At 33.3% G+C, this 44699-nt stretch carries 36 protein-coding genes, 1 tRNA gene, 1 other RNA gene and 1 pseudogene; 22 read left to right on the top strand and 17 right to left on the bottom strand.

The annotated features are described in order from the left end of the window. Positions 1–1163 (top strand): peroxidase family protein (locus tag AABM59_RS08800; protein ID WP_338408595.1); only part of this gene is annotated, 1163 nt, incomplete at its 5' end. A 67-nt stretch (positions 1164–1230) separates the two neighbouring features. Here the strand turns inward: AABM59_RS08800 and AABM59_RS08795 are convergent. Genes AABM59_RS08795 through AABM59_RS08785 form a run of 3 tightly spaced genes read right to left on the bottom strand, consistent with a single transcriptional unit; the run spans position 1231 to position 5649 of the window. Next, a complete protein-coding gene (locus AABM59_RS08795) occupies positions 1231–2823 on the bottom strand; it encodes a glycoside hydrolase family 3 N-terminal domain-containing protein (protein ID WP_338408594.1) in 1593 nt (530 codons plus the stop codon). Between the two features lie 11 nt (positions 2824–2834). After that, the gene (locus AABM59_RS08790; RefSeq protein ID WP_338408593.1) at positions 2835–4106 is read right to left on the bottom strand and encodes an MFS transporter; all 1272 of its coding nucleotides are present in this window, start codon (positions 4104–4106) and stop codon (positions 2835–2837) included. A 19-nt stretch (positions 4107–4125) separates the two neighbouring features. Continuing rightward, complete coding sequence (locus tag AABM59_RS08785) at positions 4126–5649, bottom strand: family 10 glycosylhydrolase (RefSeq protein WP_338408592.1); 1524 nt, start codon at positions 5647–5649, stop codon at positions 4126–4128. A 227-nt stretch (positions 5650–5876) separates the two neighbouring features. Between AABM59_RS08785 and AABM59_RS08780 the strand changes: the two genes are divergently transcribed. After that, positions 5877–8789, top strand: coding sequence for an FAD-linked oxidase C-terminal domain-containing protein (locus tag AABM59_RS08780; protein ID WP_338408591.1), 2913 nt, complete (start codon positions 5877–5879; stop codon positions 8787–8789). A gap of 195 nt (positions 8790–8984) precedes the next feature. On the opposite strand, the gene nhaC is transcribed toward AABM59_RS08780, so the two are convergent. Next, positions 8985–10445, bottom strand: coding sequence for a Na+/H+ antiporter NhaC (gene nhaC, locus AABM59_RS08775; protein ID WP_338408590.1), 1461 nt, complete (start codon positions 10443–10445; stop codon positions 8985–8987). A gap of 136 nt (positions 10446–10581) precedes the next feature. Between nhaC and AABM59_RS08770 the strand changes: the two genes are divergently transcribed. The 8 genes and pseudogenes from AABM59_RS08770 to AABM59_RS08735 all read left to right on the top strand — a co-directional run bounded on the left by AABM59_RS08770 (position 10582) and on the right by AABM59_RS08735 (position 21000). Beyond that, positions 10582–11892: an MFS transporter gene (locus tag AABM59_RS08770; RefSeq protein WP_338408589.1), complete on the top strand. Its 1311-nt coding sequence runs from the start codon at positions 10582–10584 to the stop codon at positions 11890–11892. Positions 11893–12081: 189 nt separating this feature from the next. Then, on the top strand, positions 12082–14532 hold the full coding sequence (gene lon / locus AABM59_RS08765) for an endopeptidase La (RefSeq protein WP_338408588.1): 2451 nt from the start codon (positions 12082–12084) through the stop codon (positions 14530–14532). Between the two features lie 159 nt (positions 14533–14691). Further along, positions 14692–15714 (top strand): type IX secretion system protein PorQ, encoded by a 1023-nt coding sequence (porQ, locus tag AABM59_RS08760; protein ID WP_338408587.1) that lies wholly within the window; start codon positions 14692–14694, stop codon positions 15712–15714. Between the two features lie 37 nt (positions 15715–15751). Beyond that, positions 15752–16429, top strand: coding sequence for a (d)CMP kinase (cmk, locus tag AABM59_RS08755; protein WP_338408586.1), 678 nt, complete (start codon positions 15752–15754; stop codon positions 16427–16429). A 487-nt stretch (positions 16430–16916) separates the two neighbouring features. After that, positions 16917–17263 (top strand): annotated as a pseudogene (tnpA, locus tag AABM59_RS08750) (IS200/IS605 family transposase); the annotation flags it as partial. A 212-nt stretch (positions 17264–17475) separates the two neighbouring features. Continuing rightward, the gene (locus AABM59_RS08745; RefSeq protein ID WP_338408585.1) at positions 17476–17961 is read left to right on the top strand and encodes a histidine phosphatase family protein; all 486 of its coding nucleotides are present in this window, start codon (positions 17476–17478) and stop codon (positions 17959–17961) included. A 5-nt stretch (positions 17962–17966) separates the two neighbouring features. Then, positions 17967–20036, top strand: a complete 2070-nt coding sequence (gene ppk1, locus AABM59_RS08740; RefSeq protein ID WP_338408584.1) for a polyphosphate kinase 1 — start codon at positions 17967–17969, stop codon at positions 20034–20036. Positions 20037–20109: 73 nt separating this feature from the next. After that, positions 20110–21000: an exopolyphosphatase gene (locus AABM59_RS08735; RefSeq protein WP_338408583.1), complete on the top strand. Its 891-nt coding sequence runs from the start codon at positions 20110–20112 to the stop codon at positions 20998–21000. A 133-nt stretch (positions 21001–21133) separates the two neighbouring features. Here the strand turns inward: AABM59_RS08735 and AABM59_RS08730 are convergent, their stop codons facing one another. From AABM59_RS08730 to AABM59_RS08720, 3 genes are all read right to left on the bottom strand, one after another. After that, positions 21134–21472, bottom strand: a complete 339-nt coding sequence (locus AABM59_RS08730; protein WP_338408582.1) for a DNA polymerase III — start codon at positions 21470–21472, stop codon at positions 21134–21136. A gap of 314 nt (positions 21473–21786) precedes the next feature. Then, positions 21787–22872 (bottom strand): DNA polymerase III subunit gamma/tau, encoded by a 1086-nt coding sequence (dnaX, locus tag AABM59_RS08725; RefSeq protein WP_338408581.1) that lies wholly within the window; start codon positions 22870–22872, stop codon positions 21787–21789. Between the two features lie 243 nt (positions 22873–23115). Continuing rightward, a complete protein-coding gene (locus AABM59_RS08720; protein WP_338408580.1) occupies positions 23116–23415 on the bottom strand; it encodes a hypothetical protein in 300 nt (99 codons plus the stop codon). Positions 23416–23532: 117 nt separating this feature from the next. Between AABM59_RS08720 and rnpB the strand changes: the two genes are divergently transcribed. Further along, positions 23533–23843: RNase P RNA component class A (gene rnpB / locus AABM59_RS08715), an RNA gene on the top strand. Positions 23844–23931: 88 nt separating this feature from the next. Here rnpB and AABM59_RS08710 read toward each other — a convergent pair. Together AABM59_RS08710 and AABM59_RS08705 are read right to left on the bottom strand one after the other, a co-directional pair. Next, the gene (locus AABM59_RS08710) at positions 23932–24528 is read right to left on the bottom strand and encodes an RsmD family RNA methyltransferase (protein WP_338408579.1); all 597 of its coding nucleotides are present in this window, start codon (positions 24526–24528) and stop codon (positions 23932–23934) included. Beyond that, on the bottom strand, positions 24525–25343 hold the full coding sequence (locus tag AABM59_RS08705) for a DUF3822 family protein (RefSeq protein ID WP_338408578.1): 819 nt from the start codon (positions 25341–25343) through the stop codon (positions 24525–24527). Before AABM59_RS08705 ends, AABM59_RS08710 begins: the two co-directional genes overlap by 4 nt. 158 nt (positions 25344–25501) lie before the next feature. Between AABM59_RS08705 and AABM59_RS08700 the strand changes: the two genes are divergently transcribed. The 4 genes from AABM59_RS08700 to AABM59_RS08685 all read left to right on the top strand — a co-directional run bounded on the left by AABM59_RS08700 (position 25502) and on the right by AABM59_RS08685 (position 30482). Beyond that, positions 25502–26923 (top strand): AAA family ATPase, encoded by a 1422-nt coding sequence (locus AABM59_RS08700; protein ID WP_338408577.1) that lies wholly within the window; start codon positions 25502–25504, stop codon positions 26921–26923. A gap of 69 nt (positions 26924–26992) precedes the next feature. Next, the gene (gene kdsB / locus AABM59_RS08695; RefSeq protein ID WP_338408576.1) at positions 26993–27721 is read left to right on the top strand and encodes a 3-deoxy-manno-octulosonate cytidylyltransferase; all 729 of its coding nucleotides are present in this window, start codon (positions 26993–26995) and stop codon (positions 27719–27721) included. 45 nt (positions 27722–27766) lie between these two features. Further along, positions 27767–29077 carry a pitrilysin family protein gene (locus AABM59_RS08690; protein ID WP_338408575.1) on the top strand — a complete coding sequence of 437 codons (1311 nt, stop codon included), beginning with the start codon at positions 27767–27769 and terminating at the stop codon, positions 29075–29077. A gap of 7 nt (positions 29078–29084) precedes the next feature. Then, positions 29085–30482: a pitrilysin family protein gene (locus AABM59_RS08685; RefSeq protein ID WP_338408574.1), complete on the top strand. Its 1398-nt coding sequence runs from the start codon at positions 29085–29087 to the stop codon at positions 30480–30482. Between the two features lie 83 nt (positions 30483–30565). Here AABM59_RS08685 and AABM59_RS08680 read toward each other — a convergent pair whose 3' ends face one another. Next, positions 30566–30721, bottom strand: coding sequence for a hypothetical protein (locus AABM59_RS08680; RefSeq protein ID WP_338408573.1), 156 nt, complete (start codon positions 30719–30721; stop codon positions 30566–30568). A 58-nt stretch (positions 30722–30779) separates the two neighbouring features. Here AABM59_RS08680 and AABM59_RS08675 point away from each other — a divergent pair, with 58 nt between their 5' ends. Then, the gene (locus AABM59_RS08675) at positions 30780–31337 is read left to right on the top strand and encodes a 1-acyl-sn-glycerol-3-phosphate acyltransferase (RefSeq protein WP_338408572.1); all 558 of its coding nucleotides are present in this window, start codon (positions 30780–30782) and stop codon (positions 31335–31337) included. Here AABM59_RS08675 and AABM59_RS08670 read toward each other — a convergent pair whose 3' ends face one another. Continuing rightward, entirely contained in the window at positions 31338–31817 is a 480-nt protein-coding gene (locus tag AABM59_RS08670; protein ID WP_338408571.1) for a helix-turn-helix transcriptional regulator, read from the bottom strand. It lies immediately after the preceding gene. A gap of 310 nt (positions 31818–32127) precedes the next feature. Here AABM59_RS08670 and AABM59_RS08665 point away from each other — a divergent pair, with 310 nt between their 5' ends. The 4 genes from AABM59_RS08665 (at position 32128) to AABM59_RS08650 (ending at position 37032) form a co-directional block, all read left to right on the top strand. Then, on the top strand, positions 32128–33282 hold the full coding sequence (locus tag AABM59_RS08665; protein ID WP_338408596.1) for a M14 metallopeptidase family protein: 1155 nt from the start codon (positions 32128–32130) through the stop codon (positions 33280–33282). 63 nt (positions 33283–33345) lie between these two features. Then, positions 33346–33825, top strand: a complete 480-nt coding sequence (locus AABM59_RS08660) for a winged helix-turn-helix transcriptional regulator (RefSeq protein ID WP_338408570.1) — start codon at positions 33346–33348, stop codon at positions 33823–33825. Between the two features lie 92 nt (positions 33826–33917). Then, positions 33918–36503, top strand: coding sequence for a phosphoenolpyruvate carboxylase (locus AABM59_RS08655; protein ID WP_338408569.1), 2586 nt, complete (start codon positions 33918–33920; stop codon positions 36501–36503). A 10-nt stretch (positions 36504–36513) separates the two neighbouring features. Beyond that, complete coding sequence (locus AABM59_RS08650; RefSeq protein WP_338408568.1) at positions 36514–37032, top strand: DinB family protein; 519 nt, start codon at positions 36514–36516, stop codon at positions 37030–37032. Between the two features lie 61 nt (positions 37033–37093). On the opposite strand, the gene AABM59_RS08645 is transcribed toward AABM59_RS08650, so the two are convergent. The 5 genes from AABM59_RS08645 to aroB form a co-directional block, all read right to left on the bottom strand. Then, positions 37094–37495 carry a DNA primase gene (locus AABM59_RS08645; RefSeq protein WP_338408567.1) on the bottom strand — a complete coding sequence of 134 codons (402 nt, stop codon included), beginning with the start codon at positions 37493–37495 and terminating at the stop codon, positions 37094–37096. 10 nt (positions 37496–37505) lie between these two features. Further along, on the bottom strand, positions 37506–38477 hold the full coding sequence (locus AABM59_RS08640; protein WP_338408566.1) for a deoxyhypusine synthase family protein: 972 nt from the start codon (positions 38475–38477) through the stop codon (positions 37506–37508). Positions 38478–38564: 87 nt separating this feature from the next. Continuing rightward, positions 38565–39962, bottom strand: a complete 1398-nt coding sequence (locus tag AABM59_RS08635) for an arginine decarboxylase (RefSeq protein ID WP_338408565.1) — start codon at positions 39960–39962, stop codon at positions 38565–38567. Positions 39963–40014: 52 nt separating this feature from the next. Next, the gene (locus AABM59_RS08630) at positions 40015–40194 is read right to left on the bottom strand and encodes a hypothetical protein (RefSeq protein WP_338408564.1); all 180 of its coding nucleotides are present in this window, start codon (positions 40192–40194) and stop codon (positions 40015–40017) included. 55 nt (positions 40195–40249) lie between these two features. Beyond that, a complete protein-coding gene (aroB, locus tag AABM59_RS08625) occupies positions 40250–41317 on the bottom strand; it encodes a 3-dehydroquinate synthase (RefSeq protein WP_338408563.1) in 1068 nt (355 codons plus the stop codon). A 92-nt stretch (positions 41318–41409) separates the two neighbouring features. Between aroB and AABM59_RS08620 the strand changes: the two genes are divergently transcribed. After that, positions 41410–42579 carry a proline dehydrogenase family protein gene (locus tag AABM59_RS08620; protein ID WP_338408562.1) on the top strand — a complete coding sequence of 390 codons (1170 nt, stop codon included), beginning with the start codon at positions 41410–41412 and terminating at the stop codon, positions 42577–42579. A gap of 67 nt (positions 42580–42646) precedes the next feature. Here the strand turns inward: AABM59_RS08620 and AABM59_RS08615 are convergent, their stop codons facing one another. After that, positions 42647–44434, bottom strand: a complete 1788-nt coding sequence (locus AABM59_RS08615; RefSeq protein ID WP_338408561.1) for an ABC transporter transmembrane domain-containing protein — start codon at positions 44432–44434, stop codon at positions 42647–42649. Between the two features lie 172 nt (positions 44435–44606). Here AABM59_RS08615 and AABM59_RS08610 point away from each other — a divergent pair. Next, positions 44607–44681, top strand: a tRNA-Val gene (locus AABM59_RS08610). The last annotated feature ends 18 nt before the right edge of the window (positions 44682–44699 follow it).

Below are 44699 nucleotides of genomic sequence, written 5' to 3'. Positions count from 1 at the left end.
GACCAGCTAATGGTGCTGGAAAAGGAATCGTAGCGGATGCTTTTGACTCATCTAAAAGCCATACTCCAGTGATGTTGACTACAGATTTATCATTGCGATTTGATCCTATTTATGAAAAAATTTCTAAACGTTTCCTCGAAAATTCAGCTGAATTTGACGATGCATTTGCTAGAGCTTGGTTCAAATTAACGCACCGTGATATGGGACCTAAAGCACTGTATTTAGGTACTGAAGTTCCCGCCGAAGACTTGATTTGGCAAGACCCAATTCCTAAAGTTTCCTATAAAACTATAGATAGCAATGATATTGCTTCGTTAAAAGAAAAAATACAAGCATCCGGTTTATCAGTTTCTCAATTAGTTTCAACTGCTTGGGCATCAGCATCGACTTTCCGTGGTTCAGATAAACGTGGCGGAGCAAATGGAGGCCGAATTCGATTAGCGCCACAAAAAGATTGGAAAGTAAATAATCCAAGTCAATTGGCTACCGTTTTAGGGGTTTTAGAAAGTATTCAAAGCGATTTTAATGCTTCTCAATCAGATAAAAAAGTTTCCATTTCCGACTTGATTGTACTTGGTGGAAATGTAGGAATAGAAAAAGCAGCTGCAACTGCTGGTCTTTCTATAAATGTGCCTTTTATTGCAGGAAGAAATGATGCTTTACTAGAACAAACCGAAGTAAAATCTTTTCAATATTTAGAACCTTTAGCCGATGGTTTCCGTAATTATTCTAAAACTAAATATATTGTTTCTGCAGAGGAAATGTTACTTGATAAAGCACAATTGTTGACATTAACAGCTCCAGAAATGACAGTTCTAGTTGGAGGTATGCGGGTATTGAATACAAATTTTGATCAATCTCAAAATGGGGTTTTTACAAAACGTCCTGAATCATTAACAAATGACTTTTTTGTAAATTTATTGGATTTATCAACAACTTGGAAAGCCGTTTCAGATGCTGATGATGCCTTTATTGGGACTGATAGAAATTCCGGTTCAATCAAATGGTTTGGAACTCGTGTTGACCTTATTTTTGGTTCTAACACTGAGTTAAGAGCAATTGCTGAAGTTTATGGCTCTAGCGATTCGAAAGAAAAATTTGTAAAAGACTTTATTGCTGCTTGGAATAAAGTAATGAACCTAGATCGTTTCGACTTGGCTTAATAACAGCAATTTATAATTGAATTCTAAAAGGTGGTCTAGTAATAGGTCACCTTTTTTATTATATAAATTAGTCAATAATCACGGGTAAGCTTCCCTTGCAAGCCGAGTTTTCTAGCAATTGATGCGCTGCACTTTCTTGAAATTCAGCAAAGTCTTGATAGACTTGGATGATTCCTAAAGTAGCTTCTATATTTGGAATCACTTGCAAAACAAAAGGATTACCAAAAACATATAAAACGCATTTTTTGGTGGTAAATAAAGTTCCCAAAAATGCTAAAACGGAGTCTTCAATATCAAAATTATGCAATGGCTTGGCTTTTGGTACAAACAAAGAAATGAGTATAGTATCAAAATTAGTCAACTCTCTTTGTAGCTCATAAATCAACTGTTTATCTGCCTTTTCAAGGGAAAATTCAGGAGCCGGAAGCGCAAGTGTCATCGCCTTAAAAAATTCATTGTCCGTGTTTTTATAAAGGCTTATTTTAGCCAATTTATTATGATTTTTAGCTTCAAAAATAGATAAACTATTTTGGTTATCCTTAATTTTAGTAATGCTATTATTTGCAATTTTACGGTTTAAAGTAGAAGTGGTTTCAAAATTAAAACTTCCTCGCGGAGCCGTGTTTCTATCTATTATTCCTGCTTTTTGTTTTAATTTCCACAGTCGGTTGAAACTAGCCTCAATCCTTTCAGGAGTAGCATTTTTAAGAATTTCCTGAATCCCTTCGGCTACGTTTTCGGCGAAACACAACACATCATTTCCGGCATTAAAGGCTTCCCATTCGAGTTGTCCTTTCGTTTCATACAATTTGGAAACACTGTGCATATTTAATGCATCTGAAATAACCAAACCATCATAGCCCAATTGCGTTCGCAAGAGGTCTTCAATCACGGATTTCGACAAGGTTGCCGAAGTATTTTTGCCATCGTTCAAGGCTGGAACTGCCAAATGCCCTATCATTATAGAGTCAACATTGTTCTCAATCCCTTTTATAAATGGAACCAATTCATTTTCTAACAATTGTTCTAAAGTTTCTTCCAATACCGGTAATCCCAAATGCGAATCAACGCTGGTATTTCCGTGTCCCGGAAAATGTTTCAAACAGCCTAAAACACCAACATCATTCATTCCACGTAAATATTCTAGTGCAAATAGCGCTACTTTTTCTTTGTTTTGACCAAAGGAACGATAGCCAATGACAGGATTATTGGGATTGTTGTTGATGTCTGCCAAAGGAGCCAAATTGTAATGGATTCCCACCGATTTCAAGTCTAAACCAGTTTGTTTTCCCACTTCGTAAACCAACTCGATTTCGCTTTCCGGCAAAGCCCCTAATGTTATGGCGTAAGGATATTGCGGTGTTTTTTCGACCCGCATGGCCAAACCCCATTCGGCATCAATGCTCATCAAGAGTGGAGTGGTGGCGCATTTCTGGAATCGGACTACTAGTTCCTTTAAACGTTCAAAACTATTGTCGTTGAAGGTAACTTTTTTTTTGATTTCATAATTGGTTGCCGCACTGGCTCGACTGTGAAAAAATGTCAGTCCGCCAATGTTGTGTTTCTTGATTAAACGCTCCATTTCCTGAATGTTTTCCTCGGTATCATTGATGAAAACGGCTGGAAAAAAGAATTGTCCTATTTTTTGTTCTGCTGTCATTAGTTAGAAATTTATGCTTCTGTTTTCTTTCCAAAATCACTTGGGTAAATTAAAAATCGTGACAAAATTAATCCTGGAATTGTTGCCATGAATACCCAAATAAAGAAGTTTCCATAACCCAAATATTCCTGTATATAACCGCTCAACATTCCGGGAAGCATCATTCCCAAAGCCATAAATCCGGTAGCGATAGAGTAGTGGGAGGTTTTCGATTCGCCATCAGCAACGTAAATTAAGAACATCATAAAGGCAGCAAAACCAAATCCATAACCAAATTGTTCGCAAATTACAGTAGCGTAAATATAATATATTGATTCAGGATGAAAATGAGAAAGCAAGATAAACCCAATTATTGGCAAATGCATTGTCAAAATCATTGGCAACATCCATTTGCCAAGACCGTCTTTAGAGATGACAATTCCGCCTAAAATCCCACCAATAACAAGTGCGATAACACCAAAGGTGCCATATATGAGTCCAATGTCTTCAGTAGTTAATCCCATTCCGCCCACTGATTTATCATCAAGAAGAAAAGGAGTCAGCATTTTTAATAATTGAGATTCTCCTAATCGAAATAACAAGATAAAAGATAGAATTAAGCCAATTTGTTTCTTTTGAAAAAAAGAAGAAAAAACCGCTCCAAAACTAACTTTCGGAGTCGATTGGGATTTTTTTTCTGTATTTGTAGTTTCAATTTTTGGAGTAGAAAAATAATTGTAAATTGTAATAACCGCCATAATGAAACCAACAATTACCATTGTATATGACCAAGCTTTGGTTTTGTCTCCGTATTTATCTTCTAAAAAACCGGCAATAATCACGATTAATCCATTTCCTGTAAGTAAGGAAAGACGGTAAAAGGTACTTCTAATTCCTAAGAAAAAGGATTGTTGTTCTTTGGCTAAAGCCAACATATAAAAACCATCGCTTGCCACATCATTCGAAGCAGAAGCAAACGCGGCAACCCAAAAAATTGCCAGACTCAGTACAAAAAAATTGCTCATTGGAATTGTAAACCCGACAATTAGAAAGGCAATTGAAATCAATAGTTGCATAGCCAAAAACCACTTTCTTTTAGTAGAATATAAATCTATAAAAGGGCTCCACAATGGTTTGATGACCCAAGGCAAATACAATAAGCTTGTGTAAATTCCAATGTCTTCGTTACTGATTCCCAGATTCTTGTACATAATCACAGAAACTGAAATTATGATTGCATAAGGCAAGCCAGAGGCAAAGTTTAAAACAGGTATCCAATACCAAGGCTTAGCGTCTGTTTTCATTGTAATTTTTTTTGGTTGGTTAGTTTATTATTGTTGCTGCGCTTTCGTTGCCATAATAATCGATGAAAGTAATTGCACAAGCGCTCTCTTCATCTACTTTTTTCATTGGAATAGTGACCAAAATAGAATCGGTTTTTGCTGCCAAATTTATCTTTTCAATGATTTGACTCGGATTATTGATATCAATAGTAAATGTCTTTTTGGCACGATACACCATAATATAGCGCACCTTTAAATCCGTTGGATATTTGATGGTACAACTAGAATTAAGGCTGTCTTTCGAAATGATTTTTACTGCTGGGCAATCAATGAGTACCTTTTTTGAATTAGGCACGGCATAAGGAAGCGCCGGATATTTGTATTGATTTGTCAGCAAAAGATCGGCTACAACCTGATTTTTTTTCACAAATGACTTGGCACTAAAAAAGGCATTTCCCTGAATGTTTTTATAGGATCTGGTAATGTTTATTTGATTCGGAATTTCGTTAGGGTTACTCCATTTTTTGTCGGAATCGCTGTTAATTTTATAGGTACTGTTACCAATGTAAATAGCCGTGTTTTTCGAGTTTTCCGACCACCATTTTAACAATTTTGAGTACGAAGCCTTTGGGTGATCGATACTCCAATACAGTTGCGGCACCAGATAATCAATCCAACTGTTTTCCATCCAAGCCAATGGATCTGCATATAAATCATCATAATTGGTTTGACCAGCTTGTGTGTCAGAACCTTTTGGATCAATCGATTTATTACGCCAAACTCCAAACGGACTGATACCAAATTGTACCCAAGGTTTGATGTTTTTTATGGAAAGAGAAACATATTTTACTAGATTATTTACGTTCGAGCGTCTCCAGTCATCTATGCTTAGTCCGGCACCATATTTTTCAAAAGATTCGGCATCGTTGAATATTTCTCCTTTTACCTTGTAAGGATAAAAATAATCGTCAAAATGAATGGCATCAATGTCATAATTTTGCACGACCTCATTCACAACCGAAATCAATAGTGTTTGAACTTCAGGTAAAGCAGGATTGTAATAGTATTTTCCACCATATTTAATCATCCAGTCGGGATGCTTAAAAAAATCGTGGTTGGGACTTAATATTTCTGTTTTCAAATCCATCGTGGCGCGATACGGATTTAACCACGCATGAAACTCGAAACCTCTGGCGTGTGCTTCAGTAATCATCCATTGCAAAGGGTCGAAATAAGGACTTGGCGCTTGTCCTTCTTTTCCAGTTAAATATCGGGACCAAGGCGCTAATTGGGTAGGGTAAAAGGCATCACCAACACTGCGAATTTGAACAATTACAGCGTTATAATTCATTTTTTTATAGGTGTCCAAAATCTCGATAAAATCGGATTTTTCTTTTTCGACAGCATCAATATTACTTTTTGGCCAGTCAATATTAGCAACGGTGGCAATCCAAATCGCTCGGAATTCATTCTTTGGATAGGTTGCTATTTCTTGTGCACTTCCATTCGAAAACGACAGCATAAAAAAGGAAATCAGTAATATCAAGCACTTGTATTGATTCATTTGTATTGTAATTATGTAAAAATCAAAAGTAGTTTTTTTAGATAAGTTTATCCAATAAAATTTTGATAAAATTCAATTTTGTAGTAGTTGTAATTTCTTCACCAAATTACTTTCGAATTATAATATACTCCTTTACCTAATGTTTTTGAATATTTCTATCTTTCTTGTCTAATTTATAAAATTTTTAACCGCTATATTTTTATATTTGTCAATAATATTATTTATTTATGCCAACCCAATCTCAATTACAACTATTATCCGAATCATTAGAAGGAAAACTTCTATTTGACGACCTCCATAAAACTATTTATTCTACTGATGCTTCTGCCTACAGGATCATGCCTATTGCGGTAGCTTATCCCAAAAACTACGAAGATATTGGTAAACTAATTCGTTTTGCGACCCAAAAAAAAATTTCATTAACGCCAAGGACTGCCGGAACTTCACTGGCAGGACAAACCGTTGGAAGTGGAATTATCGTGGATGTTTCGAAGCATTTCACCAAGATTGTTTCATTTGATGCCAATAAAAAGACAATAACGGTGCAACCTGGAGTAATTCGTGATGAGCTAAATTTATATTTAAAACCTTATGGGTTGTTTTTTGGACCCAATACATCCACTTCAAATCGCTGTATGATGGGAGGAATGGTGGGCAACAATTCATCAGGAACGACATCTATTCGATATGGTGTGACACGGGATAAAATCGTCGAGATTAAAGCCATTTTGAGTGATGGTTCTATGGTAGTTTTTAACGAACTTTTTTCAGATGAATTTATCGAAAAAACAAAAGGAAGTTCACTCGAGAGTGAAATTTATAATACTATTTACAAAGAACTTTCGAATGTTGAAAACCAAAAAGAAATTGTTGCCGAGTTTCCAAAACCGGAGATTCACAGAAGAAATACAGGATATGCAGTAGATTTATTGTTGAAATCGGAATTGTTTTCAGGAACGGAACCCACAATAAATCTTGGAAAATTGCTTTGCGGAAGCGAAGGAACTTTAGCTTTTACCACGGAAATTACCTTGAAATTAGATGATTTACCTCCATCAAATAACATTATGGTTGTGGCTCATTTTCATACTATTCAAGAAAGCTTGGAAGCCGTTGTTGTAGCAATGAAACATCATTTGTACACTTGCGAAATGATGGATGACACTATATTGGACTGTACTAAAAACAATCGGGAACAAGCTAAAAACAGACTTTTTATAGAAGGAAATCCCAAGGCGATTATGATGTTTGAAGTAGCTTCAAATTCAATGGAAGATGCCGAAAATCAAGCCAATGCTTTAGTAGAAGATTTACAAAAAAACAATTTTGGTTATGCGTTAATAAAATTATATGGAGCCGATATTGATAAAATTATCGAACTTAGAAAAGCAGGATTAGGACTTTTAGGAAGTATCGTTGGCGATAATAAAGCTGCCGATTCCATCGAAGATACCGCAGTTGAATTGAGCGATTTACCTAATTACATTGCCGAATTTGCAGCAATGATGAAAAAACACAATCAAGAAGCGATTTATTATGCACACGCCGGAGCGGGCGAAATACATTTGCGTCCGGTTTTGAATTTAAAGAAAAAAGAAGATTTAGTCTTATTTAGGACTATTGCCACTGAAGTAGCGCATTTGGTAAAAAAATATCGAGGTTCATTGAGCGGGGAACACGGTGACGGAATAGTGCGTGGCGAGTTTTTGCCGTTTATGATTGGGGATAAAAATTATGAATTGCTCAAACGCATCAAAATAGCCTTTGATCCTAATGCTATTTTAAACATTGGAAAAATCGTAAACACTTCAAAAATGGACGAAAACCTTCGGGTAGAATCCGGCAGGGAGGAACCTAATATTCAAACTATTCAGGATTTTTCAGATAGTTTAGGAGTTTTACGTTTGGCTGAAAAATGCAATGGTTCTGGTGATTGTAGAAAATTGCCTTCGGCAGGAGGTACTTTGTGTCCGAGTTATCGCGCCACCAGAAACGAGAAAGACACGACTCGGGCTAGAGCCAATGCGCTGCGAGAATATTTGACAAATTCTGAAAAAGACAATAAATTCAATCATAAAGAGCTATACGACGTTTTCGATTTGTGTGTGAGTTGCAAAGCTTGTGCCAGCGAATGTCCCAGTAATGTGGATGTTGCTGCTTTGAAATCGGAATTCTTGTACCAATATCAAAAATCAAATGGTTTTTCTATCCGAAATAGAATCTTTGCCAATAATGCCAATTTAAACAAGTTGGGAAGTCTTTTTCCGAGTTTCACAAATTTTGTTTTAAACCAATCTTTGGTAAAGAAAAGTATGGGAATTGCTCCAAAAAGAGAAGTCCCATTATTGGCAAAAACTACTTTTAGAAAATGGTATCAAGATAATCACAAAGGCAATTTAAACGGCAATTTAAAAGACAAAGTCTATTTGTTTTGTGATGAGTTCACTAATTATTATGATGTTTCAGTAGGAATTGACACTTATGAATTATTGACAGGATTGGGCTATGAAGTTGAAATGATCCATCACGAAGAAAGTGGAAGAGCTTATATTTCCAAAGGTTTTCTAGAAGAAGCACAGGCTATTGCCAATAAAAACGTGGCCATTTTTAAGGATTTAATTTCTGAAAACACACCCTTAATTGGAGTTGAACCTTCTGCAATATTGACTTTTAGGGACGAATACATCCGATTAGCAAAAGACAACGAAAGTGCTGCGAAAATTGCTAAAAACACACTCACTATCGAAGAGTTTTTCAAAAGAGAAATTACGTCAGGAAAAATTCGTTCGGATCAATTCTCCGAGATTAAAAAATCTATAAAAATTCACGGGCATTGTCATCAAAAATCTTTGAGTACTGTAGAAGCAACATTTGTAATGTTAAATGTACCAAAAAACAGCGAAGTGACAATATACAATTCGGGTTGTTGTGGAATGGCAGGGTCTTTTGGTTACGAAAATGAGCATTACGATATTAGTATGCAAATGGGTGAGGATACTTTATTTCCAAAAATTCGAGCAACTGATATTGAAACAGCAATTGCAGCAGCCGGAACAAGTTGTCGTCATCAAATTTTTGACGGAACCAATCGAAAAGCACTTCATCCAGCAACTATTTTGAGGGCTTGTTTGAAATTATGAATGAAACTGTCCAAACTATAATTTGCATCTAAAATATTTATAGTTTTAGTGAAATTTTAATGGTAAGCAAAAAAATAGATTTTAAAAACAGAATTTGACTAAAAGACACATCTGATTTTGAGACCTTTGCCAAAGTTTAAAACTTTGGCAAAGGGATAAGCAAAATTTATCATTAAAATTATAGGAAAACCACATTTATTTGTTGGATAATTGTCTAATTTTAATATTAAATGCTGCGAAAATTAATGTCATAAATGGACTTAATATATTGAAGAATGCGTAAGGTAAATAATCAAAGGTGTCTACACCTAAAGTTCCTGATTGATATGCACCACAAGTATTCCAGGGCACTAATACAGAAGTAACTGTTCCAGAATCTTCTAATGTTCTACTTAAGTTTTCAGGAGCTAAACCCTTGTCTTTATATGCTTTTGCAAACATTTTTCCTGGAACGACAATAGCTAAATATTGGTCAGAAGCAGTTATATTTAGTGCTAAACAACTTCCTACCGTTGAAGCAAATAATCCAAAGGTAGTTTTTGCCATTTTTAATAAAGCTTGACTTATTCTTGATAAAGCACCAATGGAATCCATAACGCCACCAAAAACCATGGCACAAAGAATTAGCCAAATAGTTCCAAGCATTCCACTCATTCCTTTTGCCTTGAAAAGTTTTACTAAACTTTCATTTTCTGTTGGTATGATAGTTTCGTTAGTAATAGCATTTATGACACCTTTGTAGCCAGATTTAAATGTCATACTGTCTACACTAGAAATGTGATTGATAATTTGGGGTTGAAAAATTAAAGCAAAAATCCCCCCTAAAAGAACTCCAACAAATAGAGCAATTAGAGGTTCTGTTTTTTTGAAGATTAATCCAATAACAATAAGAGGAACTAAAAATAACCAACCCGAAATATTAAATGATTTTTCAATGTCTAAAAGTATTTGAGAGGTATCTGCATTTCCATGAATTTCAACCGTTAACCCTAATATTATAAATAAGATTAAAGAAATAATAAATGTTGGAATAGTGGTTAAAGTCATGTATTTAATATGAGTAAACAAATCGGTACCAGCCATGGCAGGAGCAAGGTTTGTTGTGTCTGACATAGGAGAAAGCTTATCACCAAAATAAGCACCAGAAATTACCGCTCCAGCAACCATTCCTAATGGAAAGCCAATGGTGCCGCCAATTCCAATTAAAGCAATACCCACTGTGGCAGAAGTTGTCCAAGAACTTCCAGTCGCTATTGATATTATAGCGCAAATAACCATTGTTGCGGGTAAAAATATTGCAGGACTTAATATTTGTAAACCATAATAAATCATTGATGGAATAATACCACTAATCAACCAAGTACCAGCTAATGCTCCAACCATCAGAAGAATTAGAAAGGCACTGGAGGTTGATTTAATGTTTTCAGCGACTTCATCTAACATTTTTTTAAAAGGCACTTTATTAAAAAGTCCAACGATAACTGCGACAGCTGCACCCAGTAGTAATACAAACTGATTACTACCTGCTAATGGATCATCGTCTGGACCACTAAAAGCTATTAGTACATTGTAAGCAAGGATTGCGATTAACGCAACAACTGGTATTAAGGCTTCCCAAATAGTTAGTTCTTTATTATTTATGATTTTTGTATCCATTGTTTTTTTTTGCAATATATAAAAAAAATGATTAATAATTTATTTTGAAATTGTTGACAAATTTTTTAAGGTTAAAAGTTAATTTAATTTTAATGAATTGTTTTTAACTATATTTGAAATTAATAAAATATCAAAAATGGAAAAATTATCAAAAGGAAGTCCTAAATTAATCAATGCTTGGGCTTTTTACGACTGGGCAAATTCGGTTTATTCATTAGTAATTGCCACTGCAGTATTTCCCATTTATTACGAGTCTGTAACAAGTTCGAATGGTGGAATGGTAAATTTTTTAGGCACCTCATTTCATAATTCCACATTGCTTTCGTATTCTTTGTCATTTTCGTTTTTGATAGTTGCTTTTTTGTCTCCAATATTATCTGGGATTGCAGATTATACGGGAAATAAAAAGCGATTTATGCAGTTTTTTTGTTATTTAGGTTCGCTCTCTGTGATGGTTTTATTTTTCTTCAAAGACCAAGATACTTTGTGGATAGGGATTTTGGGAACAATATTCGCAAGCATTGGTTTTTGGGGCAGTATTGTTTTTTACAATTCGTATTTGCCAGAAATTGCTTTTCCTGAACAACACGATAGAGTGAGTGCAAAGGGATTTATCTTCGGCTATTTTGGGTCGGTAATTTTACTCACTTTTAACTTAACAATGGTAATGAAACCAGAATGGTATGGGATATCTGATCCAACATTACCAGCGAGAATTTCGTTTTTATCTGTTGGAATTTGGTGGATGTCTTTTGCACAAGTCACATTTTATTATCTTCCTAATAATGTATTTAATAAAAAACCACGAAAAGATTATATTTTTAAAGGGATAAGAGAACTGAAAGAAGTTCTAAAAAGTTTAAAACACCATACTTTTTTAAAACAATTTTTGACAGCTTTTTTCTTTTACAGCATAGGTGTTCAAACCATCATTTTATTTGCTGGAATTTATGGAAAAATTGAATTGGGAATTGAAACGAGTCAATTGATAATTACCATTTTAGTAATTCAGTTAGTTGCTATATTTGGAGCCTATCTCTTTTCAAGAATTTCCGAAAGTATTGGAAACATTAAAACACTAAAACTTATTATTGCAATATGGGGTTTAATTTGTTTTGCAGTATATTTATTAGACAAGGAAAGCAAATATATTGATTTGCAATTTTATTCAGTTGCAGCCTCTATAGGAATGGTATTTGGCGCAATACAATCTTTATCACGCTCCACTTATTCAAAATTATTGCCGGAAACTGAAGATCACGCTACTTACTTTAGTTTTTATGATGTTACCGAAAAAATGGCCATTGTTTTAGGAACTTTTATTTTTGGTTTTGTGGGTTCCATAACTAATTCGATGCGGAATTCTATTTTTATTCTAGCAATTTTCTTTTTGCTCGGTTACTTTGTGCTCAGTTTTATGAAAAAAACGAAACCTACGAATCATTAATATTTTTTAATACATAATTCATTGATGGCAGAATTTGTCTAATGTTAAATTTTGGCACAATGATTGTCTCTTTTTAGTCTTAAACATATATACTGTGTCTTACATCGATTTTAATTAATATTGATGTGTTCCTAACTTATATTTGTTTTAAAATGAATAAATCTAATGACAAAAAGACTTAAATAAAATATGTCAAATCATAAAATACTTACCCTTGACAATTTGTCACTTCAGGAATTTGATACTGAAACAGATTTAATACCTTTATTGACTCCTGAAGACGAGGAGGAAATGAATAACGAAAAATTGCCGGATTCACTATCCATTTTGCCTTTGCGCAACATGGTATTATTTCCAGGAGTTGTTATTCCTATTACAGCTGGTCGTGATAAATCTATAAAATTAATTAATGATGCTTATGCAGCTGGAAAGATAATTGGTGTTGTAGCTCAAAAGAATGAAGAAATTGAAGATCCAACTAAAAACGATGTGCATAATATAGGTACTGTTGCTCGAATTTTGAGAGTTCTAAAAATGCCTGACGGAAATATTACCGTTATTCTCCAAGGAAAAAAACGATTCCGAATCGATTCAGTGATTTCTGAAACACCATATATTAAGGCAAATATCAAAGAAGTCGTAGAAAAAAGACCTACTAAAATTGACACGGAATTTGTGGCAATTATTGATTCAATCAAAGAATTAGCAATTCAAATAATAAAGGAAAGTCCAAACATTCCGAGCGAAGCTACTTTTGCCATCAAAAATATTGAAAGCCAATCGTTTTTAATCAATTTTGTTACTTCTAATATGAACTTATCTGTTCAGGAAAAACAGGATTTATTATCGATCAATACTTTAAAAGAACGAGCGCTTGAAACACTTCGTTATATGAATTTTGAGTTACAAAAACTCGAATTGAAAAATGACATTCAATCAAAAGTACGTTTTGATTTAGACCAGCAACAGCGTGAATATTTTCTTCATCAGCAAATGAAAACCATTCAAGAAGAATTGGGTGGCGCTTCGCAAGAAGAGGAAATGGACGAAATGAGCTTGAAAGCCAAGACAAAAAAATGGGACGTAAAAACACAAGCACATTTCGAAAAAGAATTATCCAAAATGCGTCGAATGAATCCACAAGCGCCTGATTTTGGTATTCAAAGAAATTATTTGGATCTGTTTTTAGAATTGCCTTGGAATGAATATTCCAAAGATAATTTTGATTTAAAACGAGCCCAAAAAATTCTGGACAGAGATCACTTTGGATTGGAAGATGTCAAGAAAAGAATGATTGAACATTTGGCAGTTTTAAAATTGCGAAACGATATGAAATCTCCAATTATCTGTTTGACAGGACCTCCGGGTGTTGGTAAAACCTCCATTGGAAAATCAGTTGCTGAAGCTTTGGGAAGAGAATATGTGAGAATATCACTAGGTGGTTTGCGTGACGAAGCAGAAATTCGAGGTCATCGAAAAACTTACATTGGCGCAATGCCAGGACGAATCATTCAAAGTTTGAAAAAGGCAGGAACTTCGAATCCTGTATTTGTTTTGGACGAAATCGATAAATTATCAAACAGTCATCAAGGCGATCCCTCATCAGCATTATTGGAGGTTTTGGATCCGGAGCAAAACAATTCTTTTTATGATAATTTCCTCGAAATGGGTTACGATTTGTCGAAAGTGATGTTCATCGCAACCTCAAATAATATGTCGGAGATTCAACCTGCATTGCGCGATCGAATGGAGATTATAAGAATGTCGGGTTATACGATCGAAGAAAAAGTAGAAATTGCCCGTCAGCATTTGTTACCACGACAATTGAAAGAACACGGTTTGAATACCAAGGATTTAATCCTTGGAAAAAAACAATTGGAAAAAATAGTTGAAGGTTATACTCGTGAATCTGGTGTCCGTGGTTTAGAAGCAAAAATTGCACAAGTGATTCGTAATGCTGCAAAATCAATTGCGATGGAGGAGGAGTACAATAAGAAAGTAACTGACGAAGATATTGTGAAAGTTCTTGGGGTTCCAAGATTGGAAAGAGATAAATACGAAAGCAATGATGTTGCTGGCGTTGTTACTGGATTGGCTTGGACTAGCGTTGGTGGTGATATTCTTTTTATAGAATCCTTAATTTCTCCGGGAAAAGGAGCAATGACTATCACAGGAAATTTGGGCACGGTAATGAAAGAATCGGCTACTATAGCTTTAGAATACATAAAAGCCAATACAGCACCTATGGGTTTAAACCCTGATATGTTGTCAAAATACAATATCCATTTACACGTTCCTGAAGGAGCAACTCCAAAAGACGGACCAAGCGCAGGAATTGCAATGTTGACATCCTTAGTTTCAGTGCTAACTCAAAAGAGAGTAAAAAAAAGTTTGGCAATGACAGGTGAAATCACCTTGCGTGGAAAAGTATTGCCAGTGGGCGGAATAAAAGAAAAGATTTTGGCAGCGAAAAGAGCCAATATTAAGGAGATTATCTTATGCCATGAAAATAAAAGTGATATAGATGAAATAAAACCAGAATATATTGCAGGGCTTACTTTTCATTATGTCAAGGAAATGAACGAAGTTTTAAAAATTGCCATAACGGATCAAAAGGTGAAAAACGCAAAAATAGTTTAGTCAATATATTTTATAAAATTATTCCATCCTGAATTACTAGGATGGAATTTTTATTTTATACTAATCTATTCCAAAACTTCGAAAGTAAAACAGGAAATTATACCATTATAATTTTATCTTCGCATTTGCGTTTTATTATACAGAATAGTTATTTCAAGTATGCAAAAGAATCTTTTATTTTTCTTTTTATTTTCGTTTTGTACCGTATCCTATGGTCAAATTGGAGGGAAGTATGTATATCAGTTTCTAAACTTGGTAACATCACCAAGACAAGCCGCTTTGGGAGGAAAAACGATTACGATTTATGACGATGATGTTAATCAAGCTCATTTTAATCCGGCGACAATAAATGCAGATATGGACAATCATTTAGCACTCAATTACGGGAGTTATTATGGAGAAGTTGCCTATGGTACAGCCTCTTACGCCTATACATATGATCGTCATTTACAAACTTTTCAAGCTGGAATTAATTATGTAAATTACGGAAAATTCGAAGGTTATGACGAAAATGGTCAGCCTACGGCTCAATTTTCTGGAAGTGAAACGGCACTTTCTTTTGGATATGCTTTTAATGTTCCCAATTCGAATCTCTTTATCGGAGCCAATGCAAAACTAATTTCATCGACTCTCGAGAGTTATAGTTCTTTTGGGGGGGCAATTGATATTGGAGCAATTTTTATAGATGACGAAAATGATGTCAATTGGGCTTTTGTAGTGCGAAATATAGGAACACAGTTTACGACCTATAATAGTATTACTGAAAAACTACCATTGGAAATAATGGTTGGAGTTTCTCAAGAACTTGAAAACGTTCCTATTCGTTGGCATCTTACCCTTGATAATTTACAGCAATGGAATGTTTCTTTTTCTAATCCCAATCAAGATAAGACTTCGCTTGATGGTACTTTGAGTCAGAAAAAAACTTCTATTTTCGGAAATGCATTGCAACACGCCATTTTTGGAGTGGAGCTTTTTCCCAAAAGAACATTTAATTTTAGATTGGGATATAATTTTAGACGTGCAAAAGAATTACTAATTTTGGATCAACGGAATTTCTCCGGAATTTCGGTTGGTTTTGGATTAAAATTGAATAAATTAAAATTTAATTATTCCTATTCAAGATATACTTTGGCTGGAAACACAAGCTTATTTGGTCTAACCATTAACTTTCAGGAATAATTTTTTTGCTAATTATTACAACTTTAAATTTTATATTTTGAAAAAAATTACTATAGCAATTGATGGATTCTCCTCTACTGGGAAAAGCACCTTGGCAAAGGAATTAGCCAAGCATTTAGGATACGTTTATGTTGACACTGGTGCAATGTATCGAGCAGTAGCTATGTTCGCAATGCAAAATGGTTATATTAACAAAGATTTTTTTGATAAACAATCGCTTATAAATAGTTTGCCGTTTATAAAATTAGTGTTCAAATTCAATCCAGATATGGGTTTTGCCGAAATGTATTTGAATGGTGTGAATGTGGAAAAGGAAATTCGGACTCTCGAAGTTTCTAATTTTGTGAGCAAGGTAGCCGAAATACCAGAAGTGCGATTAAAACTAGTTGAACAACAAAAGGAAATGGGAAAAAACAAAGGCATCGTGATGGATGGGAGAGATATAGGAACAGTAGTATTTCCTGATGCCGATATTAAAATATTTATGACTGCAACCGCAAATACTCGTGCGCAAAGACGTTATGACGAACTTATTATAAAAGGGGATAAGGTTAGTTTTGAAGAAGTTTTTAAAAATGTTTTAGAACGTGATTATATTGACACTCATCGTGAAGATTCACCGCTAGTAAAGGCGGCAGATGCATTAGAATTTGATAATTCAAATATTTCAAAACAAGAACAATTTGAAAAAGTACTACAATTTTTAAAAAGTTAACTATTTTTTCATTTTTACTTTTTTTTATTAACCCTGCATTATGCTGCTCCCCAAAAACCATACAAAACATTCACATAATTTAAGATGGAAAATAGTAACCTAAATTAGCAAAATTCTGCTAAGAAGTAGAAGAGTATTTAGTAAATAATTTAACGCTAAAGTTGTTTTAAAAGCTTTGAAATAAAAAAACCACATTGAGATTTTAGTCAATAAATAGGAGATTTTACCCAATCAAATTTAGATTTGAAAATCTGAAGCCATAAAGAATATTTCATCAGTTTTTAGTGTAGAGAAGCAAAAGGGAAGAAAAATGGAATTCCCTCGGTAATGCTTTATGCTGCAATTGGAGATTTAACATTGGAGATGTGTTTTCTAAAAAAAAAAGGCATTCTAATTTGTAAAAGTCAAAGAAGCAAAAGGATAGATTTTAATGAAAAGAGTTGGGACAGCCTCGGGTTCACGAGGAAAAGATTAGTATATTTGTTTGATGAGTGTATATATTTTTAAACGGCATAATAATAGCTAGTAGTTTTAACATTTATTTTGTCCGACAAAGTATCGGAGAAGTATTTTTGTCTGAGGAGGTTGAACTGAGTTTAGTTAAAGTGTGTAAAAATATTTTAGATCGTTACGAAATTCATTTTGTTGAAATAGTGGTAGATGAGAATCACGTATATTTTTTGATACAAAGTGTTTCAAAGATTTTTGTTGAAATTGCTTTTAGGATGGTAAAAGTATCACTGCAAAAGAAATTTTCAGATTGCATGCATAAGTTAAAAGTAAGCTGTGGGTGGTAATTTTTGGACGAGGGAATATTATGTAAATACGGTTGGTTAATAAGGGAATGATGATGTGATTCAGAAATACATTGAAAATTAAGGAGAAAAAATGAATGTTTGCAACTCGTTTAACAAAAATAAGCTGCGGCTATCTTTCGAGTAATACGATTCCTCGACGCTCTGCCTCTGGGGTTCTCCTTTTTTAGTTATTTGTAGTTTAAAAAACCAAGAATTGATATAACTTCTTGAAAATAAAAATTATTACAAATGAAAAATATAATATTAATTCGGCATGCAAAATCCAGTTGGGAAGCACCTTTAAAAGATATTGACCGACCATTGGAGCGAAAAGGAATTTATGATGCTCATCTTGTCGCTGTAAACTGTATCAAGTCTCTCCCTTCAACATACATGATATGGACAAGTCCAGCAAAAAGAGCTTTAGAAACGGCAATAATCTTTGCCCAAAATATTTTATATCCCATTGATAGCATCATTATTAAAGAGGAACTTTATACTTTTGATGAAAACCAATTGGAAAAAATAATCAAATCATGTAGTAATGTTTTTGAAAGTGTTATTCTTTTTGGACATAATGGTGCCATTACAAATTTTGTTAATAAATTTGGAGACATTTTTATTGCTAATGTTCCTACATCTGGATTTGTTTCGATACAATTCGAAACCGATAGTTGGGAAAAGATAAAAAAAGGTAAAATAAAAAAAATAATATTTCCAAAAAAAATAATATAATCATAGTGCATAAATATAAATATATAGATCGAGAGAAAAGCTGGTTAACCTTTAATGCAAGAGTTCTTCAAGAAGCAGCTGACAATTCAGTTCCACTTCTAGACAGGTTACGTTTTCTAGGCATTTTTTCCAATAATTTAGATGAATTTTTCAGAGTTCGATTTGCAGCAATCAGACGATTGAGTTTATCCGGAATATCTGGCGAAAAATTGCTTGGCGGTATTTCGGCTAATCAATTATTGAAAGAGATCATCGAAATTGTTATTCAACAACAATCCGAAAGTTTGAGAATATTAAGTGTAATTGAAAAAAAATTAAAAACTGAAAATATTTTTATTATAAACGAAAATGATATTTCTGAGGAACAGGAGGTTTTTTTGAAAGACTTTTTTATTCAAAAGCTGAGTCCTGAACTAGTAACGATTATCTTGAATGATCTTGCCGAATTTCCAATGTTAAAAGATTCCATTGGCTATTTGGCAGTCAAATTGGTTATGAAAAAAAAATCAGAAATTCGATACGCAATGATCGAAATCCCCAAAACAATTAACCGTTTTGTGGTCTTGCCTTCAAATGACAATAAACAATACATCATCCTTTTAGACGACGTTATACGACACAACTTAAGTAGTATTTTTAATATTTTTGACTATGAAAGTGTATCTGCTCATATGATAAAAATTACCCGCGACGCTCAATTAGATATAGACAGTGATTTAAGCAAGAGTATGTTGGAGAAAATCGCTACAAGTGTTAAGGATAGAAGGATTGGCGAACCAGTTCGTTTTATTTATGACCAATTAATCGAAAAAGACACTCTCGATTTTTTTCTCGACAAAATGCTTATTTTTTCAACAGACAGTATTATCCCAGGCGGTAGATACCATAATAGACGCGATTATATGAATTTTCCAGATCTTGGAAGGTTCGATTTATTATACAAAACTAATGTTCCGTTACCCATAACTGGACTGGATCTTAAAGGAAGTATCTTGGAAAAAATCAGTAAAAAAGATTACTTATTAAATGCTCCTTACCAATCTTTTTCCTATCTAACCAAGTTTTTGCGTGAAGCAGCTTTAGATCCAAAGGTTACTTCGATTAAAATTACCTTATACCGTTTGGCTAAAAATTCTCAAATTATAAGTTCTCTTATAAACGCTGCCAAAAATGGAAAAAAAGTAATCGTTCAAATCGAATTGCAAGCTCGTTTCGATGAAACCTCTAATATTTCATATGCAGAGCAAATGCAAACCGAAGGTATAGAACTTATTTTTGGAATAAAAGGGCTAAAAGTACACAGCAAAGTATGTGTAATCGAAAGAATTGAAGAAGGAAAAACAAAACGGTATGGCTTTATCTCCACCGGAAATTTTAATGAAGTAACAGCCAAAATTTATACCGATGTCACTCTATTTACGAGTCACCAACAAATTCTAAAGGATATTTCTAAAATTTTTGAATTTTTCGAAATCAATTATCGATTATACCGCTACAAACATCTTATTGTTTCTCCACATTATACACGTTTCCGATTTTACAAATTAATCGAAAGAGAAATCGCTAATTCGATAGAAGGCAAAGAAGCATTCATAAAACTAAAAATGAATAGTTTGTCTGATTTTGAAATGATTGATAAACTATATGATGCCAGTAATGCTGGAGTTAAAATACAACTAGAAGTAAGAGGAATATGCTCTTTGATTCCAGGTGTTCCTGGAATGAGCGAAAATATCGAAGCTATTAGCATAGTAGATAGCTATCTGGAACACTCCAGAATCTATATTTTCGGCAATGCTGGAAATACAGATGTTTATATTTCATCGGCCGATTTTATGACTAGAAACCTCGATGGAAGAGTAGAAGTTACTTGCCCAATTTATGACCAAGAAATTAAAAATGAATTGATTGATAATTTTAATTTAGGTTGGAAAGGAAATGTAAAAGCTCGAATACTTTCTGAAAAGATGGATAATAAATATAGAACTAGAAATAACCAACCCATTTTCAGGGCACAATTAGAAACCTATAAATATTATCAAAATAAGTTGGAACAGTTTGAAAACGGTATTTAGTAGTTTATAAATTACAATATCATTCAATATTCCAATTAACCAAATAAAATATAGTAGAGGAATCACCTAGGATATGATTAGAATTAAAAAATATGCCGCGATTGATATAGGTTCAAATGCTATGCGTTTGTTAATTACAAATATCGTCGAACAGGATTCAAAAGTAGCTCAATTCAATAAAAATGCCTTAGTTCGTGTTCCAATTCGTTTAGGGCAAGATTCCTTTACTGTTGGTGAAATTTCTCAAGAAAATATCGAAAGAATGACTGATGCCATGAAAGCATTTAGCCTTTTGATGAAAGTACACAAAGTCGAAAAATATATGGCTTTTGCTACATCGGCGATGCGCGAAGCTAATAATGCTTTCGAAGTTGTTGCTATTATCAAGAGAGAAGCCGATATTAAAATTGAAATTATTGATGGTAAAAAAGAAGCGGTAATAATAGCTTCGACAGATTTACACCATTTATTGAAAACAGATAACACCTATCTTTATATGGATGTTGGAGGTGGAAGCACCGAATTTTCACTTTTTTCCAATGGAAAAATTGTTATTTCAAAATCATTCAAAGCAGGAACCGTTCGATTATTAAACGAAATGGTGAGTGATATTGTTTGGCAAGAAATGGAAAATTGGATTAGAACAAATACTCTAGAATATGACGAAGTTATACTTATAGGCTCTGGAGGTAACATCAATAAGTTGTTTAAAATGTCTGGAAAACTCCAAGACAAGCCCTTGTCATTTATTTATTTGAATTCGCAATATGCATTGTTAAACGCACTCACTTACGAACAAAGAATATCGGAATTAGGATTAAATCCTGATCGTGCCGATGTAATTATTCCGGCAACACAAATCTACCTCAACGCAATGAAATGGAGTGGTGCCAGAAATATTTATGTCCCAAAAATTGGTCTTTCCGACGGAATTGTGAAGGCAATGTATTACGGGAAGATCTAATCAAAAAGATGATATTCTGAAAGTGTTAAATAATTAGTACCGTAGTATCGTGTTTTTTTAGTTAAGTCATAAAAAAAATCAGTGAATCTGCGGTATTTTTTTAAAATTAAAGGAAGTCGAATGTATTCAAGGTTTAAATATCCAAATCGAAAGTTTTTCTCAACAACTCTAAATTAGGGTTTATTTCATTCAATCTATTGTATTTGTCTAAAGCTGTAAAAGCAAATTTATTTTCCAAAACTTCATTTACTATAACTTTAATTATAATATTGTGATTGTGTAAGTGTCCTTTCAAATAGCCCAAAAGTCCAGACAATTCCGTTTCGAAATCAATCTTAGAACCATCGTTGGGTAATTCATGAATAATAGTAGTTCCTTCTAATTTTGGATCACTTATTAATAAAAGGGATTCCATTATTTTGTGTCCTTTATCTCCCAATCGTTGGGCGTATTTGTTCCATTGCAACAACATTTCGTTTTCTGTAAATATTTCCGTAGGAAGATGAATTTCCTCTTTTATAAATCCCTTTGTACTTTCCTGTAATTCTCTTTTGGCACGAATACTCGAAATAGAAAATGCTGAAACTTTTGGTTCCTCAGAAAGCTTTGTGGTTTGTGATTTGGGGTTTGGGGTTATAACTGAATTGTTAGGTACGGGATTTTCTAATTCAACTTTTGGTTCTTCAACATTTTTAATTTCAATTTTTTTATTGCCATAGCCATTGATATTGCCATTGACTTTTTCAACAATCGAATAATCAGTTCTTCTAAAATAAGTGGGTGTAATTATAAATTGGTCAACTTTTTTTTTTCTCCATCAAAGGTGATGGAGGCTAATTGCATTAAGCAAAGTTCAACGAGCAATCGCTGGTTCTGGCTTACTTTGTATTTCAAATCACAGTCGTTGGCAATTTCAATTCCTTTCAATAAAAACTCTTGAGAAGCTTTTTGGGATTGAATTCCATATAACTTCTGGGCTTGTTCGCCCACTTCCAGTAAGGATAATGTAGAAGGCGTTTTTGACACCAATAAATCTCTGAAATGTGTAGCCAGTCCAGATACAAAATGGTGGGCATCAAAACCTTTGGCAAGAATATCGTTGAAAGCAATCAGTAATTCTGGGATTTTGTTTTCCAAAACCAAATCCGTTACTGTTATATAGGTTTCATAATCCAGCACATTCAGGTTTTCGGTAACCGCTTGTCGCGTTAAATTATTTCCACAATACGAAACTACTCGGTCAAAAATAGACAAAGCATCTCGCATCGCGCCATCAGCTTTTTGGGCAATAATATGCAAAGCATCGTCTTCGCAAATTACGCCTTGGCTGGCAGCGACTTCGGCAAGATGTTCTTTGGCGTCTTTTACGGAGATTCGTTTGAAATCAAATATCTGGCAACGAGAAAGTATCGTTGGAATTATCTTGTGTTTTTCGGTCGTTGCCAATATAAAAATGGCGTGTTTTGGTGGTTCTTCTAATGTTTTCAAAAAAGCATTAAAAGCTGCCGAAGACAACATATGTACCTCGTCAATAATATAAACCTTGTATTTTCCGGTTTGTGGCGGAATGCGAACTTGGTCAATCAAACTCCTGATGTCGTCCACGGAATTGTTTGACGCGGCGTCCAATTCGAAAACATTGAAAGCAAAATCTTCATTCGGGTCGTCGTAACCGGGTTGATTGATTTTGCGAGCAAGAATCCGGGCGCAAGTCGTTTTCCCAACGCCTCGAGGACCGGTAAACAATAGGGCAGAGGCAAGGTGATTGCTTTCTATGGCGTGCAATAAAGTATTGGTAATGGCTTTTTGTCCCACAACATCATTAAATGTTTGTGGACGATATTTACGTGCCGATACTACAAATTGTTCCATAGAATTTTTCTTCGAAAGCAAATATAGTTTTTAATTCAAAGACTCAAAAATTTATGGATTGAAAGATTTTATAATTTATCAAGAGTTTGTTAATAACGAAATGTCATAGCCCTGATCGAAGTGGAAATCCTTTTTTTAATTGTCATCTTGAGCGCAGTCGAAAGACTTATTGACAATTAAAGAAAGATTGAAGCGTAGAGCAGGATAAAGCTCCTAAAAAAAATAAAATACTAGAATGATTACTTATAGAACTCTATTTTTAATACTTATTTCATTCAAAACCTGAATAACGTCACTATTTGAATTTGCCGAATATCCCGCCACAAAAACTCCTTTTTCGCCAGAAGAAGATTGTATACCATAAACTACAGCTTCATCTCCAGGATCAGTATTGCCTTCGTAACGGTAAATATGGAGAATTTTATATAGATGTGGATTTGTTTTAATGTGTTCATCCGGAAGATTAAAATCCTTTATAAAGCCATTTTTTCTGAGCTCTTCTAAAGCTACGGAAACGGAGGCATAATGATAGATAGGTTTCATAATATATGATTTACAGTTAATACTTAAAGGTAACTATATTATTATTAAGTAGTTGTGAAATAGTTGTTAAAGTGAAGCGACTAAAATAGGAAACAGAATTAATTGTAGTAAATTTGCACTGCAGACCGCCTTATCGCCTCGATTTATCGAGGAGGAAAGTCCGGACACCACAGAGAAACATAGCGGGTAACGCCCGTCGGTTCAAGAAATTGGATTAGGACAAGTGCAACAGAAAGCAGGTACAGGTAATGCTGTAGTGAAACCAGGTAAACTCTATGCGGTGAAATTTCAAGTATATCGGCATTTAAGGGTTCTCGCCCGTTGTCGAAGGGTAGAAAGATGGAGCACGTGAGTAATTGCGTGCCTAGATAAATGATAAGGCCACGCTCCGGCGTGGACAGAACCCGGCTTATAGGTCTGCATTTTTTTATTAAACCACAGATTCACATATTTTTAATCATTTTTAAAATCTGTGAATCTATGGCTAATATTTTTTTTGAATAGGGCTGTCTAAAATTATTCTTCTTCTGATTCCAAAAACAATTCTTCATCGTCAATCTCTACTTCATTTGTTTTTCCAATTTCAAAAAAGCTAAAGATAGAGCCTCCATAGGTTTTCTTGAAAGAAAAGTGAATCAAATGGTCTAGTTTTGTGTATTTTGAATGCTCAATAATCATCATTCCATCTTCTTGAAGCGTGTCTTTTTCGAATATCAGCAAGACAATTTTATCGAAGGTTTTCTGGTCTAATGCATAAGGAGGATCGGCAAAAATGATGTCGTAAGTAGCTTTATTTCTTTCCAAAAAAGTAAAGACATCACTCTTAGTAGCCGCAATGTTAAAGTCGTATTCGGTAGCAACTTGTTTAATGAATTTAACGCAACCAAAATCAGCATCAACTGAGGTAATTGGAGTGCTGCCGCGAGAGGCAAATTCGAAACTGATATTTCCCGTTCCCGCAAATAAGTCCAATATTTTTAAGCCTTCAAAACTAAAATGATTGTTTAAAACATTGAATAATGCTTCTTTACTCATATCGGTTGTGGGACGAACAGGAAGTCCTTTGGGAGGAAAAATGCGTCTTCCTTTGTATTTACCTGAAATGATTCTCACGATTGGAACAAGATAAAATGTTTCTGATTTTGGGCAGTTGAAAAAGTGTTGTTTTTTTGTAAATCGGAAACATCTAAAAAAGATACATTCCGAATATATTGGAAAGCCATTTTATAAAAATCATCCTCTTCGACTATAGTTCCCAGTAATTCCAATTTGAAATTCTCGGGATTCATATTCAATTGTTCGGCAGTGAAAAGTAAATAGTAAAGAAAATCTTCCGGTGTTTGATAATCGAAAGAATTGAACAAATGTAATTTCTGGTTTTGGACTACAATAATCTCAAAATGACCCGGATTGAAGTTTACAATCATCTTCTTGTCGTCATTATTTTTGGAGACATCTAAAAGCTTTGTGACCAAAACGCTATTGGTATGTTTGTAATCAAAAGAGCCGAATTGATCAATAAAAAAATTATTGATATTCACATACGGAATGTAAACCGCATTCAACTGGTAATTCGGAATTTCGTCGAAAGCAAAAAAATCGGTATCGAAAACTTTGGTATTGTATTGCAAATAACTTCCTAAGAAGTGCTCATCAAAAAGCGGTTCAGGTACAAAGGTTGAAAGATTATTGTTATGAATGACCAATATCTCGTCATAAGAATCATTTAATTCCGGATTGTCATTGAAAGCATCGGCAAACAATTCCTCAATTTTTCTGGCTTTATGAAAGCTGTCAAAATGCACTTCCTTTACAAAAAGTATCTTGTTATTCAAAGTATCAAAAACACAAAAAGAAAGTCCAGTCAAGGAAACTTGAAGCGAGAGTTTTTTGTATTTTTTATCGGTAATGGTAGCGTTAATCGACATAGTTGCAAACTTACAAATTAAATATTCAATAGCAATGGCAAAGGCAAAAATCAATAACAATATCAATATAAAAAATTCAGTTTAACAATTGAAAATTGCCATTGCTATTGTAATTGATATTGAAATTCTTTCCTTACTTTGCAGTCAAATAACACTAAATGAATTCCTCCCTGTTTTATAGCCTTTTACGAAAAAAATTCCCTTTTACGCCAACGTACAAACAGGATATATTTTTTCAAAAAATTGCTATTTTTTTAACTGAAACTGATAACAATACTATTTTTGTATTAAAAGGGTATGCAGGAACGGGAAAAACGACGGTAATTTCGACTATCGTAAATAATCTATTAGACATTAATAAAAAGTATGTTTTGCTGGCGCCAACGGGTCGTGCGGCTAAGGTGATTGCTAATTATTCGAACAAGCCCGCTTTTACCATTCACAAGAAAATCTATTTTCCAAAGAAATCTTCGGGAGGTGGCGTTTCTTTTACTTTGCAACAAAACAAACACACGAATACTATTTTTATCGTTGATGAAGCTTCTATGATATCGGATACGAATTCTGATTCTAAGTTATATGAAAACGGTTCTTTGCTCGATGATTTGATTTCCTATGTCTATTCTGGAACCAATTGCAAGATGATTTTTTTGGGAGATACGGCCCAATTACCGCCCGTAAATTTGGATATTAGTCCTGCTTTGGACATTCAAACTTTGGGATTGAATTACAATAAAGAAGTTGAACATATCGAACTGGACGAAGTAATGCGTCAAGAAGAAAACTCCGGAATTTTGTATAATGCCACGGAACTTCGGGAGTTGTTGAAGGATTCTTTTATCGACGAATTTAAATTTGATCTCAAAAAATTTAAGGACATTGTCCGTTTGACGGATGGTTACGACATTCAGGATGCCATTAATTCGGCTTACAGTAATTATAGTATTGAGGACACAGCCTTCATCGTTAGATCGAATAAAAGAGCCAATCAATACAATGAGCAAATTCGCTCTAAAATATTGGACAAGGAAAACGAATTATCCACTGGAGATTTCTTGATGGTCGTAAAAAATAATTATTTCTGGTTGAAAGATTCCGATGAAGCCGGTTTTATTGCCAATGGTGACATCATCGAAGTTTTGGAAATTTTCAATATTAAAGAATTATACGGTTTTAATTTTGCCAAAGTAAAAATACGAATGGTCGATTATCCCAATCAGATTCCATTTGAAACCGTCCTATTATTAGACACCATAAAAAGCGAATCACCATCCTTGAGCTACGAAGAATCCAACCGATTGTATCAAGAAGTTTTGAAAGATTATGAAGGAGAAACCAAGTTTAAAAAATTCCAAAAAGTGAAAGCCAACGAGTATTTTAATGGATTACAAGTCAAGTTTTCGTATGCCATAACCTGTCACAAATCGCAAGGAGGACAATGGAATACGGTGTTTATTGAGCAGCCGTATTTGCCTGATGGCATCAACAGAGATTACATTCGATGGTTGTATACGGCGATGACGAGAGCCAAAAATAAGTTGTATTTGATAGGTTTTAAGGATGATAATTTTGTGGAATAAATTTTATATTTATAGGTTAAAAAAATAAAAAATTGCAACTTTGTTCTGGTGGAAAATAAAATATACAAAATGAAAATAATAGCATTCATTCCCGCACGTTACGCCTCAACAAGATTTCCTGCCAAATTGATGCAGGATTTGGGAGGAAAAACAGTGATTTTAAGAACTTATGAAGCCGCACAAAAATCCCATCTTTTTGATGCTGTTTTTGTGGTTACAGATTCCGATTTAATTTTTGATGAAATTGTTTCCAATGGAGGCAAAGCCATAATGAGTATCAAGGAACACGAATCAGGAAGCGATAGAATTACCGAAGCTGTCGAGAATATGGAGGTAGATATAGTGGTCAATGTACAAGGCGACGAACCGTTTATTAACACAGCAGCTTTGGAAAAACTGATTTCAATTTATAAAAATGACACCGAAAACAAAGTCGATTTAGCTTCATTAATGTTTGAGATTACCGATGAAGCCGAAATCAATAATCCCAATAATGTGAAAGTAGTGGTAGACCAAAATGGTTTTGCATTATACTTTTCCCGTTCGGTGATTCCATATCCGAGAACGGTAAACGTGGGCGTTCGCTATATGCAGCACATTGGGATTTATGCTTTCAGGAAACAAGCCCTTTTGGATTTCTACAGTTTGCCGATGAAATCATTGGAAGCCTCCGAAAAACTGGAGCAGTTGCGTTATTTAGAATTTGGAAAACGCATCAAAATGGTCGAAACAGCAGATAAAAGCATTGGCATCGACACACCAGAAGATTTGGAAAAGGCGAGGAGAATGTTTCAATAAATATTAAAATATTTTTATTAATTTTAACACGATAATTAAAATCACATGAAAAAAATAACGCTCCTGTTTATTCTTTTGCTGACCTATCTGGGGAATGCACAAATGAAAGTAGACGATGTAAAATCGTTCACTTTAACAAATGGAATGAAGTTTTTAGTAGTAGAAGATTTTTCTATTCCAAATGCTAATATGTACTTGTTTTACAAAGTAGGAAGCCGAAATGAGCATCAGGGAATTACTGGTCTTTCTCATTTTTTTGAGCATATGATGTTTAATGGAGCCAGCAAATATGGTCCAAAACAATTTGACAGAACAATGGAATTTCATGGAGGAGCTAATAATGCCTATACAACTGAAAATGTAACGGTTTATACTGATTGGTTTCCATCAGCTTCAGCAGAAATTATGTTTGATCTTGAAGGTGATCGAATTTCAAGTTTAAGTATTGATCCAAAGATGGTCGAAAGTGAAAGAGGAGTCGTTTTGAGTGAACGACGTACTGGTCTTGAAAACTCGCCTTGGCGGCTTTTATCAGAATCTGTTCAAGCAACAGCTTTTCAGGAACATCCGTATCATTGGCCTGTAATTGGGTATGAAGATGATATGAAAAATTGGACCCAACAAGATTTGGAACTTTATTTTAAAACTTATTATGCTCCAAACAATTGTGTAGTTGTGGTTTCTGGGGCAATAAAATTTGAAAAAGTAAAGGAATTTGCTAAGAAATATTTGGAGTCCATTCCTGTACAACCAGTTCCTCCAGTCGTCCATATAGTTGAACCGGTTCAAAATGGAGAAAGAAGAATTACCGTAAAAAAGGAAGTGGAAACACCGTATATAATGATTGGATATCACACTCCAAATTCTAAAAATGAAGATTATTATGCCTTGAATATTCTGAGTTCAATACTTTCTAGTGGAAACTCCTCCCGTTTGTATGCTTCACTCGTAGATCAAAATGAACTAGCCACACAGATTCAAACGGATTATGGTGATACTTTAGATCCTTATCTTTTTAATGTATATGCTGTCGCTAATAAAGATGTAAATGAAGCCGATTTAGAAGAGGCTATTTATGTAGAGATTGAAAAAGTAAAAAAAGAAGGAATTACCGAAAACGAGCTTCAAAAAATCAAAAATCAAAAACTAATGGAGTTCTACAATCAAGTAGAAACCATTAATGGAAAATCAAATAACATAGGAACTTACGAAGTGTTTTTTGGGAATTATAAAAAAATGTTTGATGCTCCGGCTAATTATAATAAGGTTACCGTAGCCGATGTACAAAAAGTAGCTCAAAAATATTTAACAAAGAGCAACAGAACTGTAGGGGTATTAAAAACTAATGTAGAATAATAAAGTTATGAAAAATAGTATTAAAAAAATCCTGTTGTTAAGCTTATTGATTTCAACCATTAATCTCTCGGCGCAAAGCTTTATACTACCCAATTATACTACGTTTAAATTACCAAATGGGCTTACCGTTTCCTTAATGGAGCAGCACGATGTGCCTATTATTAGTGTTTCGGTAATTCTGCCCGCTGGTGCAATTTATGACAATGATAAAGCAGGATTAGCTTCATTAACCGCGATTGCTCTCAAACACGGTACTGAAAATTACCCGAAAGCAAAATTAGATGAAGAGTTAGACTTTATTGGCGCCAATATAGATACTTATGCAACCAAGGAATATTTTGGTCTTTCTTCCAATTTTGCATCAAAGGATAAAACAAAAGTACTAAAAATCATAAAAGAAGTTTTACTAAATCCTATTTTTGATACCGACGAATTCGAAAAAGAAAAAAGTCGTTTGTTAGTTACACTAGGGCAACAAAAAGAAAGTCCACGATCTGTAATTGGAGCTTATTTTGATACACTATTGTTCGGAAATCACGTATATGGCAATGTTAAAAATGGTACTAAAACCACGGTAAGCAAATTGACAGTGAATGATATTAAGGATTTTTACAAAACAAATTACAAATCCAATGAAGCTGTAATTTGTCTTGTAGGAGATTTTTCTAGTAAAGAAATAAAAGCAACAATTACAAAGTTATTTTCTAGTTGGGATAAGTCCAAAATAAAAACGGAAAACCTAGCCTCAAAATCAATTTCTAGTCCTAAAGAAAGTAGCGTTTTATTAGTTAATAAAGAAGATGCAAAGGAAACTACTTTCTACATAGGTTCCCCCGGTGTGAGTAGAAACAACCCTGATTATGTTGCTATCGAAGTAGTTAACACACTTTTTGGAGGTCGTTTTACCTCGATGTTAAATGATGAGCTTAGAGTAAATTCTGGTTTAACATATGGAGCGGGCAGTAGATTTAATAATTTAAAGAATGGTGGTTCTTTTTACATTAGCACTTTCACGGCCGTTAAAACGACTGAAGCAGCTATTGACAAGGCTTTGGATGTATTAAATAAATTACACACCAAAGGAATTGATAAAAATTCGTTGAGCTCTGCTAAAAATTATGTCAAAGGCCAATTTCCTCCTCGTTATGAAACTAATGAACAATTAGCTGGTTTGTTGTCACAAATGTTTTGGTATAATTTTGACAAATCATTTATCGAAAATTTTGAAAAAAATGTAGATGGATTGGATTTGGCTAAAGCCAACCAAATTATTGAGAACTATTTTCCTAAGGATAAATTACAATTTGTATTGATAGGTAAATCAGAAGACATCAAAAAGATTGCTGAGAAATATGGCAAAGTTATCGAGGTAGAAATTAAGGATGATATCAATAAGATGTTTTAATACTAAAATGGGGGCTTGTCTCCCTTTTTTTCGTTAAAAAATTTATCCAATCATTTGCTACTAAATAGTTACGAATCATTTTCTTAAAATACGCTGCAAACTTCCATAAGAATAATAGCATTTCCACTATCCAAAACTAATTTACCATTTTCCAAAGTAACTTCCAATGTTTTGTTGACAGTGGATTTTTGTTTGAAGGTGTTGAGAGGAATAAAATAACTTAGGAACTTTTTGAACATTAAGAAATATTTTTTCCAAAAACAGGAGATAAGTGCTAATTTTACAAAAATGTATCAAATGAAAAAATATATATACGAATTTATATTGTATAAATTAATGGGTTGGAAAATTGAAGGCACTATTGATGAAAACGTCAAAAAATGTGTGCTGATGGTTTTACCTCATACGAGCTGGCATGATTTCTATTTGGGGATATTTACAAGAGGGATTACGGGTTATAAAATGAATTTCATTGGAAAAAAAGAATTATTTGGTTTTCCTCTTGGATATTATTTTCGTTGGATGGGTGGCGCTCCAATTGATAGATCTGGAAGTTTGAACAAAGTAGAAGCGATTGCAAAAATATTTAAAAACCATAAGGAGTTTAGACTTGCCATTGCTCCCGAAGGAACCAGGAAAAAAGTTACGGAATTAAAAACGGGCTTTTATTACATTGCTTTGAAAGCAAATGTTCCAATAATTCCTATTGCATTTGATTTTAGTAGTAAAGAGGTGAAAATTGGCAGACCTTTTTATCCGACCTCAGATTATAAAAATGACTTAAAAATTTTATTGAACCATTTTGAAGGTGCAATAGGAAAAGTTTCTGAATATAGTTTTACTCCCGAAAAATAATTATTCAGAGGAATAGGTTCGAAAAGTTCCATTTTTATAAAAAAATACGATTCGGTCAATTTCAGAGCTATTCTTCTGGATTGAAACACCATCCGAATTTGTAATAGTATTTATAAAATTTTCCTCAACCTTAATTTTTGGTTCTGCAATTTTTTCTGAAAACAAATCTGCTGTCTTTTCAATCTTGGTTTCTAAAACTGGATTGTCAAAAGTTGGAGTAGGAGTTGGAACAGTTGCAGCAATTTTATTTTCCGATTTAGGAAAAGTTCCTTTGCCATTTAAAATCCAATACAAATCCACGTCTGGAAAAACCTCAATGATTTTTAATATAAAATCCAAGCTCGGCTTGTTTCTACCAGAAAGTAGATGAGACAAACTAGAACGCTGTACTCCAATTTTATCGGCAAATCCGGAAGCGTTTACACTGTAATAATCGAATATAATTTCTAATCTTTTTATGAAATCGTCTGTGTTTACCATTGTAAATTATGATTTAAAATAATAGAGTTACAAATGTAATCAAATGGAATGAAAATGCCAAAATTACAGATGTAAATCATTATATTTAGCATAATTATCAATAATTAAAACATAAAGTAATAGTATATAAAAAACTGATAAATAGATATTTGAATATTTAAAAAGATAAAGCAAACAAATAGCTACACAGCCTAAGATATAGGACTCATTACACATTAAAATGCTGTTTACATTTTTAAATAATTGCAAATATTTACGGTTTACAAATGTAAATACAAAGATGTTTACTTTTGTGAAAGAAAATAAACCCATGGATTTAGAACAATTATTCAATCAATTTAAAGAGCAATCTCTGCAAGGCAGATACATAACTTTAGAGTCCATTGAGCCAGTTTTAAAAAGCTTCAACACTAACAATCAACTAAAAATTATTGGAAAATCAGTCCTTGATAAACCCATTTATAAATATGAAATTGGGGTTGGAAAAATTCGAATTCTGCTTTGGTCTCAAATGCACGGAAATGAAAGTACAACGACAAAAGCCCTTTTTGACTTTATAAATTTGTTAAATGATAGTTCCGAATTAGCAAAACGCTTTCTCAATACATTCACATTTTGTTGCATTCCAATGTTAAATCCTGATGGTGCAAAGCTATATACTCGTGAAAACGCAAATAAAATTGACTTAAACAGAGATTCTCAAAATCTTTCACAGCCTGAAAGTAATATTTTGAGAGCGACTTTGGAGAGTTTTAAACCTGATTTTTGTTATAATCTTCATGATCAACGCACTATTTTTGGAGTGGGGAATACGGGAAAGCCTACAACATTGTCTTTTTTGGCTCCCTCTTATAATGAGGCAAGAGAGGTAAATGTATCTCGATTGAAAGCAATCAACTTGATTGCGAGAATTAACACTGTTTTGCAAAAATATATTCCAGGGCAAGTGGGGCGTTTTGACGATACGTTCAACATAAACTGTATTGGAGATACTTTTCAAAATTTAGGAGTTCCTACTATTTTGTTCGAAGCCGGACATTTTCAAAATGATTATTTTAGAGAAAAAACTCGAAAATTTGTTTTTATATCTCTAATTTCGAGTTTTATCATAATTGACGAAAACGATGTAGTTGTCAATGAAATTGACAATTACTTGAATATTCCTCAAAATAATATTGTTTTTTATGATTTTATATATAAAAATATCAAAATAAATTATGATGGTATTGAAATAATCACCAATTTTGCTGCACAATATAAAGAAGAACTAATAGAAGGTAATCTTTGTTTTAATGCATATATCGTTAAGATAGGAGAATTGGAAAATTATTTCGGACATTATGAGTATGATTCTAAAGGTGCTTTATACCAAGATACTTTTAATAATGTTCCTAGATTAGATCAAAAAGCTGATTTTCATTTAGATAACAACATCGAGTTTGTTAATGGTTTAATGAAGGAATAAAATTGAATCTAATATTTATGTTGATTTTTTCTAATTACAATTAATAATATTAATTTAAGAATTATGAGTAAGTTTCGTTTAGATGAAGTAGATCACCAGATTTTGGACATGTTGATAGACAACACAAGAATTCCGTTTACAGATATTGCAAAAAAATTATTAATTTCTGCAGGAACGGTGCATGTTAGAGTAAAAAAAATGGAAGATGCAGGAATCATAATGGGTTCGTCTTTAGCTCTTGATTATGATAAATTAGGATATTCTTTTATAGCATACGTTGGCGTTTTTCTTAATAACACATCACAAACAAAGTTTGTTTTGCAACGAATTAATGAAATCCCATTTGTAACAGTGGCTTCTGTAACGACTGGAAAATTTAATATTTTCTGTAAAATTAGAGCTAAAGATACGAAACATGCAAAAGATGTTATTTTTATGATTGATGATATTGAAGGAGTTTATAGAACCGAGACAATGATTTCATTAGAAGAAAGTATAAACGATAAGAAGCGCTTGATGCATACTATTTTTAAGAATATGTAATCACTTGAAAACTATATTATAAAATAGCCTCAAGTTTATTCTTGGGGTTTTTTTATGAATTAACTATTACCAACAACAATTAATACGCTACTATGTACACACTTCCAAAAATAGAACGTTTCAATCAAGAGGTTCTTTCAAAATATCATATTTATAATAGTGTTTTTATAACCTTGCCTTTTGATTCTATTGATAATACAGGGGTTTTACTACCCCTATTTACCGAAGTTTGCGATACTGGTTTCAAAAAACAAGAAAATCCAAAAGAGATTGTTAATTTCTTTGCCGAAAAATACCTGCACAATGCTTCCGAAAAAGAAAAAATCGATTTAATGTTCCGTTTTATTCAATATATCGAACGTCAGATTGTACTTTTTGACGCTATTGAGGATGCCGCTTTTCCAATCGTAAATAATATGGAAGGGAGAGGTTCGTTGCGAGACATCAAAGAAAAAGCAGATGCTAAAAATAAGAAAGAAGAGTTAATTGATTTCTTAGAAGATTTTAATGTAAGAACTGTATTAACAGCTCATCCAACACAATTTTACCCAGGTGCCGTTCTTGGTATTATCAATGATTTAACTAATGCTATTCGTGAGAATAACTTACTTGACATTAAACAATTATTAGCACAATTAGGTAAAACACCTTTTATTCAAGCCGTAAAACCCAATCCATTTGATGAAGCAGTAAGCTTAATTTGGTATCTCGAAAATGTATTTTATGAGACTTCAGGAGAGATGGTGCATTATCTTGAAAAAAACATATTGAACGGAAGCTCCATTCAAAACCCATTAATTAAACTCGGTTTTTGGCCTGGTGGAGATCGTGACGGAAATCCTTTTGTAACAACCGAAATCACTCTTAAAGTCGCAGAAAGATTAAGAAATTCGATATTGAAATGTTATTATATCGAGATGAGAAATCTAAAAAGAAAATTAACTTTCTTTGATGTAGATGTCCTGGTTGCAGAACTGGAATATAAATTATATCGTTCTGTATTTTATTCAAAAGGTGAAATTTATATCACCTTAGATGAATTCAAAACACAATTAAATAAAATTAAAACCATAATAATTGAACGTCACCAATCTTTATATTTAGACGAATTAGATGCACTTTTGATCAAAGTAAATTTGTTTGGATTTCATTTTGCGTCTTTAGATATTCGTCAAAATAGTAGAGTTCATGATTCCGTATTTAAAGATGTTGTTGATTATTTCGTAAATTCAAATTCTACTATCTTTCCAACGAATTATTATGAGCTTTCTGAAAATGATAAAATTAAAGTTCTCTCCAATGCTTTAGGCGATATAGATTCAAACGTATTTGAAGATGAAATGACAAAATCGACTATCGAGTCTATACAGGCCATCAAACAAATTCAAGAAAGAAATGGAGAATTTGGAGCAAATCGTTATATCATAAGCAATAATGAAAGTGCGCTTAATGTGATGGAAACTTTTGCACTTATCCGATTAAACAATTGGGAAAATCCTTTGGTTGACATAATTCCGCTATTTGAATCAGTTGATGATTTGCAAAAAGCGCATATCATAATGGAAAAGTTATACACGAACCCTGCTTATGCCAAACATTTAAAAAACAGAAATAATAAGCAAACAATAATGCTTGGTTTTTCTGATGGTACAAAAGATGGGGGGTATTTAATGGCAAATTGGAGTATTTATGAAGCTAAGGAGCAACTTACTGCCATTTCCAGAAAATACGGAATTAAAGCTATTTTCTTTGATGGTCGGGGTGGTCCACCAGCTCGTGGTGGTGGAAAAACACATAAATTTTATGCTTCTTTGGGGCCAAACATAGAAAACAAAGAAATTCAAGTTACGGTACAAGGGCAAACCATAAGTTCTAATTTTGGAACTTTGGATTCTTGTCGGAATAACTTAGAAAATTTATTAAGTGCTGGCGTTACAAATCAAGTTTTTAGTAAAGGTAAAAATGAGCTGAATGCTGGTGAAAAAGAAGTTTTGGGGCAATTAGCAGAATTAGGATATCAAAAATATTTGGATTTCAAGAATCATCCAAAGTTCATTCCATACCTAGAGCAAATGAGCACAATTAAGTATTATGCTAAAACAAATATAGGGAGTCGTCCTTCAAAAAGAAATAAGTCGGATGTTCTAGATTTCAAAGATTTACGAGCCATTCCATTTGTTGGTTCTTGGAGTCAATTGAAGCAGAATGTGCCAGGATTTTTTGGCGTAGGTTCGGCATTAAAACACTTTGAAGATAACAATAAATGGGAAAAAGTTCAGGATTTATATGATAATTCTTTGTTCTTTAAAACATTATTGGAAAACAGTATGATGTCTTTGGCGAAGTCCTTTTTCCCATTGACCGCTTATATGAAAAATGACCCTGAATTTGGTCCGTTTTGGCAAATTATTTACGACGAATTCTTGGAAACAAAAAGATTGTTGTTAAAAATTGCGGGTCATAAAGAGCTTATGGAAAATTATCCTGACGGTAAGGCTTCGATTGATATAAGAGAGCGTATTGTATTGCCTTTGTTGACAATACAACAATATGCCTTGTTGAAAATTAATGAAATGAATAGAGAGAAAAATCCTGATTTGGACTTGATAAAAACGTACGAAAAGATTGTTACTCGTTCTCTTTTTGGAAACACAAATGCCAGTCGAAACTCAGCATAATTTCTAATTTATGAAACCTAACGAATTATTAAAAATGGAATATTCTTCTTTCAACACTACTTATATAGATGCATTAGAAGATATAAGTTTGATAGAAGGCTTGGAAAAAGGATTAAATCAAATGATTTCTTTTATTTCAATTATTCCATTAGAAAAAATGGAATATCGGTATGCAGAAAATAAATGGACAATCAAGGATATTTTATTGCATCTCATTGATTCAGAACGCATTTTTGCCTATCGAGCTCTAAGAATTGGGCGAGGAGACAAAACACCCTTGCCTGGATTTGAAGAAAACGATTATGTACCCAATGCTATGGCAAATAATCGAACATTGGAAAGTTTGATTGTAGAGTTTCAATTCGTCAGAAAATCTACATTAAGTTTGTTCAAAAATTTTTCGGGGGAACAGCTTTTATATTTAGGTACTTCTTCTGATAGTGCTATTTCTGTTCGTGCGTTAGGGTTTATAATTTCAGGACATCAAAATCATCATTTGAGAATAATTAAAGAACGCTATTTGAAGTAGTTTGGTTTATTTAAAAAAAAAAAGGAACTTCTTTCGGAGTTCCTTTTTTTAATAAATTTAATTAATTGTCGTCCTCGTCCTCGTCTTCATCATCATCAAACTCCTTTTCATCGGAGTTATCATCATCATCATCATCATCATCATTGTCATTGTCAGTATAGGGTTTGTCAAAATCATCATCATCCTCGCTATCATCAAAACCTTTTGCAGGTATAATTGGCTCGATTTCAGAAGCAATTTCATCATCTTCATCATAATTTTCAATACGATCTGCAAGATTAGTGCTGATTTTTACTAAAAAAACAGTGTCTTCAGTTTTGACTTCAACAGCTTCGATTAATTCGTTTTGTGCATTTCTAAAGCGGATAGTGTTTGAATCGTCATAGCCATCAGGAAATTTTTCGACCAAAAGATTTAAAATTTCGTGGGTAAGTTTAGTATAATCAACAATAATTCTGTTCATAAAAATAATTTTATAAATCTAACAAATAAGCAAAAATTAATGGAGCAACAATCGTAGCATCCGACTCAATAATAAATTTAGGTGTTTTTATATCTAATTTTCCCCAAGTAATTTTTTCATTTGGAACTGCTCCAGAATAAGAACCATAACTGGTTGTAGAATCTGAAATTTGACAAAAATAACTCCAAAAAGGAATATTGTGCATTTCCATATCTTGATACAACATTGGGACAACACAAATTGGAAAATCGCCAGCAATACCCCCACCTATTTGAAAAAATCCAATTCCATTGGCACTATTTTTCGGGTACCAATCTGACAAGTAAACCATATATTCTATACCTGACTTCACTGTAGAAGCTTTTAATTCACCTTTGATAACATATGAGGCAAATATATTTCCCATCGTACTATCTTCCCATCCCGGTACAATAATAGGTAAATTTTTCTCTGCTGCAGCATACATCCAGCTGTCTTTTAAGTCTATTTCGTAATATTCTTCAAGAACCCCTGAAAGCAACATTTTATACATAAATTCGTGAGGAAAATATCTTTCTCCTTTATCGTCGGCATCTTTCCAAATTTTATAAATATGTTTTTGCAGTCTACGGAACGCTTCGTGCTCTGGAATACAAGTATCGGTTACTCGATTTAATCCTCGTTCCAGTAAAGCCCATTCGTCTTCTGGTGTCAAATCACGATAATGAGGCACTCTTTCATAGTGCGAGTGTGCAACTAAATTCATTATATCTTCCTCAAGATTTGCCCCAGTGCAAGAAATTATTTGAACTTTATCTTTACGGATTATCTCTGCAAAAATCTTCCCGATTTCCGCAGTACTCATTGCGCCAGCCATACTAACCATCATTTTTGCCCCGTTGGCTAATTGTTGTTCGTATGCTTTTGCAGCATCTACCAAAGAAGCAGAGTTGAAATGCAAATAATGCTTTTCGATAAATTGGCTTATTGGACCTTTACTCATTTTTTTAAATTTAAATATTTAAAAATTGAAAAAATTGAAAAACATATTCAAAATTAACGAATTTTAAATAGACTAATTATTAATTTATTATTTTGCGTAACCTAATATTTTTAAAACATCCTCGGCAGTTTGTTGTTCAGAGAATACTTCAGTTGCTAAGATTCCGTTTTCATCCTTATCAATCAATATGTGTTTGGGTTGCGGAATCAAACAGTGATGTAAACCACCATAACCACCAATGGTTTCTTGATAAGCTCCAGTATTGAAAAAACCAATATATAATGGTTTTTCTTTATTGTATTTTGGCAAATAAATAGCATTCATATTCTGCTCTGAGTTATAATAGTCATCGCTATCACAGGTCAAGCCACCAAGCAAAACTCTTTCATAAGTATCATTCCAGCGGTTGATTGCCAGCATAATAAACCGCTTGTTAATTGCCCAAGTATCTGGTAAAGTAGTAATAAACGAGGAATCAATCATGTTCCATTTTTCCCTATCATTTTGTTGTTTTTGATACAAAATTTGGTAAATAGCGCCGCCACTTTCGCCAACAGTATAAGAACCAAATTCAGTAAAAATATTGGGAACATCAACTTCGGCTTCGTCACAAGCGATCTTAATTTGATTGATAATTTCGTCAATCATATATTGATAATCGTATTCAAAAGCCAATGAATTTTTTATTGGAAAACCTCCACCAATATTCAATCCATCAAGTGTTGGACATTCTTTTTTTAGTGCCACATATACTTTGATACATTTTACCAATTCGTTCCAATAATAGGCATTGTCATTAATACCAGTATTAATAAAAAAGTGTAACATTTTAAGTTCTAACTTTTTATTATCCTGAATTTGCTTTTTATAAAACTGGACGATATTTTTATAGCCAATTCCAAGACGGGAAGTATAAAATTCAAATTTTGGTTCTTCCTCAGCAGCAATACGAATTCCTATTTTGAATTTCCTTTTGATTTTATCTTGTAAAATGTCAAGCTCTTCATAGTTATCAATAATTGGTATCGTATTTTTATGACCGTTATTTATTAATCGAGCAATGTTTTCAATATATTGGTCTCTTTTAAAACCATTACAAATTACATAAGTACTTTTGTTAATTTTCCCTGAAGCCATTAAATTTTCAACGATATTTATGTCAAAAGCGGATGAAGTTTCAATGTGAATGTTATTTTTGAATGCTTCGTTCATTACATATTCAAAATGGGAACTTTTGGTACAATAACAGTAGAAATACTTAGCATCATATTTGTTTTTCTCCATCGATTTACGAAACCAATTCTTGGCTTTGTTGATGTTATTTGAGATTTGTGGTAAGTAGGTAAACTTTAATGGGGTGCCGTATTGTTCTACTAATTTCATCAAATCAATATTGTGAAACTGAAGGTTGTCTTTATCTAAAGTAAATTCTTCTTGTGGGAAATAATAGGTTTGATTTATTAGATCAGAGTATTTTGTATTCATTAGGTTTTTAGTGTTTTATGTTATTTATAAAGTAAAATAAATCCAACTAAATTCAAACTCTAATGTTTGCATATATAATTTGAAGTTTCTCGTGATCCGCTTTCAAATATTGAAAAGTGTCATAACTATAAATATCTTTAATCGTATAAAAACGTTTCAATATTCTTAAAAAAGAGGTATTGCTTTCGTTTTTAATGGAACTATAATTTTTCTGGTTTTGATTTTTTTTCATTGCTGCAAATGTAAAAAATATTATATACGTAAAGCAATCCTTTTTAGTAAAAAAATTAAGATTTATAATCTTCGAAAGCTTTTATAATTAATTCATTTTCAACAGATTGATTGATTTTTATTTTTCCGATGCCGTCAATCAGTGCAAATTGTATGTTTCCGTACTCATTTTTTTTGTCATGAATCAATAATTCTAATATGGGGTCAATGTCATTATTTTCAAAAACGACGTCATCATAAATAGTCTTTATCGCTTTTTTTATTTGCTGATATTCCGATGGGCTAATCAAATCTTTTCCTAATGAAATATAACTTTCCAAAATCATTCCAATGGCAATTGCTTCACCGTGCAACAAGGATTCCTTGTTTTCATTTTCTAAATAATAGCTTTCGATAGCGTGGCCAAGAGTATGTCCAAAGTTCAATGCTTTTCGAATATTTTTTTCGGTTGGATCTTGTATTACAATTTCGTTCTTTATTTCGACCGAACGATAAATCAATTCATCAAAATCGGCAAAATCTATGACTTTTAAATCTAAGAACTTTTCCCAATAGCCTTTATCATATATTAAACCGTGTTTGAGCATTTCGGCAAGTCCGGAACGCATTTCTTTTTTAGAAAGTGTTTCTAAATATTGGGTGTCAATAAGTACCATTTTTGGTACATTGATAACGCCAATTTGGTTTTTTAAATTTCCTAGGTCTACACCCGTTTTTCCACCTACAGAAGCATCGACCATCGAAAGTAAAGTGGTTGGAATATGGATAAAATCGATTCCTCGTTTGAATGTCGAAGCCACAAAACCACCCAAATCAGTAACAACGCCACCGCCAAGATTGATAACAAGACTTTTTCTGTCGGCTCCAAGTTCTGTTAAAACATTCCAAATTTGAACACAAGTTTCAATGTTTTTATTGGGTTCTCCTGCTTCAAATTCAATAATTTCTATGGAAAGATCCGTAGCTAAATAAGGCAAAAATTTAGACAAACAAAGCTCCTCCGTATTGTTATCTACAACAATAAATAAGTTTGAATAGTTACTTTCGTTTAGGAACGAATTTAAGGCGTCATATCCTTTTTCGTTGAAATGAATTGAATAATTATTGGCTTGAATTGTTTGCATTTTATTTTATTGATTGAAAGCGCAAAATAAGGTAAATTTTGCTGAATAATATTTAAAACTCTTTTTATATTTGCACAAAAATATAACAAATAATGAAGAATTTATTCAATAATACACAAATTGCCTTTTCACTAAAAAGCGATACTGAACTTGATAGAGCTTATTTCCTTTTTAAATTAATTGATAATCAACCCCTAGTTCGCATAGGAACTGCAGTTACAAATTTTGCAATAAAAGCAAATTTACCCGTCGAAGGTTTAATTCGCGCCACTGTTTTTGACCATTTTTGTGGCGGTATTAATGAAGACGATTGTATTTCTGTAGTAGATAAAATGTATGACAAAGGAGTTTCTTCTGTTTTAGATTATTCTGTTGAAGGAAAAGAAGAGGAAGATCAGTTTGATGCTGTTTTGGAAAAAACCTTGAAACTTATTGATTTTGCCAAAGAAAAAAAGACAATTCCGTTTGCCGTTTTTAAACCATCTGGTTTTGGTCGCATCGATTTGTATCAAGTTATTGGAGAAGAGAAAAAACTGACGTCGGCTGAAACGGAAGAATGGAATAGGGTAGTGGCTCGATTTAATAAAGTCTGTAAAGCGGCGTTCGACAATGATATTGCACTTTTGATAGACAGCGAAGAAAGTTGGATGCAAGGTGCAGTCGATGATTTGATTGTTGAAATGATGCAAAAATACAATAAATCGAAATCCATTGTTTTTAATACATTACAAATGTACCGTTGGGATCGATTGGATTATTTGAAAAAACTGAACGAAAAAGCAAAAGCGGAAGGTTTTTTTATTGGAATGAAATTAGTACGTGGCGCTTATATGGAAAAAGAAAATGAACGCGCTCAAGAAATGGGTTACCCAACACCGATTTGTTCTGATAAAGAAGCTACGGATAAGAATTATGATGCAGCTGTTAAATATATGATTGATAATATCGACAGAATGTCTGTTTTTGCAGGAACTCACAATGAATTGAGTACTTATTTATTGATGGATTTGATGGAAGAAAAAGGTTTAAAAGCTAATGATTCTAGAATTTGGTTTGGTCAATTATATGGAATGAGTGACAACATTAGTTTTAATTTAGCCGAAAACGGTTACAATGTTGCCAAGTATTTGCCTTTTGGACCTGTAAAAGATGTGATGCCCTACTTAATTCGTCGGGCCGAAGAGAATACTTCTGTCGCTGGACAAACGAGTCGTGAATTATCAATGATAAAAGCGGAACGAAATAGGAGGAAAGGAAAGTAGCGTTTATTGGTAAGTATAGACCTGACAGGTTTTTAAAACCTGACAGGTCTTTTCTACTCAAACCTTTTTATGAATCGCTAAACTGTAAGTTACTTAAGTTTTTGTAAATACCGTTTTCTAAAATAATCAATTCCTTATGTGTTCCTTGTTCTGCAATTATACCTTTATCAAGAACCAAAATTTGATCAGCACTGCGAATAGTTGAAAGACGATGCGCTATAATAATACTCGTTCTTCCTTCCATTAAAATTTCTAAGGCTTCTTGAACCAGTTTTTCACTTTCGCTGTCTAATGATGATGTAGCTTCGTCCAGTATCAAAATACTTGGATTTTTGAGTAAGGCTCTTGCAATGGCAATTCGTTGTCTTTGTCCACCAGACAATTTAATTCCTCTTTCGCCAACCATAGTTTCAAATTTTTCTGGAAAACTTTCAATAAAATTCAAAGCATTGGCTTGTTTTGCTGCAACAAGAATTTCGTCATCGGTAGCATCTGGTTTTCCGTAAGCAATGTTTTCTTTGATAGTTCCGCCAAATAAAATCACATCTTGGGGAACAATACTCATATTGCCGCGGAGATTTCCCAAATCAAAATCGTAAATGTTTTTTCCGTCAATCAATATTTCACCACCTTCAATATCGTAAAAGCGCAACAATAAGGAAGCAATGGTTGATTTACCAACACCACTTGGTCCTACGATGGCAATTTTTTGACCAAAATTAGCTGTAAAACTTACACCCTTCAATACTTTTATTTCTTTTCTAGAAGGGTAACTAAAGGCCACATTTTTGAAAGTGACATTCCCATTAATTTTTTGGATAGATAATGAATTTTGTGCAGAATTTATTTTTTCTGGAGTTTCTTCCAATAGTTCAAAAACGCGTTCTGTTGCCCCGATAGCTTTTTGAATTTGGGCATAAAGCTCTGCAATTCCGCCAAAAGAAGCTCCAACGAAAGTCGAATACAAAACAAAGGAGATTAATTGCCCTATGCTCATTTCGCCACTAATGCTTAATCGAACACCAAACCAAACCACCGCAACAATGGCTCCAAAGAGACAGAAAATAATAAACGACGCAAAGTATCCTCTATATTTTCCTCCTTTGATGGCCAATTTTACAACTTCTTTTATTTTTCCATCATAGCGAGCGATTTCGTACCATTCATTGGCGAAAGCCTTCACAATGCTAATTCCTTGCATTGTTTCTTCGACTATAACCTGACTTTCGGCAACTTGATCTTGAACTTTTTTTGAATACTTCCTGATAAATCTTCCAAAAATGACGGCAGCAACTGCTACAAGAGGAACAACTGATAGCATTAGTAAAGTTAGTTTGATACTTTGTGTTGCTAGTAAAATTACACCGCCAATAATCAAAATAAATTGTCGTAAGAATTCGGCAATAGTGGAAGTTAATGTGTCTTGTATTTGAGTAATATCAGAACTGATTCGGCTATTTAATTCACCCACACGTTTATGGGAGAAAAACAACATGGGTAATTTAACTAAATTACTGTATAAAGAAAGGCGAAGATTAGCTAGTGTATGTTCGGTGAAATTGATAAATAAATACAATCTAAAAAAAGAAAATATAGATTGAAAAAACAATATTATAATTAATAACAATGCAATATTATTAGCTTGATCATAACTTCCTCCCTTTACGCTATCAATTAACATTCCCATTAATTTAGGAAATGCCAAGGCTGTAGCGCCTGTAAATAAGAGGAAAATTAACCCAACATAAAATTTCCAACGATGATTTCCGGCATATTTGAATATGAGTATTGCTTTATTCAGTGAACTTGCGGTAATCTTTGATTTTGGCAAATCATTTTCTTTAAATCGAGCCATTGCTATTTTTTTAATTATACAAATGTAAGGTTATACCTTTTGAACACAAATAAATCAAGTCTTATTTTACCTACTATTTTTTGCGTTCTTAGTAGTTAATAATTATAAATTTTATTTTTTACATTTTGTTTGTAAATGCAATATCTACAATGTATATTTGCACTCCTATTAAGGGCGATTAGCTCAGCTGGTTCAGAGCACCTCGTTTACACCGAGGGGGTCGGGGGTTCGAACCCCTCATCGCCCACAAGTAGTACCCATGACC

This window comes from uncultured Flavobacterium sp., from assembly GCF_963925185.1.
Lineage (GTDB): Bacteria > Bacteroidota > Bacteroidia > Flavobacteriales > Flavobacteriaceae > Flavobacterium.
The sequence above is the reverse complement of the archived record's forward strand: the minus strand, read 5'-3'. Positions and strand labels throughout refer to the sequence as shown.

Excerpts from the sequence above, each read along its gene's own strand:
- lon (WP_338408588.1), top strand. The coding sequence starts at position 12,082 with ATGTCAAATCATAAAATACTTACCCTTGACAATTTGTCACTTCAGGAA.
- AABM59_RS08790 (WP_338408593.1), bottom strand. The coding sequence starts at position 4,106 with ATGAAAACAGACGCTAAGCCTTGGTATTGGATACCTGTTTTAAACTTT.
- AABM59_RS08700 (WP_338408577.1), top strand. The coding sequence starts at position 25,502 with ATGAATTCCTCCCTGTTTTATAGCCTTTTACGAAAAAAATTCCCTTTT.
- porQ (WP_338408587.1), top strand. The coding sequence starts at position 14,692 with ATGCAAAAGAATCTTTTATTTTTCTTTTTATTTTCGTTTTGTACCGTA.
- AABM59_RS08670 (WP_338408571.1), bottom strand. The coding sequence starts at position 31,817 with ATGGTAAACACAGACGATTTCATAAAAAGATTAGAAATTATATTCGAT.
- AABM59_RS08665 (WP_338408596.1), top strand. The coding sequence starts at position 32,128 with ATGGATTTAGAACAATTATTCAATCAATTTAAAGAGCAATCTCTGCAA.
- AABM59_RS08680 (WP_338408573.1), bottom strand. The coding sequence starts at position 30,721 with ATGTTCAAAAAGTTCCTAAGTTATTTTATTCCTCTCAACACCTTCAAA.
- AABM59_RS08770 (WP_338408589.1), top strand. The coding sequence starts at position 10,582 with ATGGAAAAATTATCAAAAGGAAGTCCTAAATTAATCAATGCTTGGGCT.
- AABM59_RS08780 (WP_338408591.1), top strand. The coding sequence starts at position 5,877 with ATGCCAACCCAATCTCAATTACAACTATTATCCGAATCATTAGAAGGA.
- AABM59_RS08795 (WP_338408594.1), bottom strand. The coding sequence starts at position 2,823 with ATGACAGCAGAACAAAAAATAGGACAATTCTTTTTTCCAGCCGTTTTC.
- AABM59_RS08650 (WP_338408568.1), top strand. The coding sequence starts at position 36,514 with ATGAAACCTAACGAATTATTAAAAATGGAATATTCTTCTTTCAACACT.
- AABM59_RS08745 (WP_338408585.1), top strand. The coding sequence starts at position 17,476 with ATGAAAAATATAATATTAATTCGGCATGCAAAATCCAGTTGGGAAGCA.
- AABM59_RS08675 (WP_338408572.1), top strand. The coding sequence starts at position 30,780 with ATGAAAAAATATATATACGAATTTATATTGTATAAATTAATGGGTTGG.
- AABM59_RS08660 (WP_338408570.1), top strand. The coding sequence starts at position 33,346 with ATGAGTAAGTTTCGTTTAGATGAAGTAGATCACCAGATTTTGGACATG.
- kdsB (WP_338408576.1), top strand. The coding sequence starts at position 26,993 with ATGAAAATAATAGCATTCATTCCCGCACGTTACGCCTCAACAAGATTT.
- AABM59_RS08630 (WP_338408564.1), bottom strand. The coding sequence starts at position 40,194 with ATGAAAAAAAATCAAAACCAGAAAAATTATAGTTCCATTAAAAACGAA.
- dnaX (WP_338408581.1), bottom strand. The coding sequence starts at position 22,872 with ATGGAACAATTTGTAGTATCGGCACGTAAATATCGTCCACAAACATTT.
- AABM59_RS08720 (WP_338408580.1), bottom strand. The coding sequence starts at position 23,415 with ATGAAACCTATCTATCATTATGCCTCCGTTTCCGTAGCTTTAGAAGAG.
- AABM59_RS08615 (WP_338408561.1), bottom strand. The coding sequence starts at position 44,434 with ATGGCTCGATTTAAAGAAAATGATTTGCCAAAATCAAAGATTACCGCA.
- nhaC (WP_338408590.1), bottom strand. The coding sequence starts at position 10,445 with ATGGATACAAAAATCATAAATAATAAAGAACTAACTATTTGGGAAGCC.
- AABM59_RS08690 (WP_338408575.1), top strand. The coding sequence starts at position 27,767 with ATGAAAAAAATAACGCTCCTGTTTATTCTTTTGCTGACCTATCTGGGG.
- aroB (WP_338408563.1), bottom strand. The coding sequence starts at position 41,317 with ATGCAAACAATTCAAGCCAATAATTATTCAATTCATTTCAACGAAAAA.
- AABM59_RS08705 (WP_338408578.1), bottom strand. The coding sequence starts at position 25,343 with ATGTCGATTAACGCTACCATTACCGATAAAAAATACAAAAAACTCTCG.
- AABM59_RS08640 (WP_338408566.1), bottom strand. The coding sequence starts at position 38,477 with ATGAGTAAAGGTCCAATAAGCCAATTTATCGAAAAGCATTATTTGCAT.
- AABM59_RS08655 (WP_338408569.1), top strand. The coding sequence starts at position 33,918 with ATGTACACACTTCCAAAAATAGAACGTTTCAATCAAGAGGTTCTTTCA.
- AABM59_RS08730 (WP_338408582.1), bottom strand. The coding sequence starts at position 21,472 with ATGTTGTTGCAATGGAACAAATACGCCCAACGATTGGGAGATAAAGGA.
- AABM59_RS08685 (WP_338408574.1), top strand. The coding sequence starts at position 29,085 with ATGAAAAATAGTATTAAAAAAATCCTGTTGTTAAGCTTATTGATTTCA.
- AABM59_RS08645 (WP_338408567.1), bottom strand. The coding sequence starts at position 37,495 with ATGAACAGAATTATTGTTGATTATACTAAACTTACCCACGAAATTTTA.
- AABM59_RS08735 (WP_338408583.1), top strand. The coding sequence starts at position 20,110 with ATGATTAGAATTAAAAAATATGCCGCGATTGATATAGGTTCAAATGCT.
- AABM59_RS08620 (WP_338408562.1), top strand. The coding sequence starts at position 41,410 with ATGAAGAATTTATTCAATAATACACAAATTGCCTTTTCACTAAAAAGC.
- AABM59_RS08635 (WP_338408565.1), bottom strand. The coding sequence starts at position 39,962 with ATGAATACAAAATACTCTGATCTAATAAATCAAACCTATTATTTCCCA.
- AABM59_RS08785 (WP_338408592.1), bottom strand. The coding sequence starts at position 5,649 with ATGAATCAATACAAGTGCTTGATATTACTGATTTCCTTTTTTATGCTG.